The organism is Streptomyces sp. NPDC049954 (assembly GCF_040656295.1).
Taxonomy (GTDB): Bacteria; Actinomycetota; Actinomycetes; order Streptomycetales; family Streptomycetaceae; genus Streptomyces.
In genome coordinates, this window is sequence record NZ_JBFALS010000014.1 from 54,964 (window position 1) to 111,042 (window position 56,079).

Consider the following 56,079-nt stretch of genomic DNA (forward strand, 5'->3'; position numbering starts at 1 on the left):
TCACCGAGCTGGTGGCGCAGGCCCCGGCCGGCTACCAGCACGTGATCGCGACCCGGGACGCGCACATCTCGCCGGGCGACCACTTCTCCGCGCACCCGGACTTCCGGAACTCGTGGCCGCCGCACTGCGTGCAGGGCACCGAGGGGGTCGGCTTCCACCCGAACTTCGCGCCCGCCGTCGCCTCGGGGGCCGTCGACGCGGTCTTCGACAAGGGCGCGTACGCGGCGGCCTACAGCGGTTTCGAGGGCGCAGACGAGAACGGGGCGAACCTCGCGGACTGGCTGCGGGCCCACGAGGTGACCGAGGTCGACGTCGTGGGCCTGGCGACCGACCACTGCGTGCGGGCCACGGCGCTGGACGCGGCCCGGGAGGGTTTCCGCACCCGGGTGCTGCTGGACCTGACGGCCGGGGTGGCCCGCGAGTCCACCGATCAGGCGCTCACCGAGCTGGACGCGGCCGGGGTGACGCTGACCGGGAAGCCGGTCGTGGCCTAGAAGGGGCCCGGAAGGTACCCCTGGAGGTGTCCCGGAAGGTGTCCCGGACGAAGGCGTCCCGGACCCGGCTCAGGCCAGGCCCGCCGGGCGCAGCAGGGCCGCTATCGGGTGCCACAGTTCGCGGACGTCGTCCGGGGCGGTGCGCCACAGCAGCCCCTCGGGGTGGTGCAGGACGGCGGTGATCTCGTCCGGGGTCGGCGGGTGGGCGTTGCCCCGGAGGTAGACGGCGCGCAGTCCGAGGTTGCGCAGCCTGGTGAGGGCGCGGGCCCGGTTCTTGGCGTGCACGAGCACGCGTACTTTGCCCTCGCCGCGGCCCGCGCCGCGGCTCCCGCCCGGGGCGGTGTCCCGGGCGCCGCCGCGTTCGCCGTGCGGGCTGGGCAGGGTCAGGGCGACGACCACGTCACCGCCCGGCAATATGCAGAATCCTGAGCCGGCCATATCGCTGTCACACCCCCGTGAGACGTCGTGTCAATAAGGACTTCACTGACGCATTGAAACGCGATCGGCCGCCGCCCGCTAGAGGGCGACGACCGATCATGCTCTGACCTGCGGTGTTACTTCTTCAGTGTGGCCCGGTCCACGTGCACGGTGATCGTCGAGCCGCTCAGCGGCTGGCTCAGGACGGAGATCGTCGTGTTGGTGTCAGTGACCTTGACGCTGCCGGTCTTGTTCGCCGGGTCGTAGTACGTGTTGCGGTGGTCGTCGAAGACCGGCACTCCGGCCTTGGCCTTGATCTTGGCCGCGACGCCGTTCTTGTGCAGGGTGAAGCCCGCGGAGGGGTACCAGCTGAAGGCGGCGTCGTAGGGCTGGATGCGGTTGCGCATCAGGGTGCCGTCCGACCACTTCTCGGCCTTGGGGTGGGAGTCCACGGGGAGGATGAGGCCCTCACCGGGGTGGTCCGAGGTGTTGTTGTCGGCCTGCGAGGTGTCCCACTTCCAGACCACGAGCCCGGGCTGGTACGCGTAGTGCTCGACCCAGTCGGGGCGGGTGGTGGTCCAGCCGAAGTTGTACGGGCCGGTCTTCAGCGTCGTGTCGTAGGACACGTACTGGCGGTTCTCCGCGATGTAGTACTGCGCGTAGTCCTTGGTGAAGGACTCGCCGATGCGGGAGAAGCCCTTCGCGGTCCAGCCGTTGTCGCCGTTCTCGACGTCGTCGGAGAACAGCGCGGCGCCGTCCGCGGTGACCGCGAGATCGTCGGCCGCGAAGCCCTTCTGCGCCACGCCGCCGTCGGTGAGGTAGCGGAAGCGCAGGTCGATCTTCTTGCCCGCGTAGGCGTCCAGCGGGTAGGAGAGGTCGAGGTAGGAGCCGGAGGTGCCGCCGAGGGCCGGCTTGTCGCCGCCGTCGCGCGGGATCGGGTTGCCGCCCGCGGTGCCGTCCAGCGGGGTCCAGTTGGCGCCGCCGTCCGTGGAGGCCTCGGCGTAGAGGTAGTCGTAGCCCTGCTCGATGTCCCACCAGCCCTTGAGGTCCAGGGAGGCGGTGGACTTGCCGGTGAGGTCCACGGAGCGGGTCAGGGTGTTGGACAGGTTGTCGCCGCTGCCCGACCACCACTGGCTGGAGCCGCTGACCGGCTTGACGACGGTGGTGGTCACCTCCTTCTCGGGGAGGTTGACGACGAGGCCCTGCTTGTCCTTGGTGTTGTACTCCGCGACGCCCAGCTTGTGGGTCGAGCCCTTCGCGGCGTTCGCCGAGGCGTAGTTGAGCCAGCCGAGCTGGAGCTTGTCCCACGCGGTCATGTCGCCGGGCATGTCGCCGATGGCGTCCTTGCCCTGGCCGAGCCAGGAACCGGAGGACATGAGCGACCAGTAGGCGACGGAGTTGTCGTCCTTGCCGGTCGTGTCGTAGAGGTCCGGCAGGCCGAGGTCGTGCCCGTACTCGTGGGCGAAGACGCCGAGGCCGCCGTTCTCCGGCTGCATCGTGTAGTCGCCGACCCAGATGCCGGTGTCACCGATCTGGGTGCCGCCCGCCTTGTTGTCGGAGGGGCCGGTGGCGCCGGCGTTGCTGCCGTACGCGTACCAGCGGTGCGCCCAGATCGCGTCCTCGCCCTGGACGCCGCCGCCCGCGGACTCGTCCTCGCCGGCGTGCACGATCTGGAAGTGGTCGATGTAGCCGTCGGGCTCGTTGAAGTTGCCGTCGCCGTCGTAGTCGTAGCGGTCCCACTGGTCGTACCCGGCCAGCTCCGCCTTGATCTGCGCGGTGGTCTGCCCGGCGGCCTTGCGGTCGGTGACCCACTGGTTGACGCCGTCGCGCACCAGGTCCCACACGGTGGGGCAGGTCGAGTCGCCGCAGTAGTTCGAGCCGTAACGGGCCTCGTTGTAGGGCACCTTGACCCAGGCGGAGACCTCGCCGTCCACCGAGTAGCGGCCCGAGGACTGCTTCTCGTAGTACTTCTTGAGGGACTGCACGCTGTCGGACTTGGAGTCCGAGAAGTACAGGTCCTGGTAGTGCTTCTGGTTGAAGTCCGGGAGCCAGTCGGTGGAGTTGTCGTTCTTCCGGTCCGGCTCGGCGATCTGGTTGTGCAGCGGGCCGGGCTGGCCGCCGTACTTGGGATCGACCTGGTCGCCGAACTCGGCGAGGATGGTGAAGATCTTGTCGGTCTTCTCCCGGCCCAGCTCGACGTACTTGCCCTTGCCGAGCTGCAGTACGTTCGAGCCGCCGCGCGCGGTGGTCTTGTTCTCGCCCGAGAGGACCTGTTCCAGGGCCTCCTGGCGCTGGGCCTCCTGCGTCTCGCTGAAGGGGCCCTTCAGATCGTGCTGGGCGTCCTTGTGGGCGAGCGCCGGATCACGGCGCTCGATCTTCTGGCCGTCCTTGCTGCCCACCTGGCCGTCGGCGGCCTGTGCGACCCCGAACGTCGCGGCGGTGGCGCCCATCACCGCGGTCGCCACCGTGAGGGCGGCCGCTCTGACGGCTCTCCGTTGTCTGCTCACCTGTGCGCTGTCCTCCCCGGAAACCGAGTCCCGGCCGGAGTCGACGGAGCATCAACCGCTCCTGGACGGACCGGAACACACGTGCGGTACACGTGATTCGGTATTCGACCGGAGATACGCGGGAAAAGACAGACCTTGACTTGGACCGGTCATATAGGTTACTCACAGCAAAGTTTTGGGTCCTTTGTCGTAAAGAAACGGGAACGAGAGATTCCGCGATCCAGGCGGGACAGGCCGCTCTCCGGGGCGCGGGACCGCTGAGCGCCGGTCCGCGAACGGCGGACGCGCGGCGCTCGCGGGCGTGGTGAAGCGGAGTGAATCCGTGCGCCCCCCGTGCCCCTGCGCCGCCGGCCGGGTCGCGCTTACCCGCCGACCGGCTCGGGCATGGAGCCGGAGAGAGCCGCACCCCCGGCCCCTCGTGCGGTTCCCCCTCATCCCCCGTTGTTTCTAGGACGGTTACGCCATGCCGCGTCCGACGTTTCCCCAGCTCGCCTACGGCTCCGCCACCGTCGTCCTGACGACGCTCGCGACGCTGCTGCTCTCGGGTACGAGCGCGGTGGTCCCGGTCGCCGTGACGGCGGTGGTCGCGCTCGCCCTCGGAGTGCTCGTCGCGGTCCTGCTCCGGCACCGGGGCTCCGGCGCGCGGCGGCACCGGGCGGACCGGACGCCCTCGCTGCCCCGGCAGCGGACCGCCCCGGCTCCGGCTCCGGCTCCGGCTCCGTCTGCCGCTCCGAAGGCGGGCCGCTCGGTGCACTCGCTGCACCACTGAACCCGGGCCGCCGTCAGGGCGGTCAGGGGGACAGGACGACGCGCCCGCCGGGTCCGGCCGGCCTGACCCAGGCCCGCTCCACGTCCTTCAGCGGTACGGCGAGCGCGTCCACGGGCAGCGCGCCGGAGCTGATCTCCCGGGCGAGCGAGGGCAGTTCGGCGGTGATCCCGGCGGTGACCGAGCCCTGGCCGCTGCCCAGGACAGTGAGGTTCGCGGCGCGCAGCCGGTACGAGGGCAGGCTGAGGTCCGGTCCGGCGACGGAGCCGATCCGCACCCGGCGCAGGGCCCGGGCCCGGTCGGCGCGCGCGGTGAGCAGCGCGGCCATGGCCTGCTCGGCGGGGCGGCCCCACAGGTAGTCGAGGACGCCGACGCCGACGCCGCCGTCGGCGGCGGCCCGGCCCAGCCGTTCGGAGGGACACCAGGGCGGACCGCGCCTGACGTACGAGGCGTGACGTCAGGGGCCTGACGTACGAGGCGTACGAGGCCGGGCGGCCGGATACCTCCCGGACCGCCCGGCCGCCCCGCGCCTCGTGACGGCGCCCGGGGTCACACGGACACGACGACCGTCTTCGCGGCCTTGTCGTGCAGGCCCTGCTTGTACGGCTTGTCGATGAAGCTCCAGCCGCCGCAGATCGCCGTCCACACGCAGGCGCAGCAGAAGGCGAACGGCAGCCACAGGACGGCGGCGCGGGTGACCAGCGCCTGCGTGGTGGGCGTCGCGCCGTTGTCCAGGCGCGCCACGCGCAGCTTCATGATGCGCTTGCCGAGGGTCTGGCCGCCGCGCCCGGTGAGGATCACGTCGTACGCGATGTAGAGGATCGCGGCGAGCAGGGACTGCCCGAACCAGGACCCGCGGCCACCCCGGTCGGGGTTGGTCTCGGAGATGTTGAAGAGCAGGGACAGCAGGTAGACGACGATCCCGACGATCACCATGTCGATGATCCGGGCGATGACCCGCTTCCCGCTCGGCGCGAGCGGCGCCATCCCGGCGAGCGGATCGCCCCCGCCGGGGGCCCCGCCGTACGGGGAGCCTGGCTCCCCTCCGTAGGGCGGCGGCGTTCCCCCGGGCGGGCCGTACGGGGAGCCGGGGCCGGGCGGGTCGTAGCCGGAGCCCGGCGGGTCGTACGGGGAGCCCTGGCCGCCGCCCTGGGCGGCGGGCGGCGGGTCGTAGCCCCGGCCGGGGCCCGGCTCTCCGTACGGGGAGCCCTCGCCGGGCGGCGGGTCGTACGGGGAGCCGGAGGCGCCGCCCTGGCCGGCGGGCGGCTGCCGCTTGCGGAAGGGGTCGTCGTCCGGCTCGTCGCCGGAGCCGGGCGGAGGCGGTGCGCTCGTCATGGCCCGAGTCGAACGTGCGGGCGCCGGGAGCGCATCCGGCGGTGGGCCAGTCGGCGGCTAGCGTGCTACGAACGTGTGAGCCGCCTTGTCGTGCCAGCACTGGCGCCAGGGCCGGTCGAACAGTCCCCACACCACGCCGATCACGCCGATCAGCAGCAGCCCGGGGACGCTGAACACGAGCCAGCGGCGCAGGGCGGCACCGAAGGTGGGCGGTTCGTGCTCCTCGATGTCCCGCACCTGGAGCCCGAAGAGCTTCTTGCCGAGGGTGCGGCCCCATTTCGCGGTCGGCCACACGTCGTAGAGCAGGCCGAGGACGAGCAGGACGCCGACCGCCGCGCCGAGGTAGGCGCCGGTCGTGGAGTCGAGGAGCCACACCTCCACGGTGCGGCCGGACTGTTTCGCCGCGTCCACCTTGGCCTGCACGTGGTCGGCGGCGCGGCCGGCCAGCGGGAGGACGGCGGCCCCGGTGAGCAGGCCGAGCAGGACCCCGTCGAAGATCCGGGCGAGCAGCCTGCGGCCGGGGCTCGCGGGCCGGGCGGCGGCCCGGGCCTGGGCGGCGGCCACGAAGGGGTCGGTGGTGACCGGCTTCCACGGCACGACCCGCTCGCCGCCGTCCTGACCGGCCGGCCCGCCGGACCCGGCGTGCTCGGGCCCGGCGAGCGCCGACACCTGCTGCACCCAGGACGGGCCCGGGGCGGGGGCCGGTGCGGGGACGGGAGCGGGGGCCGGTGCGGCGGCCGGCGGGGTCGCCTGACGGGGGCTCGGCCCGGCGGGCCGCGGGGCGAAGGGCTGCGGGGCGGCCGGTTGCGGAGGGGCCGGGCGCGGGTGGACGGGCCGCGGGTCGGCGGGCCGCGGGTCGGCGGGCGGCGGGTCGGCGCGGTGCTGCTCGGCGGCGCGCAGCGACATGGTGCCCTCGCCCCGGGACGTACCGCCGGTGACGGCGCGCGGGGTGCGCGGGCCGGGCGGCAGTGCGGCGGCCTCCTCGGTGCGGCGCGGCGCGAGGTGCTCGGCGGCCGGTCGCCCGGCCGTCCGCCCACCCGGGTGGGCGGGTTCGACGGGTCCGGCGGGCCGGTGCAGGGCGACGGTGCCCTCGGCGCGGTGCCGGGTGTCGGGGGTCTGCGGGCGTACCGGTTCGAGCGGCGGCCGGTGGTCCTGCTCGCTCCCGCTCTCCCGGGCGGTTCCGCTCTCGCGGGATTCCGCCGGACGGGGGACGCGGCGCTCGGGCGTGCGATCGTCGTCCGGGGCCTGGTGGGGGTACGGCTGCGGGGTGGAGCCCCAGGAGACGCGCGGCTCGGCGTCCGCTCCGTACCCGGACGGGGCCCGTACGTCGACGCCCCAGGTGGGGGCGGGGCCGAAGCCGCCGGGCGGCAGGGCGGAGGCGACGTGCTGCCCCTGCGACTCGGGGCCGAACTGGCGCGGCCCGTCCTCGCTCTGCGGCCCGTCGAAGAACAGGGGGCCGGTCTCCTCCGGGGCGGTGGCCTGCGGGGCGGGCGCGGGGGCGGGGCGCGGGTACCCGGGCGGCGGGGTGAGCGGGGCGCCGTCGGCGGGGGCGGGGCGGCTGGTGCCGGGGACCCAGCCGGTGCCGCTCCAGTAGCGGACGTACCCGGGGATCGAGGGGTCCGGGTAGTAGCCCTCTGGTGGACTGGCGTCGCCTGCTGCCGAAGTGGGGGCGCTCATGATCCGCTCGTCCCGTATCTGCTCGGTGAGTGGGGTGAGGTCCACATTTACCAGAACAGGGCCCCGGCGCGGGCGGGTCCGGCAGGACCGGGGGCAATCCCGGCGGTTGTCGAAGAAAACCCGGCGAACCCGCGTAATGCTTGCCCCAGGCCGCCCTCTCCCTTGTACGGGCCTGTCGTGGGGCCGTCTTGAGGACAAGGAACAGAGGTAGCCGTGTCGCACTCCGAGGTGGAACGTGAACTCGAACTCAAGCTGGTTCTTTCGCCCGAGCGCAGTGTCGCGGTACCGGCGCTGCTGACGTACCGGACGGCCGATCCGTACGCGGTGCACATCGTGTTCCATCTCGGCTCGGAGCGTCCGGTGGCGTGGACCTTCGCCCGGGAGCTGCTGGTGGAGGGGGTGTTCCGGCCGTGCGGGCACGGGGACGTGCGGGTGTGGCCGACGAAGGTGGCGGGCCGTGAGGTCGTGCTGATGGCGCTGACCTCGCCGGACGGGGACGCGCTGCTGGAGGCTCCGGCGCTGCCCGTGACGGCCTGGCTGGAGCGGACCCTGCGGATCGTGCCGCCGGGCTCGGAGGCCGAACACCTCGGCATGGAGGACGGATTGCGGCATCTGCTGTCCCCGATGCCGGTGGACGACCTGTGGCTGGGCGACCCGTGGCCCTCGGACGAGTCGGCCGAGGGCGAGTGAGGGGCCGGTCCCCGGGCGTCGCAGGGCGGGGGTTCAGAAGACCTTGCCCGGGTTGAGGAGGCCGAGCGGGTCGAAGGTGCGTTTGACGCCCCGGTGCAGTTCGAGGGCGACGGGGCCGAGTTCGCGCGCCAGCCACTCCTTCTTCAGCAGGCCGACGCCGTGTTCGCCGGTGATGGTGCCGCCGAGTTCGAGGCCGAGGGCCATGATCTCGTCGAAGGAGGCGCGGGCGCGGGCGGTCTCCTCGGGGTCGGCGGCGTCGAAGCACACGGTGGGGTGGGTGTTGCCGTCCCCGGCGTGCGCGCACACGCCGATGGTCAGGGCGTACTTCTCGGCGACGCGGTCGATGCCTTCGAGCATCTCGCCGAGCCGGGAGCGCGGTACGCACACGTCGTCGATCATGGTGGTGCCCTTGACCGCTTCGAGCGCGGTGAGGGCCATCCGCCGCGCCTGGAGGAGGAGTTCGGACTCGGCGGGGGTGTCGGCGGGGACGACCTCGGTGGCTCCGGCGGCGCGGCACAGGGCGGCGACGGCGGCGAGGTCGGCGGCCGGTTCGGGGGTGTCGAAGGCGGCGAGCAGGAGGGCCTCGGTGGTCTCGGGCAGGCCCATGCGCGACATCGCGTTGACAGCGCGGACGGTGGTGCGGTCCATGAGTTCGAGCAGCGCGGGCACGTGGCCTTCGGCGGTGATCGCGCACACGGCCTCGCAGGCCGCGGAGGCGGAGGGGAACTCGGCGGCGAGCACGAGCTGTCGCGGCGGGGCGGGTTTGAGGGCGAGGACGGCGCGGACGACGACGCCGAGGCTGCCCTCGGACCCGACGAACAGGTGGGTGAGGTCGTATCCGGCGACGCCCTTGGCGGTGCGGCGTCCGGTGCGCAGGAGGCGGCCGTCGGCGAGGACGACGTCGAGGCCGAGGACGTACTCGGCGGTGACGCCGTACTTGACGCAGCACAGCCCGCCGGAGGCGGTGGCGATGTTCCCGCCGATCGTGCACATCTCCCAGCTGGAGGGGTCGGGCGGGTAGTAGAGCCCCTCGGCGGCGACGGCGCGCGAGAGGTCGGCGTTGACGACGCCGGGTTCCACGACGGCGACGCGGTCGACGCGGTCGATCTCCAGGACGCGGTCCATCCGGATGAGGGACAGCACGATGCAGCCGTCGTCGGCGTTGGCCGCTCCGGACAGCCCGCTGCGTCCGCCCTGCGGCACGACGGGTACGCGCAGCGCGGTGGCGGTGCGCAGGACGTGCTGGACCTGTTCGACGGTGCGGGGCAGGACGACGACGGCGGGCGTCCCGGCGGGGCAGAAGCTCGCCATGTCGTGGGCGTATCCGGCCAGGACGTCGGGGTCGGTGAGCACGGCTTCGGCGGGCAGCCCCGCGCGCAGGGCGGCGGCCAGGCCGGCGGGGTCGGTGGGCTCGGTCCGCTGCTCCCTGGTCTGCGTCATGATCCCAGCGTGGCACCGGGGCGGGGCGCTGGGAAGCGGTGTGCGGCACCGGGCGCCGGTGCCGCACACGTGCGGGGCGGCCCGGGGGTCACAGGTTGCCGCGGCGCTCCTGCTCGCGTTCGATGGCCTGGAACAGGGCCTTGAAGTTGCCCTTGCCGAAGCCCATCGAGCCGTGGCGTTCGATGAGTTCGAAGAACACGGTGGGCTTGTCCTGGACCGGCTTGGTGAAGATCTGGAGCAGGTAGCCGTCCTCGTCGCGGTCCACGAGGAGCTTGAGTTCGTGGAGGGTGTCGAGCGGGACGCGGGTCTCGCCGGCCCACTCCCCCAGCGTCTCGTAGTACGAGTCGGGGGTGTCGAGGAACTGGACGCCGTTGTCCCGCATGGTGCGCACGGTGCGCACGATGTCGTTGGTGGCGAGCGCGATGTGCTGGACCCCGGCGCCGCCGTAGAACTCCAGGTACTCGTCGATCTGCGACTTCTTCTTGGAGACGGCGGGCTCGTTGATGGGGAACTTGACCTTGAGGTGGCCGTCGGCGACGACCTTCGACATGAGGGCGGAGTACTCGGTGGCGATGTCGTCGCCGACGAACTCCTTCATGTTGGTGAAGCCCATGACCGTGTTGTAGAAGGTCACCCACTCGTTCATCCGGCCGAGTTCGACGTTGCCGACGCAGTGGTCGATGGCCTGGAAGACGCGCTGGCGCGGTGCGACGACCGGCTCGGCGGCGACGAAGCCGGGCAGGTAGGGGCCGTCGTAGCCGGTGCGCTCCACGAGGGTGTGGCGGGTCTCGCCGTAGGTGGCGATGGCGGCGGTGACGACGGTGCCGTGCTCGTCCTTGGACTCCTGGGGCTCGGCGAGCGAGCGGGCGCCGTGGGCGACGGCGTAGGCGTGTGCGGCGCGGGCGTCGGGCACCTCGATGGCGAGGTCGACGATGCCGTCCCCGTGGGCGGCGACGTGCTGGTCGAGGAAGCGGCCCCAGTCGGTGGACGCCTTGACGACGGAGGTCAGCACGAAGCGGGCGCCGCCCGACTCCAGGACGTAGCTGGCGGTCTCGCGGCTGCCGTTCTCGGGCCCGGAGTAGGCGACGAGGGTCATGCCGAAGGCGGTCGAGTAGTAGTGGGCCGCCTGCTTCGCGTTGCCGACGGCGAAGACGACGGCGTCCATGCCCTTGACGGGGAACGGGTCGGCCGCACGGGCGGTCGCGGGAACGGGGGTCTCGGAGCTGTGCGTCGGGGTAGCTGCCATGGCCGCAGAGTCCCGCCGTTTCGCAGGGTGTGCAAGAGTTACGGATTTCGCCGCACACCTTGTACAGCCGGGCGGCCGAATGACTGAATGCCCTGTACAGCGTGACCACCGGACACCGCGGGCGCACCGAGCCCGCGTCACAGGGAGGCTCTTCCTGGTGATCGACGAACTCGACGGCCGGCTGCTCGTGCTGCTCGACCAGGAGCCGCGGATCGGGGTGCTGGAGGCCTCGCGGCGGCTGGGGGTGGCGCGGGGCACGGCGCAGGCGCGGCTGGACCGGTTGCTGGCCAGAGGGGTGATCCGGGGCTTCGGTCCGCAGGTCGATCCGGCGGCGCTGGGCTATCCGGTGACGGCCTTCGCGACGCTGGAGATCAAACAGGGCAGGGGCACGCAGGTCAGGGCTCATCTGGCGCGGGTCCCCGAGGTGCTGGAGCTGCACACGATCACGGGGCAGGGCGACATGCTGTGCCGGCTGGTGGCTCGCTCGAACGGCGATCTCCAGCGGGTGATCGACCGGGTTGTGGGTTTTGATGGCATCGTCCGGGCCGCCACCTCGATCGTCATGGAGAACCCGGTGCCGCTGCGGGTGATCCCGCTGGTGCGGCAGGCGGCGCGGCCACCGGACGCACGCGGCGAGGACGGCGGCGGCCGGGACGGGCACGGGCTGGAGGACGGCGGGCCCGCGGGCTGAGCGCTCGGCGGTGGCCGGGGAGTCAGGAGCGTACGGACGTGGATTTCTGGACCTACCTCGGCAACCGCCACGAGCAGTTGCTCAACGACACGTACCAGCACGCGAGCGTCGTGTTCCAGTGCATGGTCCTGGCCACGGCGATCGGGGTGCTGGTCGGCGTCGTGACGTACCGCAGCGCGTGGGCGGGGAACCTCGCGACGACGACCACCTCGACGATTCTCACGGTGCCCTCGCTGGCGATGATCGGCCTGCTCATCCCGGTCGTGGGCCTGGGTGTCGCGCCGACTGTGGTGGCGCTCGTGCTCTACGGGCTGCTGCCGATCGTGCGCAACGCGATCGTGGGGCTGCGCGGGGTCGACGCGACGCTCGTGGACGCCGCGAAGGGCATCGGGATGTCGCGGGCCTCGCGGCTGCTGCGGGTGGAGCTGCCGCTGGCCTGGCCGCCGATCCTGACGGGTATCCGGGTGTCCACGCAGATGCTGATGGGGATCGCGGCGATCGCCGCGTTCGCCTCGGGTCCGGGGCTCGGCAACGAGATCTTCCGCGGCATCACCTCGCTGGGCAGCAAGAACGCGCTCAACCAGGTCCTCGCGGGCACCGTCGGCATCGTCGTCCTCGCCCTGCTGTTCGACGCCGCGTACGTCCTGATCGGCCGGCTCACCATTGCGAGGGGTATCCGTGTCTGACGCGTCGACCACGCCGTCGTCCCCCGCCTCCGCCGGGGCGGCCTCCGGCGCCTCGGCCGTCACCCCGGGCCCGGCGTCCGGCGGGGCGGGAGGGGTGGGGGCCACCATCGAGCTGGAGAACCTGACCAAGATCTACCCGGGGACCTCCCTCCCGGCGGTGGACAACGTGAGCCTGGAGATCAAGGCGGGCGAGACGGTCGTCTTCGTGGGGCCCTCGGGCGGCGGGAAGACGACCCTGCTGAAGATGATCAACCGGCTGATCGAGCCGACGAGCGGACGGATCAGGATCGGCGGCGAGGACGTCACCGACATGGACCCGGTACGGCTGCGCCGCAAGATCGGGTACGCGATCCAGTCCTCGGGGCTCTTCCCGCACCTGACGGTCGCGCAGAACATCGCGCTGGTGCCGAAGATGGTGGGCTGGCCCAAGGCGCGGGTGAAGGCGCGGGTCGAGGAGATGCTGGACCTGGTCGGTCTGGAGCCGGGCGAGTTCCGGGGCCGGTACCCGCGTCAGCTCTCGGGCGGTCAGCAGCAGCGGGTGGGGGTCGCGCGGGCACTGGCCGCCGATCCCCCGGTGCTGCTGATGGACGAGCCCTTCGGCGCGGTCGACCCGATCACCCGGGACCATCTCCAGGACGAGCTGATCCGGCTCCAGCGCGAGCTGCACAAGACGATCGTCTTCGTCACGCACGACTTCGACGAGGCCATCAAGATCGGGGACCGGATCGTGGTGCTGCGCGACCAGTCGCACATCGCGCAGTTCGACACCCCGGAGGCCATCCTCACCAACCCGGCGGACGACTTCGTGTCGGGCTTCGTCGGGGCGGGCGCGGCGCTCAAACGCCTCAACCTCTCGCGCGTCAGGGACGTCGGGATCACCGACTACCCGACGGTGAGCGTCGACGACCCGCTCCAGACGATCTTCGACAAGCTGCGCGCGGCGGGCCGCAACGAGTTGCTGATGCTGGACCGCAGGGGCCGTCCGTACAAGTGGCTGCGGCGCGGCGACCTGATGCGCGCGAAGGGCTCGCTGGCGCGGGCGGGCTCGCTCGTGCAGGACACGGTGACGCGGGACGCGACGCTGCGGGACGCGCTGGAGGCGGTCCTCACCGACAACGCGGGGCGGGTCGCGGTGACCGGCAGGCACGGCGAGTACGAGGGCGTGGTCGACATGCAGACGCTCCTGAACTCCGTCCACGCACTGCTGGAGGAGGACCGGCTGGAGGCCACGGAGCACCGTCACGAACTGGCGGAGCTGCGGGCCCGGCAGGAACCGGACGCGAAGCCGCCCGAGGCGCCGGGCGCGCGGGCGGGTGCGGACGGGGAGGCGGGGTGAGCGAGGACCGGGGCCCGGGATCCGGGCGTTTCGACGACCGGGAGCACGCGCGCGGCGAGGACCCGTACGAGGAGCGCGAGGGCCTGCGGGGCCCGGCGCACGCCGAGGGCGGCGGGCCCCGTCGCGGGGGCGGCTCCGGTACCGGTCCGACGCGGGCGCGGCACGGCGCGGACGGTGCGGTGCGCACCGCCGACGGTTCGACGCGGGACGGCGACGGCGGGCGGGACCTCGACGAGGCGGAGCCCGAGGACGAGCGGGCCCCGGCCACGGGCCGCGCACGGCGTCCGGCGCGGCGCATCGGCGGGCGCAAGCTGGTTCTCCTGCCGGTGGTCCTCGCGCTGACGCTGCTGGGCACGTGGGTGTACTACGACACCGCGAGCCTGGACGCGGTGGCGCGCAACTCGCTGGGCGGCGGGAACATCTGGCTGCGGGTGCGCCAGCACGTGCAGTTGACCGTGATCTCGACGTTCTTCGTGCTGATCATCGCGATCCCGCTCGGCATCCTGCTGACCCGGCGACGGCTGCGGAGGGCGGCCCCGGTCGCGGTGGCGGTCGCCAACGTCGGGCAGGCCACCCCGGCGCTGGGGCTGCTCGCGCTGCTCGTGATCTGGCTGGGCACGGGCGAGACCCCGGCGCTCATCGGCATCATCATCTACGCGGTGCTGCCGGTGCTGTCGAACACCATCGCGGGGCTGCGCGCGAACGATCCGACGCTGCTGGAGGCGGCGCGCGGGATCGGCATGTCGCCCCTCGCGGTGCTCGGCCGGGTCGAGTTGCCGCTCGCGGTGCCGCTGATCCTCTCGGGGGTGCGGACGGCGCTGGTCCTGAACGTGGGGACGGCGGCGCTCGCGACCTTCGGGGGCGGCGGCGGGCTCGGCGACCTGATCACCGCCGGGATCACCAACCAGCGCATGTCGGTCCTGGTGATCGGTTCGGTCCTCACCATCGTGCTCGCGCTGCTCGTGGACTGGCTGGCCTCGCTCGCCGAGCTGCTGCTGAGCCCGCGCGGACTGGAGGTCGGCTCATGACCGGCTTCCGGCGGGTGCGCGCGCTCGCCCTGGCCTGCGCGGGCGGGGTCCTGCTCGCGGCGGGCTGCGGCCTCACCAGCGGCAGTCCGCTCGTGGACGACGTGGGGCCGGGCTCGATCGGCAAGGGCGAGCCGCTGAAGGGCGCGAGTCTCACCGTGACCTCGAAGGAGTTCACGGAGCAGCTCGTGCTGGGCGCCATGATCGGCATCGCGTTCCGGGCGGCGGGCGCCCAGGTGCTGGACCGGACCGGTATCCAGGGCTCGATCGGGGCCCGGGAGGCCGTCAGGAGCGGCGCCGCCGACGCCATGTACGAGTACACGGGCACCGGCTGGATCACCTACCTCGGCCATGCGAGCCCGATCCCGGACCCGCACGAGCAGTGGGTCGCGGTCCGGGACGCCGACCGCAGGAACGGGGTGACCTGGCTCGCCCCCGGCCGGCTCAACAACACGTACGCGCTGGGCATGAACGCGGCCAACCAGCGCAAGTACCGCACGAAGACGCTCTCCGACGTCGCGGAGCTGTCGCACCGGAACCCGGCGGCGACGACGCTGTGCGTGGAGAGCGAGTTCGCCTCTCGCGAGGACGGCCTGACCGGCATGAAGAAGAAGTACGGCATGAACATCCCGAACGCGCGGGTCACCAAGATGGCGGGCGGCATCGTCTACACGCAGACCAGCAAGGGCGCGTGCGTGTTCGGCGAGGTCTTCACGACGGACGGCCGCATCCCCGCGCTGCACCTGACGGTCATGGCGGACGACAAGCACTTCTTCCCCAACTACAACGTCGCCCCGATGATCAACTCCAAGGCGCTGAAGGACCATCCGCAGATGGCGGAGGTCCTGGACCCGATCACCAGGAAGCTCGACAACAAGGTGGCGCAGGAGCTGAACGCGAAGGTCGACGTGGACGGCGAGGACCCGCACGACGTGGCCAAGGACTGGCTGGTCAAGGAGGGCTTCGTGACGGAGGGACGGGACTGAGGGACCCTCCGGGCACGAGATGCAAAGATTCTTTGCAAAAAACCCTTGCAGAGATTCTTTGCAACTCTTAGTCTTCTCGTATGCCGAAGGACAGCACCGAGAACACCGAACCCGGCCCCACCGGCCCGAGGAGCGGCACGGACCGCCCCACCCGCCGCCTCCTCAACGAACGCTCCCTGCGGGGCCTGGCGCATCCGCTGCGCATCCAGCTCCTCAACGCGCTGCGCCGGTACGGTCCCGCGACCGCCTCCCAGCTCGGCAAGCGGCTGGGCGAGTCGAGCGGGGCGACCAGCTACCACCTGCGCCAGCTCGCCGAGTTCGGCTTCGTGGAGGACGCCCCGGAGCACGGCAAGGGGCGGGAGCGGTGGTGGCGGGCGGTCGAGGGCGGCATCGCCTACGACGGGCGGCTGGTGAACCAGGACGACCCCGAGATCCGGGGCGCGGCCGACGTCCTCATGCACGAGGTGGCCGCCGCGCACTACCAGGAACTGACCGGCTGGATCGCGGACCGCGCGCAGTGGACGGAGGAGTGGGCCGAGGTCGGCGACATGAGCGACATGACGCTGCGCCTCACGGCCGGCCGCCTCGCCGAACTGACCCGGAAACTGCACGAACTGGTCGACAGCTTCGAGACCCCGGCGCTCGCCGCGGAGGAGGGCGCGGAAGAGGTACGCGTGCACCTGCACGCCCTGCCGTTCCGCACCTCGCGGGACTGACCACCGTCCCGGCCCCCTCGCACTCCCGCACGTACCGAAGGCACGTCCCCTCGCACGTCCCCTCGCACCACGACACGGAAGGCAGACCCGCCATGATGACGCACCCCGCCACCCACCTGTCCCTCGCCGCCCACCGCGACCGCGAGCTGCGCGCCCAGGCCGCCGACTGGGCCCGCGCCCAGGAGGCCGTACGCCCCGCCACTGGGCGCCCCGCGCTGCGCACCCGGGTCGGGTGGACCCTGGTCGACCTGGGGCTGCGCCTCGCGACGACGCCCCGCACGGCGGTCGCCACCGCGCGGGCCTGAGCGGGTCCGGCCCAACAGCCCTGCGACGGGCACGACTTCACCGGTACGGGCGGCCCTACGGGGCGAGCAGCGGCAGCAGCACCTCGTCCACGACGGCCTCGATCTCGGCGTCGGGGACGACCCCCGGTCGATGGACTCGGCCACGATCAGGCGCGGGCCGACGGCCGCGGTGCGCGCGGTGGCCCGACCGGGTGCGGCCCACGCCGCGCTCGCCTACCCGCTGGACAGGTCCGGCTTCCCCGTCGTGCGCGAGTTCCCGACCCGGGGCAGCGCGCTGGAGGCCGGGATCAGGGCCGACTGCGCCGCGCGTGGCTCGAAGGGGCCTGACCCCGCCGGTCCGGGCCCGCTCCCCGGGTACGGTCGTCGCGGCCGGTCAGCAGCCGGGCACGGACCCGCCCGAGGACAGCTTGCGCAGCGAGCCGACCGCGCCCTTCAGCGTCGTCACGGGTACGAGCCGCAGGCCCTTGGGGAGTTCGGCGCGGGCGTCGGAGCACTCGGCCTTGGGGACGAGGAACACGGTGGCTCCGTCGCGGCGCGCGGCCTGGGTCTTGAGGGCCACTCCCCCGACCGCGCCGACCTTGCCGTCCGCCGTGATGGTGCCGGTGCCGGCGATGGTGCGTCCCCCGGTGAGGTCACCGCCCCCGCCGTCGCCGTCGAGCTTGTCGACGATGCCGAGGGAGAACAGCAGTCCGGCGCTGGGGCCGCCGACGTCGGCGAGTCTCAGCGTCACCTTCACCTCGCTCGCGTCGCGCCCCAGGTAGGACAGGGCGGCGGCGGTCGCGCTGTCCTGGGACTCGCGCATGTCGGCCAGGTTGTGCTTCTCGATCTCCTTGACGTCGCCGCCCGAGGGGTACACCGAGTCGCGCGGCATGACGGCGCGGTCGGTGCGGAACCAGCCGTCGAGCACGTCGCCGAGCTTGACCGTCGCGTCGGGCGAGGTCGCCAGGATCGTCGTCATCCGCAGCTGTCCCGTGGTCTTCCGTTCGGGCGCCCCGCTGACGGTGATGACCTGGTCCCCGGCGTTCTTCCCCAGCACGTTGGCCGTCGTGCCCGGCTGGGCCACGGCGAACGGCAGCGGGGCGAGCGCGGCCACGAGGAACAGCGCGAGCACCGGAAGGGCGCAGAGCAGGAGAACACGGGGGCGTGTGAGGCGGAGGGACACGCCCACAATCTAACGTGACGGACGACAGGTCCCGCGCAGGGCATGGCTCGCCCCCGGAGCCCGGTCCGCAGTCCCGGCCCGGTCCAGGGGCCAGGCCCCGGTCCCGCGCACGGGCCCGGGACCGTCCGGTGGCTCAGTGCAGGGCGTCGGCGACCTCGCGGGCCGCGTCCACGACGCGCTCGCCCACCCGTTCGGGGACCGAGTCGGGCAGCATGACGACGCCGACGCTGCCCTCCAGGCCCGGGACACCGAGCAGCGGGGCGGCGGCTCCGCACGCGCCCGCGTCGAGTTCGTCCCTGGTGAGGGTGCAGGTCGTGATCGCGCGCCCGGAGGGGGTGCGGGCGGCGAGGATCGCCCGGCCGGCCGCGCCCTGGTCGAGGGCGTGCCGGAAACCGGTGCGGTAGGCGACGTGGAAGTCGGTCCAGGTCGGTTCGACCACGGCGACGGCGAGCGCGTCGCTGCCGTCGACGAGGGTGAGGTGGGCGGTGGCCCCGATGTCCTCCGCGAGGGAGCGCAGCGCGGGCAGCGCGGCCTCCCGCACCAGGGGGTGGACCTGCCGGCCGAGGCCGAGGACGCCGAGCCCGACTCTGGCCCGGCCGCCGAGGTCACGGCGTATCAGCATGTGCTGCTCAAGGGTGGCGAGCAGTCGGTAGACGACCGTACGGTTGACGCCGAGCCGGGCGGACAGCTCGGTCACGGTGAGGCCGTGGTCGGTTTCTGCGAGCAGTTTGAGGACCCTGAGTCCTCGGTCGAGCGTCTGAGAGGTCTCCGCGGTCACGACGCCCACTCCTTCGGATGAGGTGCGGCGGCCTCCCGGTGCGGCGGACGTGCCGCCGGTCCCGTCCGGCGACGCCCGTCAGCGGCCGCCGGTCTGTCGCACCGGCTGCGCTCCGGGGCCACGCTGCCACGGGGCGTGTGCGTTGCCCGGACACTAGCGAGCGAGTCCGCTCAGCGGAAGTCGGCGTCCAGTATCCGGGCAGTAACGGAGGCGAACCGTCCGTATTGCCCGGAGAAACGGTCCGGAACGCGTCCGGAACGCGTCCGGAACGCGAGTGGGGGGAGATCCCGGAGAGGGTTTCCCGCCGGGCGCCGCGGGGCCCCTCAGGGACGGGCGGGCGCCCGGCGGTGCGGCCGGGCGCCCGCCGTTTCTACTTCATCCGCGTGGCCCACTCGCGGACCTTGTCGATGCGCTGGCGGATCTGTCCCGCCGTGGCCTCGGCGCTCGGCGGGCCCCCGCACACGCGGCGCAGTTCGGTGTGGATCACACCGTGCGGCTTCCCGCTCTGGTGCACGTAGGCGCCGACCAGGGTGTTGAGCTGCTTGCGCAGTTCGAGCATCTCCTTGTGGGAGACGACGGGACGGCGCTCGGCGGGCAGTTCGAGGAGGTCGGCCTCCTCCGCGGGCTTCTTGCGGCTGCCCGCGATCTGCTTGGCCTGCCGCTTCTGGAGGAGTATCTGCACCTGGTCGGGTTCCAGCAGGCCCGGGATGCCGAGGTACTCCTGCTCCTCCTCGCTGCCCGCGTGGGCCTGCATCCCGAACTCGGCGCCGTCGAAGAGGACCCGGTCGAAGACCGCCTCGGACTCCAGGGCCTCGAAGGCGAACTCCTCCTGCTCCCCGGTGTCCTCGTCCTCCTGCTTGTTCGCCTCGTCCATCTCCTTCTCGGACTCGGCGTACGGGTCCTCCTCGCCGTCCTTCTTCGGCTTGTCGAGGACGTGGTCGCGCTCGATCTCCAGCTCGTTGGCGTGGGTGAGCAGGTCGGGGACGGTGGGCAGGAAGACGGAGGCCGTCTCGCCGCGCTTGCGGGAGCGCACGAAACGGCCGACGGCCTGCGCGAAGAACAGCGGGGTGGAGATCGTCGTGGCGTACACGCCGACGGCCAGGCGCGGTACGTCGACGCCTTCGGACACCATGCGCACGGCGACCATCCAGCGGTCCTCGCTCGCGCTGAAGTCGTCGATGCGCTTCGAGGCGCCGGTGTCGTCGGACAGGACGACGGTCGCCTTGGTGCCGGTGATCTCGCGGATCAGCTTGGCGTAGGCGCGGGCCTGGTCCTGGTCGGTGGCGATGACGAGGCCGCCCGCGTCCGGGATGCCCTTGCGGACCTCGCTCAGCCGCTGGTCGGCGGCGCGCAGCACGTTCGGCATCCACTCGCCGCGCGGGTCGAGCGCGGTGCGCCAGGCCTGCGAGATCGCGTCCTTGGTCATGGGTTCGCCGAGCCGCGCGGCGATCTCGTCGCCCGCCTTCGTACGCCAGCGCATGTTGCCGCTGTACGAGAGGAAGATGACCGGCCGCACGACGCCGTCGCCCAGCGCGCTCCCGTATCCGTACGTGTAGTCGGCGGCTGAGCGGCGGATGCCGTCGTTCCCCTCCTCGTACGCCACGAAGGGGATCGGGTTGGTGTCGGAGCGGAAGGGCGTGCCGGTGAGCGCGAGGCGGCGGGTGGCCGGCTCGAAGGCCTCCAGGCAGGCCTCGCCCCAGGACTTGGAGTCCCCGGCGTGGTGGATCTCGTCGAGGATGACGAGGGTCTTGCGCTGCTCGACGCGGTTGCGGTGCAGCATCGGGCGTACGCCGACCCCCGCGTACGTGATGGCGATGCCCTGGTACTCCTTGCTGAGCGGGCCCGCGCTGTAGTCCGGGTCGAGCTTGATCCCTATGCGCGCGGCGGCCTCGGCCCACTGCTTCTTCAGGTGCTCGGTGGGCGCGACGACGGTGACCTGCTGCACGACGTGGTGGTGCAGCAGCCACGAGGCGAGGGTCAGCGCGAAGGTGGTCTTTCCGGCCCCCGGGGTCGCGACGGCGAGGAAGTCGCGCGGCTGCTCCTGGAGGTACCGGTCCATCGCGCCCTGCTGCCAGGCGCGCAGCTTCCCGGCGGTGCCCCAGGGGGCGCGCCCGGGGAAGGCGGGGGAGAGGCTGTGGGAGGAGGTGGGGGTGGTAGTCACGTTCTCCGCGTATCAGGCTCGGCTTCTGGGGACGACGAGCCACCCTACCTGTGTCCGGCGGTGCGGCCGGGGGGACTTGGCGGGGGCGGGGGCGGGTGGGAGATGGGTCACACGGCGTCCCGAAGGGACCGCAGACGGGCTGAGATCAGCTGGACGTCGTCCAGATCTCCCGTGGCCACTTCGATGACGAGTTTGTAGGCGTCGTCCTGGTCGACCTCCAGCATCTCCGTGCCGTTGAAGTCCAGAAACACCACCGTGCACATCCATGCCAGACGCTTGTTGCCGTCGATCAGCGGATGATTCACCGCCAGCGACTGGAGGAGCCCAGCGGCCTTCTCGAAGAGATCGGTGTACGCCTCCACCCCGAACATCTGGGACTGCGGCCGGTGGAGGGCGGAACTCAGGAGCCCGAGATCGCGCACGGCGATCTGCATTCCAGGACAGGCGAGCTCCGCCAGCTCCAATGCTTCCGGGACTGTCAAGTACTTCACTACTCGCCCAGCCTTCGCAGCAGATCCGCGTGTCCAGCGGCGTACTTCGCGCCGAGACGCCGAACGGTGGACCTGTCCGCCTCCTGTTCCAGGTAGCGGTCGATCGCCTGAAGCACTATGGCGTGCATACTGCGGCCCTCCTCATCTGCACGCGCCTTCAGCTTTTCCTGCTGGTCGTCACGGAGACGCAGATTCATAGCCATACCAGAACGGTACCACTTATGGGGTCACCGTGGTACTTCCCGCGTCACGCCGAAGGCCCCCGTACCCGCGCGGCCACCCACACCCCCGCCGCCGCGACCGCCGCCATCGGCAGGAACACGGCGGCGAAGGCGGCCGGGTGGGAGCCGGTGGCGGCCCCGGTCACCGTGTGCGCCCCGCCCACCGCTCCCCCGCCCAGCGCCGCGAAGGCCGCTCCCCCGGCGGCGAGCAGCAGGACGTTGGAGAGGCCGTCCGCGATCTGGAGGCCGGCGGAGTTGGCGCCGGCCTCCTCGGGGGCGGAGAGCTGGAGCAGCAGGACGCTCGTGGAGGAGGTCACCACGCCCATGCCGAGGCAGCCGAAGGCCCAGGCCACGGCCACCGTCCACACCGGGACGGAGGGGATCAGGACGCTCGGGGCCGCCGCTATGGCCGCGGCCACGAGCACCATGCCCAGGATCATCAGGCGCGGACGGTGGGCCTCCATGCGCGGACGGGACTGGAGGAAGCTGCCGAGGGCCCACGTGCTGCCGCCGACCGCGAGGGACAGCCCGGCGAGGGTCGGGGACAGCCCGCGCTGGGTCACGAGCATGAGCGGTACGAAGGACTCGGCGGCGATGAAGGACCCGGCCGCGACACCGCGCAGCAGGACGACGGAGGGCAGTCCGCGCGCCGCGCGCCAGGTCCCCGCGGGCAGCAGCACGCGTACGGCGGGCACGAGCAGCGCGGCCCCGGCGAGGGCGGGCGGCAGGGACAGCCACCGCAGGTCCTGGGCCGCGTACTGGAGCAGTCCGGCGCCCAGCGAGATGGCGAACGCGAAGCGGATGCGGCGCCGGTCGGGCACGGACCGCTCCCCCTGGGCGGGCGGTCCGGCGGCGCGGCGGCGAATCTGCGGCAGGGCGAGGGCGAGCGGCAGCACGACGAGTACCGGGATGCCGACGAACACCCAGCGCCAGCCGAGGTGTTCGGTGACGGTGCCGGAGACGAGCGGACCGACGACCGAGGGCACGACCCAGCAGGCCGCGAAGGCCGCGAGGATCGACGGCTGGAGGCGGCGCGGGTAGGCGCGGCTCACCACGACGTACAGCGCGACGATGACGAGCCCGCCGCCCAGACCCTGCACCGCCCGCCCCAGCACGAAGATCCACATGGTGGCGGCGGTGCCGGACAGCAGGAGCCCGGCCGCGAAGGCGCCGATGCCGAGGGTGATGGGCGCGAGCGGTCCGGCGCGGTCGGCCCACTGGCCGGCCAGCACCATGCCGAACAGGCTGGTGGTGAAGTACGCGGAGAACGCGAAGGCGTAGAGCGGCACCCCGTCGAGTTCGCGCGCGGCCACCGGCATGGCGGTGCCGACGGCGGTGGCCTCGAAGGCGATGAGCAGCACCACGGAGACGATGCCGATGCTGAGCGCGAGGAAGCCGGGGCCGAGGACGCCGGCGGGGCGGCCGGAGGGGGCGGGGTCGCCGTGCCCGGTGACGGCGGTTTCGGCGGCCTCTTCGCCGCGCGGCTCGATCACACTCATACGGTCAGCGTAAGTGGCACAACCGGGTATGACCCCTGTCGCGCGGAGGGTGGGAACTCGTCCCTTGGTCGTAGGACGCCGGCGGTACGGGAGCTTCCGGGGGCGTGCGTGGCGCCTCCCGTTACTTCGTCGACGGCCGAAGTGTCCGCCGCATACCTTCTGCTCATGCGAACGTCTTCCCGCGCCGCCCTGCTCGCGGCCACCGTCACCGTCGTGCTATGGGCCTCGGCCTTCGTCTCGATCCGCAGCGCGGGGGCCGCGTACTCCCCCGGGGCGCTCGCGCTCGGCCGGCTGCTGACCGGGGCGGTGGTCCTCGGCGGCTTCGCGCTCGTCCGCCGCACCGGGTGGCCGCCGCGCGCCGCCTGGCCCGGCATAGCCGTCTCGGGCGTGCTGTGGTTCGGCGCGTACATGGTGCTGCTCAACTGGGGCGAGCGGGAGGTCGACGCGGGGACGGCGGCGATGCTCGTCAACGTCGGGCCGCTGCTGATCGCGCTGCTCAGCGGACGGCTGCTGGGCGAGGGGCTGTCACCGAGGCTGCTCGCCGGGCTCGCGGTGTCGTTCTCGGGCGCCGTCGTGGTGGGGCTGTCCACGTCCGGCGGCGGGCACGCCTCGCTGCTCGGCGTCGTGCTGTGCCTGTGCTCGGCGGTCGCGTACGCGGGCGGGGTGGTCGCGCAGAAGCCGGCGCTCGCGCACGGCGGCGCGCTCCAGGTGACGACCTTCGGGTGTCTGGTGGGCGCCGTGGTGTGCCTGCCCTTCGCGGGCAGCCTCGTGGCGCAGGTGGCGGACGCCCCGCTGCCGGCCACGCTCAACATGGTCTACCTCGGCGTCTTCCCGACCGCGGTCGCCTTCACGACCTGGGCCTTCGCGCTGGCCAGGACGACGGCGGGGCGGATGGGCGCGACGACGTACGCGGTGCCCGCGCTGGTCGTCCTCATGGCGTGGGCGCTGCTCGGCGAGGTCCCGGGACCGCTGACGCTGGCCGGGGGCGTGCTGTGCCTGGCGGGCGTCGCGGTGTCGCGGCGCCGCGCGGTGCGGCCCGTGGTGCGGGGCGCCGTATGACGGGGTGGGAGATGCTCGCGGTGTTCGCGGCCGGGACCGGGGCGGGCGCGATCAACACGGTGGTCGGCTCGGGCACGCTGCTGACCTTCCCGGTCCTGGTCGCGACCGGCCTGCCGCCGGTGACGGCCACGGTGTCCAACGCGCTGGGCCTGGTCCCGGGCTCGGTGAGCGGGGCGATCGGCTACCGCTCCGAACTGGCCGGGCAGCGGCACCGGGTGCTGCGGCTGGCCGCGGGCGCGGCGGCGGGTTCCCTCGTGGGGGCCGCGCTGCTGCTGGTGCTGCCCGCCGCCGCCTTCGAGCTGATCGTGCCGGTGCTCGTCGGGCTCGCGCTGGTCCTCGTCGTGCTCCAGCCGCGGATCAGCGCGCGGGTGCGGCGGCGCGCCGCCGGGCAGGGGGAGAAGAAGGACGGTCCGCTGCTGTCGGCGGGCATCACGCTGGCCAGCGTGTACGGCGGCTACTTCGCGGCCGCTCAGGGCATCATCTACCTCTCCCTGATGGGCTCCCTGCTGGACGAGCCGCTACAACGCCTCAACGCGGTGAAGAACGTGCTGGCGGCCGTCGTCAACGGGGTGGCCGCCGTCTTCTTCCTGTTCGCCGCCGCCTTCGACTGGACGGCGGTCGCGCTCGTCGCGGCCGGTTCCGCGCTCGGCGGGCAGCTCGGGGCGCGCTACGGGCGCAGGCTGAGCCCGCGGGCGTTGCGCGTCTTCGTCGTGACGGTGGGCCTCGTGGCGATCGCCCAGCTCGTCCTGCGCTGAACCGGGGCCGGGGACCTGGGCGGCCGGGCGTGAACGGCGTATGTCAGTCGCGTGGCGGCGCCCGCCGGGCCCTTGTCCGCCACCACGGCCCGGCTCTACGGTCGGGGAGTCGGGAGGTTCCGGGGCGCGCGAGCGGTCCACCGGACTTCTTCTCGGCCGTGTGCCCGAGTGGTTCAGGGGCCGGCCTGCAAAGCCGGTTACATCGGTTCGAATCCGATCACGGCCTCCGCCGCGAGGGCGGGACGCACCGAGGGGTGCGTCCCGCCCTTTCGCGTACGGACCGGTGGGGCGGGGTGCTCAGTTCGGCCTCCCCTGCTTCGCCCGCCGCAGTCGCGCTCGATCGCCGGCCTGAACGCGTACGTCCCCGCTCCGTGGAGCGCGGACCCGGGCAGACGCCTCACCCACGTGTTCATGTCCGCCGGGTACCCGCGAAACCACCGACAGACGACGGCACTTGACGGCGCCGGAGGCTACGGGTTCGCCACCGCCTGCTGGGGACGGATCGGGAGGCGGTTGACCAGGCGGCCGGTCGCGGCGCGGACCGCCGAGGCGATCGCGGCCGGGGAGGTCACCACGGGGACCGCGCTGACCGCCTTCGCGCCGAACGGGGCCACGACGTCGCGTTCCTCGATCAGCTCGACGATGCGGATGTCCGGGGTGTCCAGCGCCGTCGGCAGCGGGTAGCCCGTGAGGTCGGGGTGGCGCACCAGCCCGCGCGGGGTGCGCAGGTTCTCGGTGAGCGCCGTGCCCACGCCGAGCGTGACCCCCGCCTCGATACGGGACCTGAGCTGCGCGGGGTTGAGGACCCGGCCGACGTCCTGTGCGACGGCGAGTTCCACGACCCGGATCGCGCCCAGCTCGATGTCGACGTCGACGACCGCGCGGATCGCGCAGAACGCGAGGCCCACGAAGGCGTCGCCCTGCCCGTCCGCGTCGAGCGGTTCGGTGGGGTGCGGACGGCACTGCGCGGTCGCCCACAGCTCCTTGCCGTCCAGGGCCTCCGCGACCGTCGTGGACAGCACCCCGTCATAGCTGGTGATCTTGCCGTCGGCGATCTGGAGCAGCTCCACCGACATCCCGAAGGTGGCCGCGAGCGGCTGGAGGAGCTGGGTGCGCACCATCTTCGCCGCGCGCTCCACCGCCCCGCCCGAGACCCACGTGTGCCGCCCGTGACAGGCCGGTCCGGCCGGGGGCTGGTCGGTGTCGACGGGGGCGACCCGCACGTCCTGGATGCCGAGGGTCTCCTGCACGATCTGCCGGGCCAGCGTCGAGAAGCCCTGGCCGGTCTCGACGGCGGCGCAGATGACCGTGGCCATGCCGTCGTGGACCTTGACCGTCGCGGTCGCGACCTCGTCGGCGCCCTCCGCGCCCAGCATGTGCACCATGCCCAGTCCGTAGCCGACGCCGCGCCGCACGGCCGCCGGATCGCCCGCGCCCTCGGGGCCGCCGGGCAGCAGCCACTCGTCCGCCGGGGTGTCCTTCGGCAGTGGCGGCAGCTCCGCGTCGCGCACCGCCCGCAGGAGTTCGGCGACGGGGGCCGGGCAGGTCACCGACTGGCCGGTGGGCAGGACGTCGCCGGTCGACAGGGCGTTGCGCAGCCGCAGTTCGGCCGGGTCCACGCCGGTCTTCTTCGCGAGCTTGTCCATCTGCGCCTCGTACGCCGCGCACACCTGCATCGCGCCCTCGCCCCGGACATGGCCGGAGGGCGGGTTGTTGGTGCGCACCGCCCAGCCCTCGATGAAGGCGTTCGGCACGACGTAGGGGCCGCAGGCGAAGGACACGGCGGCGGCCAGGGCGTCCGCCGAACTGTCCGCGTAGGCACCGGCGTCCAGCAGGATCTGCGCCTCGACCTTGACGAGCCGGCCCTCGGCGTCGGCGTGGTGGCGGTAGCGCAGCAGGGTGGGGTGGCGGTGCGCGTGGCCGAGGAAGGACTCCTCGCGGTTCGCGGTGAGCTTGACGGGGTGGCCGGTGCGCATCGCGAGCAGGCCGAGCGGCAGTGTGAAGCTCGGGTCCTCGCGGTCGGCGCTCGCCCCGGGCACCCCGGTCACCACGACCTTGACCTGGTCGGGGCTGAGCCCGTAGCAGGCGGCGGCCAGTTCGCGGTCGCCGTGCGGATCGGTGGAGGCCGTGTACAGCTCGACGCCGCCGTCGGGTCTGGGCACCGCGAGACCCGCCTCGGCGCCGATCGGCGCGGGGTCCTGGCGGCCGATGCGGTACAGCCCGTCCACGACGACCTCGCCGACCGCCTCCGGGTCGCCGGAGCGCAGCGGGATGTGCCGGATCAGGTTGCCGTCCGGGTGCAACGGCGGTGCCTCGAAGGACTGTTCGGGGTCGGTGACCGGTTCGAGCACCTCGTACTCGACCATGATCGCGGCGACCGCCATCCGGGCCGTGTCGGGGTGGTCGGCGGCGACGGCCGCGATGGCCTCGCCGTGGTGGCGCACGAGCGCGGAGGCGAACACCGGCCGGTCGGCGACCCCGCGCCCGTAGGGCACCCCGGCGGCGGGCAGGTCCTCGTGGGTGAGGACGGCGCGCACCCCCGGCATCCGGCGGGCCTGCGAGGCGTCGACCGACACGATGCGCGCGTGCGCGTGCGGGGAGCGCAGGACGGCCGCCCACAGCAGGCCCTCGGCCCACAGGTCGGAGGCGTACGGGAAGGTGCCCTCGGTCTTGGCGCGCGCCTCGGTCGACCTCAGCGAGGTGCCGAGCCCGAAGGGTTCCGGTTCGGGGACCGCCACCGGCTCGGGGGCGCCCTCCTCGGCGGTGGCCACGCCGCTGTCCTCGCTCATGCCTGCCCTCCGTCCCGGGAGGCGCCGTCCTGCCCGTAGGGGCCCTGCGGGTACGCCTCGCCCTGCTGGTAGTCGTGGACCGCGTGGCCGGCGCCGTGCGACTCGCTCGGGTAGTCGGTGCCGTGCGGCGGGGTCGCCCCGGGGGGCGGCGCGTACGGTGCGGCACCGGGGTCGTCGGGAGCGGGTGCCGCGTGCTCCTGCCCGTCCTGCTGTTCTAGCTGTTCCTGCTGTTCCTGGTACGCGTGGTGCCCCAACTGGTGCGGGATGCGGGCGTGTTCCTCGGCCGGTTCGGCGGACTGCGCGGCCGCGGCCGCCTCCTCCTTCGCGGCGGCGTGCGCGTCGGCGCTCTCCTTGCGCCGCTCGGCGACCTCGTCCACCGCGTCGAGCACGCCCCGGTAGCCGGAGCAGCGGCACAGGTTGCCGCACAGCGCCTGCCGGGCCTCCAGCGTCGTGGGCGCGGGGTTGCCCTCCAGCAGGTCGTGAATGGTCATCGCCATGCCGGGCACGCAGAACCCGCACTGCACGGCGCCGGACGCGGCGAGCGCCCGCTGCACGTCGGAGGGTTCGCCGTCCCGCGCGAGCCCCTCGACGGTACGGACCTCGCTGCCGGCCGTCGTCGCGGCGGGCACCAGGCAGGAGGCGACGAGCCGCCCGTCCACCTGCACCGCGCAGGCCCCGCACTCCCCCTGCGAACAGCCGTCCTTGGCCCCGGCGAGCCCGAGCCGCTCGCGCAGCACGTACAGCAGGGACTCGCCGATCCACGCCCCGCTCACCGGCCGGTCGATGCCGTTGACGGTGAGGGTGTAGGAGGACAGCGGGTGTTCGTCGGCGAGCGGGAGCGCGTCGGCGTCGACATCGGCGTCCGGGGCGGCTACGGGTTCGGACGCCGGGTCCGCTGCGGCCTCGGGTGCGGGGTCCCCGGGTGTCGCGTCGTGGACGGAGTCGTCGGGTGCGGCGGTGTCCGGCTCCGGCGCGGGTTCGGGGCCCTGGTCCGGTACGGACTCGGGGCCCTGCTCCGGCGCGGACGCCTGGGCCGTCTCTCGCGCCGGGTCCGGGTCCGGTCCGTCGGCGGTGTCCGTCGCGGTGGCCCCGGCGGCCTCCGGCCCGTCGGCCGGCGCCTCCTCCTCGGGGGTACCGGCCCCGGGTGCCTCCGGCTCCGGCCCGGTCGCCCACGGGGCGAGCGCTCCGCCCGGCAGGGTCGCGGGGGCCGTGCCCGTGCCCCACTGGGAGCTGAGCTGTGCGGGCAGTGAGGAGCCCTGGAACTCCCCGGAGTCCTCGGGCAGTCGGCCGCCCGCGACGGGGATCGTCCACTCCCCGGTGACGTCGGAGGCGGCGGGGGCCTGCGGCTGCGTGTCGTACGCGGCCTCGACGGCGGGTTCCGGGGTGAAGGTCCACTGCGCGGGGGGCTGTGCCGCGGTGCCGTAGGCGGGCTCCCCGGGTGCCTCGGTCTCGGGCGGCGCCGGGTGCTGCCCGTCGGCGTGCTGCGGGACCGGCCAGCTCCCGGTCGCCGCCGGGTCGGTCCCGGCCGCCGGGATGCGCGGCGGTACGTACCCGTGGCCGGGCGCGGCGAGCGGCGCCGCGTCCATCAGCTCCTCGGGCAGCCGGACGAAGGCCGTCGCGTCCACGTCGTACTCGGTGCGCGGCATCGGTTCCCAGCCGCCGTGCGCGGCGGGCCCGGCGCCCTCGCCGTAGGCCGCGGGGCCGGCCTCGCCGTACCCGGCGGACGGGTCCTCGCCGTAGGGCGGGCGTTCGTCCTCGCCGTAGGGCCGGGGGCCGTCCTCGCCCCGCCGCTGCTCTTCGCTCATGTCAGCGCCCTCCCCAGTGCTCGACGGGCCAGTGCGGCGACGGTGCGCCGCAGGTGCTGTACGGCGGGCGAGAGCGGCGGGCTGACGCCGTCCTCGCCCGGTGGGAGATCGGGGACGCAGGCGGCGCCGACGTACTCGCCGAACGCGGCCAGCGCCTCGGGCGCGAGGCTGCGGTCCCCGTCCCAGTCGATGAGGGAGCCGACCCAGGCCTCGGCCTCCAGGGGGCGCAGCGGCATCGGCGCGATCGCGCCGACCGCGCAACGCACCCCGCGCCGGGCCGGGTCGAGGACGAGGGCGACGGAGGCGACGGCCCGTCCGGGGCCGGTGCGCCCGGTGGCCTTGAGGAAGACCTGCGGGGCGTGCAGCAGCGGAACCCTTACGTAGCCGATGAGTTCACCGGACCGCAGCAGTTCCATGCCGGTCAGCAGATGCGAGACGGGCACCTCGCGGCGCGCGCCGCCGGGGCCCGCGAGGACGACGGTGGCCTCCAGCGCGGCGAGCACGGGCAGCGCGTCGCCGGAGGGCGCGGCGGTCGCGATGTTGCCGCCCAGCGTCCCCGCGTTGCGGATCTGCGGGGGCCCGGCGGCGCGCGCGGCGGCGGCGAGCGCGGGGATGAGCGCGGCGAAGTCGGGGCGGCCCATGCGGGCGTGGGTGAGTCCGGCGCCGAGCAGCGCGTGCCCGTCGAGGTACTGCCAGCCGCGGATCTCGCTGATCCGGCCGAGGCCCACGAGGGCGGCGGGGCGCAGGAGTCCGGCGTTGACGGCGGCCATGAGGTCGGTGCCGCCCGCGACGGGGACGGCCGCGGGGGTCGCGGCGAGCGCCGCGACGGCCTCGTCGAGCGTGCTGGGCAGGGTGACGGTCTCCGCCTGCGATGCCTGCGTGGTCAAAGCGGCTGCCCCTTCCCGATGCCCCCGACATGTCCCGCCCGTGGCCTGTGCTGCCGTACGGTACGTCGTCACGGGCCGGACGTGGCAACTCTGGCACATTCTCGTGGCCCCCCGGCGCCGGGGTCCGCCGGGGCGGGCCGGTTCGGCGGCCGGGTGCGGGGGCACTCCGCGCCCGAAGTGCCCCTTTCCGTACCGCGTCCGGGTACTCACACGTTCGGGGGTGCTCCCTCGATCGGGCGGCCGAGGATTCCGGGGCGACGCTGCCAGGGGTGGGGTCCCGAGGCGGGCCGGTAGGCGACGCCGAGGGCGTCCAGACGCGCGTAGTGCGCGGCGTCCATGCGGTGTGCGAAGTCCGGCCAGTCGCGTTCGGCGGGTGCGGGCAGCGTGCTCCAGGCGACCTCGGCGAGGGCGGCGAGCCGCGGGAAGGTCTGGTAGTCGCGCCGTTCGCGACTGTCCATCACCTCGCTCCACGAGTTGCCCTGGGTGCCGATGACGTGCCGGGCCTCCTCGGCGGTGAGCTGCGGCGGGACGGGTTCGAAGCGGTAGACGTCCTCCAGGGTGCGCACGAAGCCGATCGGCACGGGCTCGTCCTCGCCGGGGGCCTGCCGGTGGTCGAGATAGACCTGCTGTTCAGGGCACATGACGACGTCGTGGCCCGCGCGGGCGGCGGCGATCCCGCCGGAGTAGCCGCGCCAGGAGGAGACGGTGGCGCCCGGTGCGAGCCCGCCCTCCAGGATCTCGTCCCAGCCGACGAGGCGGCGCCCGCGCGCGCTGAGCCACTGGTCGAAGTGGCCGATGAACCAGCTCTGGAGGCCGTCCTCGTCGCCGACGCCGAGTTCGGCGATCCGGGCCTGGGCGAGGGCGGAGGCCTTCCACTGGTCCTTGGGGCACTCGTCGCCGCCGACGTGCACGAAGGGCGAGGGGAACAGGTCGAGCAGTTCCTCGAACACGCCCTCGTAGAACCGCAGGACGGTGTCGGTGGGGGCGAGCACGTTGGGGTTGACGCCCCAGGTGTCCCACACGTCGAGCGCCGCGGTGTCGACGACGTCCTGGTTGCCGAGTTCGGGGTAGGCGCTGATCGCGGCCTGGGAGTGGCCGGGGATGTCGATCTCGGGGACGACGGTGACGTGCCGCTCGGCGGCGTAGGCGACGATCTCGCGGATGTCGTCCTGCGTGTAGAAGCCGCCGTACGGGGTCTCGTCCCACAGCGGGGAGGCGCGGTGCCCGCGCTTGGTGCGCCGGCGCCAGGACGCGACCTCGGTGAGCCTCGGGTACCGCTTGATCTCGACGCGCCAGCCCTGGTCGTCGCTGAGGTGGAAGTGCAGGACGTTGAGCTTGTGCGCGGCGAGCAGGTCGATCGTGCGCAGGACGTCGTCCTTGGGCAGGAAGTGCCGTGCCACGTCCAGCAGATGGCCGCGCCAGCCGAAGCGGGGCGCGTCCTCGACGGTTCCGTACGGGAGCCGCCAGGTGTGTCCGGCGTCCAGCGGGGCGCGGCGGAAGGCTCCGGGGCCCAGGAGCTGGCGCAGGGTCTGGGCGCCCCAGAAGACCCCGGCCGGTCCGCCCCCGTCGATACGTACGCCCCCGGGCCCGGCTGTCAGGACGTACCCCTCCTCGCCGAGCCGGGCGCCCATCCCCTCGGCGTCCACGCGCAGGCGTACGACGGTGCCGTGCGCGCCGTCGGGCAGGCCGAGGCCGGTCGCGGCGCCCACGGTGGAGCGCAGCCAGCGGGCGGTGGCGGCGGTACCGGGCCCGGCGTCGAGCACGGTACCGCCGTCGAGCACGAGCTCTCCGGGGATGTCGGGCGGCAGGAGGCGGAGGGGGGCGGGCAGCAGGGGTGCCGTGGCCAGGGAGGACGTCATGTGGTCTAGTCCACCAGACGCCACCGGCCGGCACCAGGGGCCATCGGTGACGGACGGCCGCACCGGCCGCCCGGCGCCGGGCCGCGGCTACTTCTTGTCGCCGCCGCCCTTTCCGTCCTTGCCGCCCTTGCCGTTGTCGCCGCCGGGGCCCATGGAGTCGTAGATCTCCTTGCACATGGGACACACGGGGTACTTCTTCGGGTCGCGCCCGGGGACCCACACCTTGCCGCACAGGGCGACGACGGGGGTGCCGTCGAGGGCGCTCGCCATGATCTTGTCCTTCTGGACATAGTGGGCGTAGCGCTCGTGGTCGCCGTCCCCGTGCGAGGTCTGTGGAATCGGCTCGACGAGGGTTCCGGTACTGCCACCGCGCTCGGGCTCAAGAGTGCTCATAAATTCCAAGGGTACCCACGCCCGCCGGGCCCGCGAAGCGCCTTGGCGCGGGCGGGCGGACGGGGCGCGAGGGCTGGAGTGCTCCCCCTCCCTCAGTTGAGGGAGGGGTCGTCCGGATAGGTGGCGATCATGGCGAGTTCGCTGCGCTGGCGGCGCAGGACGGAGCGCCACAGGCGTCCGGGGTCGGGGGCGGAGACGTCGCCCGGTTCGGAGTCGACGACGTACCACGCGCCGTTGCCGAGTTCGTTCTCCAGCTGGCCGGGGCCCCAGCCCGCGTACCCGGCGAAGATGCGCAGCGAGCCGAGGGCGGCGGCGAGCAGTTCCGGCGGGGTCTCCAGGTCGACGAGGCCGATCGCGCCGTGCACCCGGCGCCAGCCGAGCGGCAGCGAGCGGCCGGTGCCCTCGCCGGGGACGACGGCGACGCCGAGTGCGGAGTCGAGGGAGACCGGCCCGCCCTGGAACACGACGCCGGGGGCGCCCGCCAGTTCGCCCCAGCCCTCCAGGATGTCGCCCACGCCCACCGGGGTGGGCCGGTTCAGGACGACGCCGAGGGAGCCCTCGGCGTCGTGGTCGAGCAGCAGGACGACCGCGCGGTCGAAGTTCGGGTCCGCGAGGGCCGGTGTGGCGACGAGCAGTCGCCCTGTGAGCGAGGACACCTCGGTCATGGGCCCCATGATCCCGCATCCCGGCCCCGCGCGGGGAGAGGGCCCACGGGGCCCGTCTGCCGCAGCTCAGGGCGCACGGAGGCGTCCCCCGCGCACGCCACGCCGTCGGTGACGTACGGCGTTCGGCCCCGCACCGTTCGTGTTGTGGCCGACTCCTGACGGTTTGCGGCCCAGTTGAGCAGGTAACCGACCGCCGAGGGACCATTACGCTTTCTCTCGGCCCCCTGCCCACCTCTTCGGAACGCGAGATCGATGACCGTCACCGACGATGTACTCCTTGTCCACGGCGGAACCCCGCTGGAGGGCGAGATCCGGGTCCGAGGCGCGAAGAACCTCGTGCCCAAGGCCATGGTCGCCGCGCTGCTCGGCAGCGGCCCGAGCCGGCTGGGCAACGTGCCCGACATCCGCGACGTGCGCGTGGTGCGCGGACTGCTCCAGCTGCACGGCGTGACCGTGCGCCCCGGTGACGAGCCCGGGGAACTCGTGCTCGACCCGACGCACGTGGAGAGCGCGAACGTCGCCGACATCGACGCGCACGCCGGCTCCTCGCGCATCCCGATCCTGTTCTGCGGCCCGCTGCTGCACCGGCTGGGCCACGCCTTCATCCCGGGCCTGGGCGGCTGCGACATCGGCGGGCGTCCCATCGACTTCCACTTCGACGTGCTGCGCCAGTTCGGCGCGCGCATCGAGAAGCGGGCGGACGGCCAGTACCTGGAGGCCCCGCAGCGGTTGCGCGGCACGAAGATCCGGCTGCCCTACCCCTCGGTCGGCGCGACCGAGCAGGTGCTGCTGACGGCGGTGCTCGCCGAGGGCGTCACGGTCCTGCAGAACGCGGCCGTGGAGCCGGAGATCGAGGACCTGATCTGCGTGCTGCAGAAAATGGGCGCGATCATCGCGATGGACATCGACCGGACCATCCGGATCACCGGTGTGGACAGCCTGACGGGCTACCGCCACCGGGCCGTCCCGGACCGTCTGGAGGCCGCGTCCTGGGCCTCGGCCGCGCTGGCCACCGAGGGCAACATCTACGTCCACGGGGCGCAGCAGCGCACCATGATGACCTTCCTCAACACGTACCGGAAGGTCGGCGGCGCCTTCGAGATCGACGACGAGGGCATCCGCTTCTGGCACCCGGGCGGCCAGCTGAAGTCGATCGCGCTGGAGACCGACGTGCACCCCGGTTTCCAGACCGACTGGCAGCAGCCGCTGGTCGTGGCGCTGACGCAGGCGACGGGCCTGTCGATCGTGCACGAGACGGTGTACGAGTCGCGGCTCGGCTTCACCTCGGCGCTCAACCAGATGGGCGCGCACATCCAGCTGTACCGCGAGTGCCTGGGCGGTTCCGACTGCCGCTTCGGCCAGCGCAACTTCCTGCACTCGGCCGTGGTCTCGGGCCCGACCCGCCTCCAGGGCGCCGACCTCGTGATCCCCGACCTGCGCGGCGGCTTCTCCTACCTGATCGCCGCCCTCGCGGCCCAGGGCACGTCCCGCGTCCACGGCATCGAACTGATCAACCGCGGCTACGAGAACTTCATGGACAAACTCGTGGAACTGGGCGCGAAGGTCGAACTCCCGGGCACCTGACCGGGCCGACTCCTCCCGGGCGTCCGACCGGGGCCGACTCCTCCCGGAGCGGGGCCCCGGTCCGCCGGCCACTCCGGAGCCCCGGCTCTCCAAGCCCTCCGACCCCGCTCCTCAGCCCCCGTCCTCCAGGCCCCTCCGGCCCCGCTCCTCAAGCTCCCCGGCGCCGGTTCTTCTCCAAGCCCCTCCGGCGTTTGAGGAGCGGGGGCCAGGGGCGGAGCCCCAAACGCCGGACGAGACCCGCACCGAGCCCCCCACCGGCACCCCGACCAAGCCCCTCCGGCGCTTGAGGAGCGGGGGCGCGGGGGCGGAGCCCCCGAAACCCCGCACGGCCCGCACCCACCCCCCAGAGCCCGCGGCACGCGCAAGGCACGCGAAAGGGCGGTCACCCACCAACAGATGGATGACCGCCCCGGAACGCCGGCCTTACTTGCCCTTGGCCGCTTCCTTCAGCTTGGAACCCGCCGACACCTTGACGCTGTATCCGGCGGCGATCTGGATCGGCTCGCCCGTCTGCGGGTTGCGGGCCGTGCGAGCGGCACGGTGCGTGCGCTCGAAGGTCAGGAAGCCGGGGATGGTGACCTTCTCGTCGCCCTTGGCGACGATGTCACCGACCACCTCGGCGAAGGCGGCCAGCACCGCGTCGGCGTCCTTGCGGGTCACCTCGGCGCGGTCGGCCAGGGCGGCCACCAGCTCACTGCGGTTCATGTTGTGTACTCCCGTGTTCTTCTTGCCGTTGAGGCGTGAGATCGAAGCCGATGCTGCCAGGGTCCACGACGGTCCCCCGGACCCGGGTCTCCGTAAGACCCTCGCGCCCAGAGAGGCATCCTGCCCCCACCTGCGGCGGGAAAGCCAATCCGGGTCCGCCCGAGTCACACGAAAAGCGCCACTGCCTCGCTGTGGTGACGCTCTGTCCGCTCCCGGCAGCGGACCGCAGGGCTCCGGGCTTACTGCCCGCCACCCTAGGGCGCGGTCCGGGGACCCGCGATCCACGACGCGCCGGGGTGCGGGCCCCGGCCCGGGCTGCTCGTCTCGAACGTACCGCCCGGACCTGCGGCTCTTGTGCCCGGGATGCCCGGGCACACGCAGGGCGTGGCACGCGTCACCCCCCGCTGCCCCGGGGGACCGGACGGGTGGCCGAGGGGTGACCGGAGAGTGACGACGTACGGTTTACCGCTGTGCGGTGACGGGCTCGGCGGAGACCCCGGCGGCCTTCGCGGCGTCCCGGACGGCCCCGGCGACGGCCCCCGCGACCTTGTCGTTGAACACGCTCGGAATGATGTAGTTCCGGTTCAGCTCGTCGCTCGTGACGACGTCCGCGAGCGCCTCGGCGGCGGCGAGCATCATCTCGGTGTTGACGGTCCGCGACTGGGCGTCCAGAAGCCCGCGGAAGACACCCGGGAAGACCAGGACGTTGTTGATCTGGTTCGGGAAGTCCGAGCGGCCGGTCGCGACGACGGCGGCGGTCTGGCGGGCCACCGCCGGCTCCACCTCCGGGTCGGGGTTGGCGAGCGCGAAGACGATCGCGTCGTCCGCCATGGCGGCCACGTCGTCGCCGTCCAGCACGTTCGGGGCGGAGACGCCCACGAAGACGTCGGCGCCGCGCACCGCCTCGCGGAGCGTGCCGGTGAGGTTCTCCGGGTTGGTGTTGTCGGCGATCCAGCGCAGCGGGGAGTCGGGGGCGGCGTCCACGAGGTCCGCGCGGCCCGCGTGCACGACACCGTGGATGTCGGCGACCACGGCCCGCTTGACGCCCGCGGCCAGCAGCAGCTTCAGGATGGCCGTACCGGCCGCCCCGGCGCCCGACATGACCACGCGGACGTCCCCGACGTCCTTGCCGACGACGCGCAGCGCGTTGGTGAGCGCGGCGAGCACGACGATCGCGGTGCCGTGCTGGTCGTCGTGGAAGACCGGGATGTCCAGGGCCTCGCGCAGCCGGGCCTCGATCTCGAAGCAGCGGGGCGCGGAGATGTCCTCCAGGTTGATCCCGGCGAAGCCCGGGGCGATGGCCTTGACGATCTCCACGATCGCGTCGGTGTCCTGGGTGTCCAGGCACAGCGGCCACGCGTCGATGCCCGCGAAGCGCTTGAAGAGGGCCGCCTTGCCCTCCATGACGGGCAGCGCGGCCTTCGGGCCGATGTTGCCGAGCCCGAGGACGGCCGAACCGTCGGTGACGACGGCGACGGAGTTGCGCTTGATGGTCAGCCGGCGCGCGTCCTCGGGGTTCTCGGCGATCGCCATGCAGACCCGCGCGACGCCCGGCGTGTAGACCATGGAGAGGTCGTCACGGTTGCGGATGGGGTGCTTGGACTGCATCTCGATCTTGCCGCCGAGGTGCATCAGGAACGTACGGTCGGAGACCTTGCCGAGGGTGACGCCCTCGATCGTGCGCAGCTTGCTGACGATCTCGTCCGCGTGCGCCGTGGAGGACGCGGCGATGGTGACGTCGATCCGGAGCAGTTCGTGGCCCGAGGCGGTGACGTCGAGGCCGGTCACCGAGCCCCCCGAGGACTCCACGGCCGTGGTGAGCTGGGAGACCGCGGTTCCGCTCGCGGGCACCTCCAGCCGGACCGTCATCGAGTAGGAGACGCTGGGCGCCGTTGCCATGCCGACTTCCTCTGCTTTCACCTGGTGTTTCAGCGCGCTCCACACCCCCTGTCCGGGGGAGGGGACGCGCCGGACGTGCCTGTCGATGGTCCCACCTACCGACGAGTACGTGGTAGTGCCCTCCGCACAGTCCGGCGGCCGGTCTTCACCATGGTTGCGACAGTTCTCCCGTTTTCGCGCACCGCATCGCGGAAAAACGATTCCACTCTACGGTACGAGTGACCGGGGTCACCCGGCCCGGGGGCGTCGTGCGGCGGACCGGCGGAGGCCGGGGATAGCCTGCGCGCATGATCACGCGCTCCCCCGACGGCGACGTCCCCGGTCCGGTCCCCGAGGCGGGCGCCGTCCGTGAGGTCCGGCTGGACCGCTACCCGGGCGCCGAGGGGATCGCCGAACGGGATTTCGCCGTCTTCCCGGTGGCCGCGCCCGCCGGGCCCGGTCCGGGCGAGGCTCTCGTGGCGCTGCGCCGGCTGGGCCTGAACGCGGGCCTCGCGAGCCGTGTCGGCGGCCCGGACACGGCGTACGGGCCGGGGGTGCGCCTCGGCGACGTCCCGTGGAGCGACGCGGTCGTGGAGGTCCTGGCCTCGCGGGACCCGGCGCTGCGCCCCGGCGACCTGGCCCTCGGCAAGGTGCCGTGGCGCACCCGCTCCGTCCTGCCCGCGAGCGCCCTGCGCAAGCTGCCTCCGGACGCGGCGGGCCTGGGCCTGGAGTCCTTCCTGACCGTGCTCGGCCACGTCGGGTTCACGGCCTGGACGGGGCTCACGCACATCGGGCGGGTACGGGAGGGGGAGACCGTGTTCGTGTCGGGCGCGGCCGGCGGGGTCGGGAGCTGCGCGGTGCAGTTCGCGCGGGCGCGCGGGGCGCGGGTGATCGGCTCGGCCGGTTCGGCGCGCAAGCTCGCCCTGCTGACCGGGGAGCTGGGCGCCGAGGCGGCGTTCGACCACCACGAGGGCCCGGCCGCCGAAGCGCTGCGCGCGGCCGCCCCGCAGGGTATCGACCTGTTCTTCGACAACGTCGGCGGCGAGCAGCTGGAGGCGGCGCTTGAGGTACTGCGCTTCCGGGGGCGCGCGGTGCTGTGCGGGGCGGCCTCGCAGTACGCGCGGGGCGAGGTGCGCGGGCCCGCCAACTACGTGCGGATGATCTACCAGGAGCTGACGATGCGCGGTTTCACGGTCACCGCGCACGAGGAGCTGCGGCCGGTCTTCGAGGAGGAGGTGGGGGCTCTCGTGCGGGACGGGGCGGTGCGCGGCGTGCACACGACGGCCGAGGGCTTCGACGCGGTCCCGGCGGCCTTCGCGGGGATGCTCGCGGGGCACGGTCTGGGGCGCACGATCGTCTCCGTGGACTGAGCGGCGACGCGGACCCGCCGGGCAGGCGTCAACACGGGCCCGTCAACGCACTGTCCCCGGCCGGGTGAACCGGCCGGGGACAAGTGGGACGATGACGACACCGGCCCGCCATGCTCGCCTCGCGGCAAGTGGGCGCTCGAAGCGCCTATGGTTGGGCCCGGGGGCTTGGATCGAGCCGGTGCCACCTCCAGGCTAACAAAGGATCCGGGCGAGGCAATTCCCGCGCGCGAGTTCGACCACGACGGTCACCTTTCCTCCCCCGGATTCCCCCGCACGAGGGGTTTGCGCACCGGGTCGTCCTTGACGGGAAGGTGAGTCGTCCCTGGCGCGAGGACGGGAGCCGCTTCTCACTCCCCGGCCGCCTCGACCGCCGCGCGCCACTGAGGGGCGAGGGCGAGGCGCCTGAGCCGTCCGGCGTCCAGGGCGGGAGCCTTCCGGGTTCCGGGCAGTCCGTAGGCGGCGGCGTTCAGTTCCGACACGGCGACGCGGAGGCCGTCCGGGCGCAGGGTGTCGGCGGTCCACTCGGTCGGCTTCCCGCCTTCGGGGCGGGCCCGGTGGCCGAGGGCGACGCGGGTACCGTCCGCCTGCCGGTCAGCCTTCGCGAAGACCTCCTCCATCGCGGCGTCCCCCGGTTTCCACTGCTGCACGGTGACGGCCACCAGGCTCTTTCCGTGGCCGTCGTCCACCGTGACGTGGCCGAAGCCCGTGGTCCCGCCCGCGTCCGCGACGCGCAGGCCGCCCGGCACGCCGTCGCCGATGACGCGTGCGATGCGGGCGCCGGACAGCCGGCCCGGCGTGTCCGGCCCGGGGGAGGGCGCCTTCGCCAGGCGCTCCAGCAGGGGCCGCCAACTGGCCGAGGCGACGAGGTGTTCGAGCTGACGGCGGGTGAGCGGCGGGTTCTTCCGGGTCGGGGGCGTGGTCTCCCCGGTGGAGTTGATCTCCGTCACGCCGATCCGGGTGCCGTCCCGTCCGGTCCGGAACACCGTCCACCGCTGGACGCCCGCCGGTTTCGACTCGTCCGCCGGGGAGCGGTCGAAGTCGAGGCGCGCCCCGTCGCCCGTACGCGCGCCCTCGCACCGGCTGTGCGGGTGGTAGGCGGTGTCGGGGCACGCGGAGTAGTCCTCGGGCAGGGGCAGCGGGAGGCGGTCGAGCACGACCGCGATGTGCGCGCGCCCCTTCCCGTCGTCGTAGAGCACGGCGGCGCCGGGCGCCCGGCCCCCGGACGGCCCGGACGGCCGGGAGGTGCGGCCCCCGGGCAGGAGCCCGGTCAGGTTGGCCACCGCCTCCTGCGGCGTCGGGGCCGCCCTGCCCTGCTGCGGGGGCCGGGCGTCCGCTCCCCCGGAGCCGGAGCCGCAGCCGGACAGGAGCGCCGCCACGCACAGGCACAGCGCGCCGAACGCGGTGGTCCCCGCCGTGCGGCGCGGCGGCGACGCGACGGGTGCTTGCTGGTGCATGGCGGTCCCCTTCTTGCTCTCCGGGGGCTCCCGGCCGGGGAGCCCCTTCCCCACCTGTCAGGACCTCGGCGAGGTCCCTCGTGCGAGCGCGCTCAGCGCCAGGTGCGTATCGAGGAGATCGCGTCGTTGTACGGGTAGTTGAGCGTGTTCCAGGTGTAGTTGTTCTGGAACTCGCCCTGGATGCCCGTGTAGTTGTTGTCGTTCCAGGTGTAGAGGGTCGAGGCGTTGTGGACGGAGATCGAGGAGATCTTGTCCTGGAGGTCCTCCACCCCGGAGCTGGAGGTGTCCAGTTTCAACAAGTCGTTGCTGAAGGGCGGGTTGTCGGCCGTCCAGTAGTTGCAGCGCTGGAGGTTGTAGTCCACGCACAGCTGCCAGCCGTTGGGCGCCGCGCTGGCGGACGGCGCGAGGGCCAGGGTCAGGGCGCCCGCGGCGGACAGAAGGGCGCCGAGGGCCGCCACGGACTTCGTACGAGTGCGGGTGCGGGCGCGGGTGCGGGAAGGGGTTTCGGAAGGTAGGCGACGCACTTCGGCCTCCGGATCACGGGGTGTACTTCCTGACAAGGCGTCAGGAAGTCCCCACCTCCGGGGCTTTCGGCCCCGGAGATGGTTCATCCCGTACACGGGCTTCGTCCCCCGGAGGGTTCACTCCCGGCCGTGCGGCGGTGCGGCCGCTCAGTCCCTCAGCAGGTCCGGCACCCCGTGCCCGTCGGGGTCGTCGCGTTCGCCGGAGACGACGGTGAGCTGCTGGGTGGCGCGGGTCAGTGCGACGTACAGGACGCGCAGCCCGGCCACGGACTCCTCGGCGATCTCGGCGGGTGTGGCGACGAGCGTCGCGTCGTACTCCAGGCCCTTGGCCTCCAGGCTGCCGAGGGCGACGACGCGGTCGCCGAGGCCGTCGAGCCAGCGGGCGGCCTCGGCGCGCCGGTTCATCGCGACGACGACGCCGACGGTGCCCTCGACGCGGCCGAGGAGCCGTTCGGCCTCGGCGCGGACGGTCGCGCCGAGGGAGCCGCCCTCGGGGACGACGGCGAAGTGGGGCTCGATGCCGGTGGAGCGGACCGCGCGGGGCGGCTCGCTGCCGGGCATCGCGAGGGCGAGGACGCGGGAGGCGAGGTCGGCGACCTCGGAGGGGTTGCGGTAGTTGACGGTGAGCGTGAAGCGGCGCCGGGGGCGGTTGCCGAGGGCCTCGTCGCGGGCTTCGGCCGCCTCGTCGGGGTCGGGCCACGAGGACTGCGCGGGGTCGCCCACGACCGTCCACGTCGCGTGCCGGCCCCGGCGGCCGATCATGCGCCACTGCATCGGGGTGAGGTCCTGGGCCTCGTCGACGATGACGTGGGTGTACTCGGTGCGCTCCTCGGCGAGGCGTTCCGCGCGTTCGCGGCGGCTCTCCTCGCGGCGCGGCATCAGCTCCTCCAGGCCCGTCAGCTCGTCCAGCGGGTCGTAGTCGCGGGGCTTCCTGCGCGGGCGGGCGGGGGCGCCGAGGATCGCGTGCAGTTCGTCGAGCAGCGCGACGTCGTGCACGGACAGCGGTCCCGCCCCGGTCTCCGGGTCGAGGCGGCGCAGGGAGCGCGCGACGCGGCGGGCCTCGCCCTGGTTGAGGGTGCGCCGCGACCAGCGCGCCAGGCGCCGTTCGTCGGCCATGACGGCGAGGACGCGGCGCGGGGTCAGCTCGGGCCACCACGCGTCGAGGAAGGCGGTGAAGGAGTCCTCCGAGGTGATGTCCTCGTCGAATCCGGAGCGCAGTTCCGCCGCGAGTTCCGGGTCGGTGTGCCGGTTGCCGCCGCCCGAGCGCTCCCACAGGGCGTCCAGGAGGAGTTTACGGGCGCGCGGGCGCAGCAGGTTGACGGGGGCGGTGCCGCTGAGCGCGGAGCGCCGTACCGCTTCGAGGGCCGGGGCCTCCAGTTCGACGCGGCGGCCGAAGGCGACGACCCGCAGCCGGGTGGGCGTCCGGGCGGGGGCGGTCAGGCCGAGCGAGAGCTGTCCCGCCTCCTCCTCGGCGTCCGGTTCGGGGGCCGGGGGCGTCACCGGGATCTCCAGGGCGCCGCGCGCGGCCCTGCGCAGCACATTGAGCATCCGCGCGGAGCCCTTGACGCGGGCGACGGCCGGGGCGTCGTACTCGGTGGCGCCGGCCGGTCCTGCGGCCTCGTCGGCGAGGCTGCCGACGGCGCGGATCGCGACCTGCCCCTCCTCGCCGAGCGAGGGCAGCACACCCTCGGTGTAGGCGACGAGCAGCGGGGTCGGCGAGACGATGAGGATGCCGCCCGCGTAGCGCCTGCGGTCCTGGTACAGCAGGTAGGCGGCGCGGTGCAGGGCGACGGCGGTCTTCCCGGTGCCGGGGCCGCCCTCGACGAGGGTCACGGAGGCGGCGGGCGCCCGGATGACGAGGTCCTGCTCGGCCTGGATGGACGCGACGATGTCCCGCATGGAGTGGCTGCGGGCCTGGCCGAGCGCGGCCATGAGCGCGCCGTCACCGACCACGGGCAGCCGCTCCCCGTCGAGGCGGGCGGTCAGCTCGGGGCGCATCAGGTCGTCCTCGACGCCGAGGACCCGCCGGCCCTTGGAGCGGATGACGCGCCGCCGCACCACCCGGCCGGGCGCCACCGGCGTGGACCGGTAGAAGGGGGCGGCGGCGGGCGCGCGCCAGTCGATGACGAGGGGCGCGTAGTCCGCGTCGAGTACGCCGATGCGCCCGATGTGCAGGGTCTCGGCGATGTCGGCGGTGTCGTCCGGACGGATGGCGTCCTCGGCGGGTTCGACGGAGGTGAAGGCGCCGTCGGGGCCCTTCTTGCCGTCCTTGCCCGCGAGCAGGTCGATGCGCCCGAAGAGGAAGTCCTCGAACTCGTTGTTGAGCCGGTTGAGGTGGATCCCGGCCCGGAACACCTGGGCGTCGCGTTCCGCGAGCGCCCCCGGTGTGCCGACATGGCCGAGCTGAGCGGCGTCCCGCATCAGGAATTCCGCCTCGTCGATCTTCTCGACGAGACGCCGGTAGGCCCGGTCCAGATGCTGTTGTTCTACGCCGATCTCGTGGTCGCGTACGTCGGCCACCGAGGCCCCCTTCTCACGTGCTCTGAGCAGCCGTCCACCGTACGCGAAGCCCGGGGGCCCCGTGCACGCGCCGTGCCTGTTAAGAAGGGATGCGGGGGCGGGCGGTTCAGGCGGGGGCGTGGGCGGCGGCGCGGCGCCGGTGCCGGGCGACGCGTTCCCGGTTGCCGCAGGTCTCGCTGGAGCACCAGCGGCGGCGCCGGCCGCGCGAGGTGTCGAGGTAGACGATGGGGCAGTTGTCGCCCGCGCAGCGCCGCAGCCCGGAGCGGGCCCGGGGGTCGGTGAGCAGGTCGAGGGCGTCCCGGGCGACGGCGGCGAGCAGCGCGGCGCAGCCGGGGTCGGCGTGCAGGGCCCGGACGAGCCGGCCCTCGGCGCCGCGCAGGGCGCGGGGCGCCGGGGGTGCGGCGAGGGCGGCGGCGTTGACGTGGGCGAGGGAGCGGGTGGCGGGGCGCCCGTCGAGTTCCCCGCGCACCAGGTGCCCGACGTGGGCGCGCAGCTCGTGGAAGGCGTGCAGCCAGGATGTGCCGGCCTCGGCGAGCGGGGTGCCGGGCGGGACGAGCCCGGCGCCGAGGCACCAGGAGCGCAGCCGGTCGACGTCGCCGATCCGCTCCACCGGATGCGTGGTGGCCAGCAGATCGAGACAGATCCGGCCCGCGTCGAAACGGAGGGGGGTGTGGGGGTGGGGAAGTCCGGCCGCGCTCATGAACGGGTCACCGCCTGGTGGGGGTCGAAGGGGCCACCCTCCAATGTGCCTGGCGCTGCGCGCGGCGTGTAGCCCTTGACGGGTGCGGCCGTGTCCCGCATCGGCCTGCGGCCGTGGCTTGAAGCGGCCTGCGGCCGTGTCCTCAATCGCCGGACGGGCTCGATTTCCCCGGCGTTCGAGGACGAGGCCGCAGGCCGATTATCAAGCCCGTCCGGCGTTTGAGGACGAGGGAGGCGAAGCCGACCGATCGCCTCGCCCCCTACCCGGCGGCCACCGGGTCCACCGCCAGCCGGTACCCCCGCTTCACCACGGTCTGCACGAGTTCCGGGTCGCCCAGCGCGCCCCGCAAGCGGGCCATCGCCGTCTCCACCGCGTGCTCGTCGGTACCCGACCCCGGCAGGCTGCGCAGGAGGTCGGCGCGGGAGACGACCCAGCCGGGACGGCGTGCGAGCACCCGCAGCAGGGCCATCGCCGCGGGTGGCGGGACCCGCAGCTCCCCGTCGAGCAGGACCCCGCTCCCCCGTACCTCGAACCGCTTCCCCGAGACGTCCAGCACCCGTGCCCGGGACGGCAGTTCACGGCACAGGAGCTGAACGAGGGGGCCGAGCCTGAAGCGTTCGGGCTGGACGGTCGCGATCCCGTGCGCCTGGAGCGGCAGCGCCGTCACCGGACCGACGCACGCGGCCAGCATCCCGTCGCGGAACGCGGCCAGCAGGGCCGGGAGTTGACCGCGCGCCTCGGCGCGCGAGAGCAGGGACGCGGCGGCCGGCGCGCTCGTGAACGGCAGCGCGTCCACCGCGCCCGCGACGATCGCGTCGAGCAGCCGGTCGACGGGGGCCAGGTCCTCGGGCGGCAGCCACCGGTACACCGGCACGCCCACGACCTCGGCGCCCGCCTCCCGCAGCGCCTCCAGGAAACCGGTCAGCGGCTCGCCGTGGAGCTGCACCGCGATCCGTCGCCCTTCGACGCCCTCGGTGAGCAGCCGGTCGAGGACCTCGGCCATCGACTCGGAGACCGGGGACCACTCCTCACTGAGTCCGGCGGCGCGCAGCGCTCCCTTGACCTTGGGCCCGCGCGCGAGCAGGCGCGCCCCGCCGAGCACGGTCAGCAGTTCCTCGCCCAGGCCCCAGCCCCGGGCCGCCTCGACCCAGCCGCGGAAGCCGATGGCGGTGGTCACGACGACGAGGTCGGGCCGGGACGCGAGCAGCCGCCGGGTGGCGTCGAGGAGTTCGCTGTCGTCGGCGAGCGGGACGGTCCGCAGGGCCGGGGCGTGCAGGACCTGGGCGCCGCGCCGCTCCAGCAGCGCCCCCAGTTCCCCGGCCCGGCGGGCGGCGGTCACGCCGACCGTGAAGCCCGCGAGGGGGCCGTACTGCTGCTCGCTGCTCATCGCTGTTCGTCCCGCGCTCGTCGAGTCTTCCGTGCGCGCCGAGGTACGGCGCGGCCGGCCGAGCCTGCCGAGGACAGGTGACCGACCCGGTTCCACGGTATTCCGCCGGGGTCACGGAGGTGATCGCGCCCTGCCCCCGCCCCGCCGCGTACGGGTTCCGGCCCGGCCCGGCGTGCGGGACGGCGGCCGGGCGGGCCCGCGAAGGTATACGGCCCGGGCGCGGGGTGCGCACGCGGCGTAGCGGCCGGGGGACGAGCCGGAGGTGCCGGCCGCCGTCCTCCGGGCGCCCGGAGGTCCGCTCAGTCGCGGGCCTGTCCCGCGCGCCGCCCGCGCCCGTCCCCGCGCCGCTTGTCGCGTCCGTCCGGCCACAGGCGCGGGCGGCGGCGCGCGGCGACGTCCTCGACCCAGCCGACGAGCACGATCACGACGGCGAGGAGCGGCCACACCACGAGGAACATCCACAGGGAGTACGTCTGACCGAGCAGGGTCCCCGCCGCCCCGTCGGTGAACGGCAGCCGCCACGCGAGGTCGACGACCGGCACGGTGGCCATGATGAGCAGGTTGTGCCACAGGTAGATGGTCACCGCGCGGTTGTTGCTGAGTGTGACGAGCCGGTCGAACCGGGCCAGTCTCCCGGGCAGTTGCCGCCAGGACGGCGCGTACTGGAGGAGGATCACCACGAACCCGAAGGACCACAGGGCCTGCGCGAGCGGGATGTCGTTGAGGTCGAGCCCGTCCTCGCCGGGGTGGCCGACCGCCCACCACAGCCCGAGGGCCATGAGGAACGCGGAGAGGGAGACCGCGAGGTAGCGCGGCACCTTCGCGAGCGTCCCCTCCTGGTACGCCATGCCGAGCACCCAGCAACTCCCGTACTGTGCGTAGTCGGTGAGCGCGAGACCGGTCTCCCCGGGGAGCGTCACGAGGGAGGTGCCGAGCACGGCGGTGAGCGCGAGGGGCGCGAGCAGTGTCACCCAGGGCAGCCGGCGCACCGCCCTCAGCAGCAGCGGGGAGGCGATCACGAACCACAGGTAGGCGCGGATGTACCACAGCGGCCCGGCCGCCTCGTCGGGCCACGCGGACTCCAGCCAGCCGCTGTCCGGGCCGAGCCCGTCGGGGTAGGGCGGGGCACCGACCGGTACGAGGTAGGTGGCCAGCCGCAGCCACCAGCCGAGCGCCTCCCCGCGCGGCGCGCGCCACCCCGCGTACAGCATCATCGGCACGACGACGGCGGCGAACAGCCAGACGGGCGGCAGCAGTCGGCGCAGCCGCCCCCGGATCACGCCGAGCGCGGGCCGGGCCAGGGAACGCGCCATGAGCGAACCGGCCAGGGCGAACATGACGCCCATGGACGGGAAGACGATGCTCAGCCAGGCGTAGCCGAAGACGTGGTAGAAGACGACGCGCACGAGCGCGACGGAGCGCAGCAGGTCGAGGTAGCGGTCGCGGCCGGGCCGGGTGGGCGCGGCCGGCGGTCCGGGGTTCTGGCGGGGCAGCGGCGCCGTGTCCGCGGCCTCCGGGCGGGCCGTGGCGGCGTACGGCGGTGGGGCGCCGTCCGTGTTCTCGTACGGCGGGGGCGGGGGCGGGGACTGCGGTGCGCGGCTCATCCGACCGGCCTCCGTTCCTGGGCGCGGGCCTCGTCCGCACCGGTTCGTCCGGGTTTCGTGGGCGTCGGCCGGGGGGTGCCGGTGGCGTCCAGGACGCCGGTGCGGCGCAGTTTCTGCCAGCGCAGGCGGCCGCCGGTCAGCGCGGTGATCCAGGACTGGAGCAGGACGACGTACATGAGCTGCCGGTACAGGATCTGCTGGAGCGGCAGCGACACGAGGTGCGTCATGCGTTCCCGGTCGAGCCGGAACGCGTAGGCGGCGCACACCACTTGGAGGGCGAGGACGCCGAACCAGGCGCCCAGTGTCCGCGCGGTGGGCCCGAAGACGAGCCCGTACAGCAGGAAGACGTCGATGAGTGGGGCGAGCAGCGGCGCCAGCACCATGAACAGGGACACGAGCGGCAGTCCGACGCGGCCGAAGCGTCCCGAGGCGCCCCGGTCGAGGACGGCGCCGCGGTGCTTCCAGATCGCCTGCATCGTGCCGTAGCTCCAGCGGTAGCGCTGCGACCACAGTTGCCGCACGGTCTCGGGCGCCTCGGTCCAGGCGCGGGCCTTCTCGGCGTACACGACGTGCCAGCCGTCGCGGTGGATCGCCATGGTGATGTCGGTGTCCTCGGCGAGGGTGTCCTCGCTCATCCCGCCGACCCGCCGCAGCGCCGACATGCGGAACGCGCCGACGGCGCCGGGGATGGTCGGCATGCAGCGCAGCACGTCGTACATGCGGCGGTCCAGGTTGAAGCCCATGACGTACTCGATGTGCTGCCAGGCGCCGATCATCGAGTCCCGGTTGCCGACCTTCGCGTTCCCGGCGACGGCGCCGACGCGCGGGTCGGCGAAGGGCTGGACGAGTTCCCGCACCGTGGAGCCCTCGAAGACGGTGTCGCCGTCCATCATGACGACGAGTTCGTGACGGGCGTGCGCGATGCCGTTGTTGAGGGCGGCGGGCTTTCCCGCGTTGCGCTGGCGCACGACGCGCACGTCCGGCAGCCCCAGCCGCTCCACGATGCCCGCGGTGTCGTCGCTGGACCCGTCGTCGATCACGATGACCTCGACGGGGTGGTCGCTCTTCGTGAGCGAGGTGACCGTCGCGACGATGCACTTGGCCTCGTTGTACGCCGGTACCAGCACCGTCACCGGTTCGGTGACCTCCGGGCCCCAGCGGAATCCGCGCCGGCGCACCTTGCGGGAGTGCGCGAAGGACAGGACGAGCATGAGCACGAAGCGGCCGATGACGAGGCTGCCGGTCACGGCGAGGCCGACGACCAGGACCGAGGTCAGCCGGTCGGAGGCGGCGACCAGCCACACCCAGGCCCTGCCCTTCCACAGGTCGGGCCCGGTGACCGGGGCGAGCGCGCTGGGCGCGTCCAGGGCCTCCGTGAGCGTGCTGAACCGGTAGCCCTTCGCCTGGAGTCCGGGCAGGTAGCGGTCGAGCGCGGCGAGGGTCTGGGAGCGGTCGCCACCCGAGTCGTGCATGAGGACGACGGCGCCCCTGCCGTCCTTCGGTGTCGCGTTACGGATGATCGTGCCGACGCCGGGCCGCCGCCAGTCCTCGCTGTCGTAGTCGTTGACGACGGTGAGGTAGCCGCGCCCCCCGATGTACCGGGTGACCGGCCAGGACTTGTCGTCCATCGCGTTCGCGTACGAGGAGTACGGCGGCCGGAACAGCGAGGTGCGCACCCCGGCGGCGCCCGCGAGGGCGAGCTGGTTCTGCGACAGCTCCCAGTCGATCCGGGTCTTCGACTGGTAGGAGAGATCAGGGTGGTTGAAGGTGTGCAGGCCCACCTCGTGCCCCTCGTCGACCATGCGGCGCACCAGCGCGGGGTAGCGCGAGGCCATCGTGCCGGTGACGAAGAAGGTGGCGTGCGCGTGGTGCTTCCTGAGCACGTCGAGGACTCTGGGCGTCCACTCGGGGTCGGGGCCGTCGTCGAAGGTGAGGACGAGCCGGTGCCCGGGTATCCGCAGCGACTTGGCCTGCCCGCCCCGCGTGTCGATGACGGGCCCGCCGTCGATGATGCGCTCCGGCACCCGGTCGGTGGACGCCTCGGGGCGGACGCGGTGGTCGGCCATGATCTCGCTGTGCACGTAGCCGCGCAGCATGAGCATCGCGAAGACCGCGACGAGGAAGAGGACGGGAAGCAGGTAGCGCAGCGGCAGGCCCCGGCGCCGCCGGCGTTTGCGGGGCGGCCGGGGCCGGGGAACTCCGGAGCGGGTGTGCGCTGCCCGCGAGCGGTTGGTCATGAGCGGATGAGCCCTTCCGGGGCCGGGCGGCCGGCCCGTCACGGGCGGCCGGAGTTCCTACGGGGAACGAGAACGGGGAGAACGGGGAGGGAGAAACGGGGTTCCGGGCGGGGCGCGGGGCGCGGAGGGACGTCAACGGCCCGCGCGCAGTGCGCGGTTGAGCGTCACCGGCAGGGTGGACTGGACCGTGCTGCCGTGAGGACGCCGCCCGCCCGGGCCCGCACGCGGCGCTCCTCACCACTTCGTACGGCGGTGCTCCTCACCACTTCGTACGGCGGCGACGGAGGCGGTGGCGGTCCGGCACGGCTCGGCTCAGGCCGCGCCGTTCGCCCCCGAGTCGCCGGAGGAGGAGGACGAGGCGGACGCGCCGGGGCGGGGGCTGCCGCCGCCCTGGCCTCCTGGGCCACCCGGGCCGCCGGGACCGGCGCCCGCGTCCTGCGTGCCCGAGGGCTCGGGGAGCGGGGTCTCGCCGCCGGTCTGCGGGACGGTGCCGCCGCCCGTCTCCCCGGCGGGCGGGCCGCTCGGTTCGCCGCCGGTGCCGCCGGTCCCGGTGCCGCCGCCGGGCGCGGGGTCGGTGCCGCCCGTGCCGGTGCCGGGGTCGCCGGTGCCGGTTCCCGGATCGGTGCCGCCGGTCCCGGAGCCCGGATCGCCGGTACCCGTACCGGGGTTGCCCGAGCCCGTACCGGGATCGGGCTTGGTGCCGCCGCCCCCGGTCCCACCCGTTCCGGTGCCGGGCGTCTGACCGGCTGATCCGCCCGCCGTGCCCGTACCCGAGCCCGAGCCCGAGCCCGTTCCGGGGCCGCCGCCCTTGCCGGGGGCGGGGGTGCCGCCGGTGGCGCCCTTGCCGGGCTGCGTCGCGGCCCCGGACCTGTGCGCGCTCACGGGGGCCTTGGGGACGCGGACGCCCACCGCCGCGTCCTCCCCGGGCAGGGCGGGTACGACGAGCCCGGGTCCACCGCCCGCGACGGGCAGGCCGGTGACCCCGGGGCCGGGCGCCACCGTCCCCTCGTTCACGCCCCCGGCGCCCTCGGCCGGCTCGGGCACGGTCCTCACCTTGCCCGCGGGCCGGTCCTTGACGGGACCCGGCAACGGCAGCCACGGAGCGTGCGCGTTGCCGGACAGCAGGGTCGCGGCGATCACGACCGCGTAGATCCCGCAGGCCACGCCGAGCAGGAGACCGATCCGGCGGTACCGCCTGCTGCGCCGCCCCGAGGAGTCCACGAACACCGGCCCCTCCGGGCCGGCGCCGCCCTCACCCGGCACGGCGGCCCCGTCCCGGCCGGGCGGTCGCCCCACCCTGCGCCCGAGTCCGTCGAGCTGGACGGTCACCTCGTGCGGCTCATGACTGCGCCCGGTTGAGGCGTCTTCTCGCCAGGTTTCCACGTGTGCGCACTTCCCCCATTGTGGCTGTACGGGTGCGCAGGCGATCCGGGCGCCGCCTCAAGCCGGACCGGGCCCCCACCCGGTCCGAGCGCCCCCTTTTGTCCCACTGCGCCCGGGGGAGCAACGTAGCGCAGCAAAGAATGGTCATACGACGTTTTCCGCCCGACTCACCATGATGAGTGCATCTTTGGTCGGAAGCCATGCGGAATCCGGTCGGATGAGCCATGATTCCTCGCTCGCCAGATCACGGGCGGCGCGGCGCAGGGCGTCGAGCGCGGGGTCCCGTCTCCCTCTGCGCCAGACCAGGGACACGGGAGAGAGCGGCACGGGGTCCACGAGCGGCCGGCTCACGGTCCCCGTCATGGCGGGGAATCCGCGCACCGCCAGTACCGGACACCTTCTCTTCGCCATGATCCGGGCGAACTCGGCCTCCCCGACGGCGAGCGGGGCGGGCGGGGCGAGCAGGACGCCGTAGGGGGCGAAGAGCCGGCGCGCGAGGTCCGTCCACTCCTCGGTCCTGGGGTTGCCGTCGCCCGCGTACACCTCGTGTCCGGCGAGCGCGGCGAGCGGTACGGCGGACAGCCCGGCGAGGGGGTGGTCCCCGGGCAGGACGAGGACCATCGGCTCGTACCGCACCGGCTGTTGCTCCAGGCGGGCGGCGACCCCGGGGGCGAGTCCGGCGAACCGTCCGAAGGAGGCGTCGAGCCGTCCGGCGAGGATCTCGGCGGCGGCGTGCGTGAGCCCGCTCTCGTACCGGATCATGAGTTCCCGCTCGGGGACGAGCGCCCGGGCCCGTGCGACGATCCTCTCCCCCACCAGGCCCGGTGAGTTGACGTCCACGAGCAGCGGTTCGGCGCTCCCCCACGCGGCGAGCAGCGCGTCCTGCGGCACCGGCCACCCCGGCGGGGGCGCGCCGCCGGGCCGTCCCGTGACGCCCGTCAGCGGTGCCGGGCGGGCCTGCGGCGCTGCTCGGAGTCGGTCAGGGCCGGCCGCCGGTAGTCGCAGTCCGCGGGGTTGAGCGTGACGCCGGGGGCGACGATCTCGTCGATGCGGTCGAGGATCTCGTCGTCGAGCCGGACCTCGGCGGCGGCGAGCTGGTCGGTGAGCTGGTCGACGGTGCGGGCACCGAGGATCACCGAGGTGACACACCCCTGACGCCCGGAACCTATGACACGCAACACTAATGTCGCAAGTAGTCGCCTGTACGGATTACGGATGTAGCATGTCGCCGTGACGGCCCAGAAGCAGCAGACGGAACAGCAGACGGAAGCGCAGACGGAACAGCAGGCGCAACGCCCCTTGCGAGCCGATTCCGAGCGGACCGTGCGGAAGATCCTGGAAGCGGCCGAGCGCGTCCTCGCCGCCAACCCGGCGGCGACCATGGAGCAGCTCGCGCAGGCCGCCGGCGTCGCCCGGACCACGGTCCACCGCCGGTTCGCCACCCGCGAGGCGCTCCTGGACGAGCTCACCGGCTGGGCCGCCCGCCAGTTCGCGGACGCCGTCGACGCCGCCCGTCCGGACGCCGCCCCGCCACTCGTCGCCCTCTACCAGGTCACCGCCAACGTCCTGCGGGTGAAGACCGGCTGGTCGTTCGCCATGAACCGCACGGCCGGGGACGCCCACCCCGAGGCGGCCCGCATCCACGCCGAGGTCCGGGCCAGATGTGTCCGGCTGTTCCGCCGCGCCCAGGAGGCGGGCGTGCTGCGCCCCGACATCGACCTCGACTGGACCCGGCGCGTCTACTACGCCCTCATCCACGAGGCGGCCGGGGAGGACACGGGCGGCGACGCGGACGCGGACGCGCTCGCGACCCGCGTCGTGGACACGCTGCTGCGAGGAGCGGGGGCTGCGGCCGGGCTCGCAGGGCAGCCGGGGATGTGACGGCACACTTCGGCCCGGCGCGGGCGGGCGCGGGTCCCGGCCGGGCAGGGGCGAGCGACATCGGCCCGCCTGAGGAAGGCCGAGTCCGCCGCCACGGACGCGAGCCCGGTCAGCGCGGAGAGAGCGGACCACCACACCTGAGGCGGGCCCACCGGCCCCAGGCCGGTCCCGGGGAAAGGCCACCCGAAACGGCCGCCGGCTCCCGCCGCCCCCTTACTCCCGGACACCGCCCCCGTCACCGGGCTCCGGAGGCGGGGACGGCGCCGGGCCGGTGCTGCCTCGCGGGACCAGTTCCACCGGCAGGACCACGTGCTCGGCGCGGTACGCCTCGGGGTCCTGGATCAGGCGGTAGGTCAGCTCCGCCGCCGCCTCGCCCAGCCGGCGGGCCGGCTGGGCCAGCGTGGACAGGTCCCAGGGCGCCGCCATCGCGTGGCCGTCGAAGCCCAGGATGGACATCCGCTGCGGCACCGGGACGTTGACGCCGCGCAACACCGTGAGCAGCCTGAAGGCGATGTCGTCCGTCTCGGCGAAGATCGCGGTGGGGGGATCGTCGAGGCTCAGCAGCCGTCCCACCGCCGCGTCCAGGCTCGGCCCCTGCCAGTTGGCGACCTGGCGGACCAGGTCCGCGTCCTGCGCGAGGCCCGCCTCGGCCAGCGCCGTGCGGTAGCCGTCGAGGCGGGCCCTGCTGCTCCAGGCGAAGCCCGAGGCGTCCGCGGGCTCCAGGTAGGCGATGCGCCGGTGGCCGAGGTTGAGCAGGTAGCGGGTACCGCGCCGGGCGGCCTCCACGTCGTCCACGTAGACACCGGCCCGGTCCTTCTCGTGCTGGCTGACGAAGACCAGCGGCATGCCCAGGTCGTCCAGCCGCGCCCGTTCCCCGGGGGACAGCGCGAAGCTGACCACGAGCAGGGCGTCGGCGTTGCGGCGGGCGGGCAGATGCTCGAAGAACCGCCCGCGCTGCTCGGGGGTGGTGACGCTGTAGACGAGCATGTCCAGTCCGGCCGCGTTGAGCGCGGGCGCCAGTCCGGCGAGCGCCGCGCCCAGGAACCAGGAGTCGAGGTTGGGCACGAGCACGGCGACCCGGCCCGTACGCCCCGTGACCAGGCTGGACGCGCTGCGCGAGATCGCGAACGACAACTCGCGCGCCGCCTTCTCCACACGCGCCCGGGTCGCGGGAGACACCGTCGACAGACCGCGCAGAGTGCGGGAGACGGTCGAGGGGGAGACCCCGGCCCGCCGGGCGACGTCCGCCAGCGTGGCGCCCTTCTCAGCGGCTTCACCGACCATGTGCGGGACGCTAACACAGCGGTCACCCGAGCGGCCCGGACGTGATGACAGCGCTGTCATTCTCCACCTCCGCCGCTGAACTCCACCATAAGAAGATTGCCCCGTTTCCTTGAAAGTACTGCGACCATTGACACACCGGACTCCCGATCCTACGGTGACAGCGCTGTCATCAGACAGTCCGAGAGGGGAGGAGTACGCCATGTCCCTGCACCGCAGAGCACTGCTGACGGGCGCCATGGGCGCCGCCGCGGCGGGGCTGCTGACCGGATGCGGAGGGAAGGACCTCGACGGTCTGCTCGCGCAGGCCGCGACCGTTCCCCGCAAGGGGGCCCGGCTGACCTGGTGGGTGTCCGAGATCCCCTCACGGCGGGGCGCCGTCGTCGTGGACCTGATCATCCGCGCCTTCGAGCGAAGGCATCCCGGCGTCCGCGTCTCGAAGATCAACGCGCTGTCCACCTCGGACGGCAACCGCAGCGCCATCACCACCCAGCTCGCCGGCGGCTCCCCCCAGCCCGACGTGTACCAGGGCGACACGACGTGGCCCGCGCAGCTCGGTCACTCCTCGCTCGCGCTGCCGGTGGAGAAGCTGCTGCCGGCCGGTTTCTGGGACGCCTACCCGGCGGCCCTGCGCGACAGCTCCACGTACGAGGGCCACGTCTACGCGGTGCCGTTCTTCACCGACAACAGCTACCTCTACTACCGCAAGGACCTCCTCGCCAAGCACGGGCTGCGCGTCCCCCGCAGCTGGGAGGAGCTGCTGCGCACCTCCCGCACGGTGCAGCGGGCCGGGGACACGGAGACCGGGTTCCTGTGGCAGGCGGCGGTGACCGAATCGCTGACGGCCAACGTCACCGAGTTCCTCGCCGACGCGGGCGCCGAGGTCCTGGACGGGCGGGGCAGGGCCGTCCTGGGCGGCGCGGCGGCGGAGCGGGCGTTCTCCCTGATGGCCGAGTTCACCGCCCGCGGGGTCACGCCCCGCACCGTCGCCACGTACCAGGAGTCGGACTCGCAGGACGCCTTCGCCAACGGGCGCGCCCTGTTCCTACGCAACTGGTCGTACGCCTGGGTCAACGCGAACACCCCCAAGGTCTCCCGGGTCGCCGGGAAGATCGGGGCCGCCCCGCGTCCGGGCTTCGAGGGCACCGGCCGCTCCGGTGTCTCCTGCGCCGGTGGCTGGAGCAACCTCGTCAACCCCAACTCCCGGGAACTGGGCGCCGCCATGGCCTTCGCCCGGTTCTGCGCCGGGGAGGAGGTGCAGCGCCTCCTCGCCCGGGAAGCCGGGGTCGTCCCCGCGATGACCTCCGTGCTCGACGGCCCGGAGGCCCGCACCGCAGGTGACCCGACGGTTCTGCGCGCCACAGACCTGCGACTCGTCGCCCGGCCGGTGCAGACCCCGTACTACCCGCAGGTCAGCAAGGCGCTGTACACCCCGGCGAACGCGGTCGTGCGCGGCGGTCTCTCCCCCGCGGACGGAGTCCGTGCCGCGGCCGAGGGGCTGCGTACGGCCCTGGAAGGAAAAGCGCTGTGACTTCCGTACTTCCGGCGAGGACGGCGGGGAAACCGCCGAAGAAGGACGTACCCGCCGGGGCCTCCCAGCCGTCACCCCGGGGCTCGGCGGCCCGCCGTCGCGCGCGTACCGGGTGGCTGTTCGCCTCGCCCGCGCTCCTCGTCATCGCCGCGGTGACGGTCTTCCCCGTCGTCTTCTCACTGGTGCTGTCGTTCTGCGAGGTCCGGCTCGAATTCGGCGGACTGCGGCTCGGCTCGCCCACCCTCAGTCATTACGAGGCGCTGCTGACGCACTCCGAGTGGTACCGGGCCCTCGCGTTCACGCTGGGCTTCACGGTCGTCTCGGTCTTCGTCGAACTGGTCCTCGGGACCCTCACGGCGCTCGTGCTGGAACGGCTCGGCGCCGCCCGCGGCTGGATACTCGCCCTGCTTCTGCTGCCCTGGGCGCTGATCAACGTGATCGCCGCCCAGCTGTGGTCGTACCTGTTCAACGGGACCTACGGCGCGATCAGCTGGCTGTGCGAAGAGGTGCTCGGCAGCACGCCCGACATCCTCGGCCGGCCGGTGCCCGCGATGGGGGCCATGGTCGCCGTCGACGTGTGGAAGACGACACCGTTCGTCGCCATCGTCGTCCTCGCCGGTCTGATGCTCATCCCCGGTGACGTCTACGAGGCCGCCGAGATCGACGGCGCGGGTGTGTGGACCACGTTCTGGAAGGTGACGCTGCCGCAGCTGCGGCCCATCGTCGCCATCGCGGTCCTCTTCCGCATCCTCCAGGCGTTCGGGATCTTCGACCTGCCGTTCGTGCTGACCCAGGGCGGTCCGGGCACGGCCACCCAGTCGGTGGCGATCCTCGGGTACCGGATCCTCTTCCAGAACCTCGACTTCGGAGGCGGCGCCGCCGTCGCCGTCACCACCGCCGCCATCGTCCTGGGCTGCTGCCTGTTGTTCCTGCGCGTCTTCCGCGCCCACGTCGACGAGGGAGGCCGGGCATGAGCCGCCACACCCCGCGCACGGGACTGCGCCGTTACGTCAATCTCGTCAACCTGGGCGGGCTGCTGATCGCCGTGTGCGCCACGCTGCCCCTGTTCTGGATGGCGTCCGCCTCCTTCAAGGGGCCCGAGGAGATCAGCGCGACGCCGCCCTCCCTGCTGCCGAAGCACCCCACACTGAGCAACTACGAGAGCGCCTTCACCCGCAACGGGATCGGCCACTACTTCC

Annotated in this window: 51 protein-coding genes and 1 tRNA gene (2 of these 52 cut by a window edge); 19 read left to right on the forward strand and 33 right to left on the reverse strand. The window is 73.5% G+C overall.

Translation table 11 applies throughout. The features are described 5' to 3' along the window. Positions 1-494: the 3' portion of an isochorismatase family protein gene (locus AB0J21_RS27225; protein ID WP_363148756.1), read on the forward strand. The gene continues 94 nt to the left of window position 1, outside the view; the window shows 494 of its 588 coding nt (coding positions 95-588); its start codon lies off the left edge, out of view; it ends in the stop codon at positions 492-494. Between the two features lie 69 nt (positions 495-563). On the opposite strand, the gene AB0J21_RS27230 is transcribed toward AB0J21_RS27225, so the two are convergent. Next, a complete protein-coding gene (locus tag AB0J21_RS27230) occupies positions 564-932 on the reverse strand; it encodes a hypothetical protein (protein ID WP_363148757.1) in 369 nt (122 codons plus the stop codon). A 116-nt stretch (positions 933-1,048) separates the two neighbouring features. After that, positions 1,049-3,418 carry an immune inhibitor A domain-containing protein gene (locus AB0J21_RS27235; RefSeq protein ID WP_363148758.1) on the reverse strand — a complete coding sequence of 790 codons (2,370 nt, stop codon included), beginning with the start codon at positions 3,416-3,418 and terminating at the stop codon, positions 1,049-1,051. Between the two features lie 463 nt (positions 3,419-3,881). Between AB0J21_RS27235 and AB0J21_RS27240 the strand changes: the two genes are divergently transcribed. Next, positions 3,882-4,187 (forward strand): hypothetical protein, encoded by a 306-nt coding sequence (locus AB0J21_RS27240; RefSeq protein WP_363148759.1) that lies wholly within the window; start codon positions 3,882-3,884, stop codon positions 4,185-4,187. A gap of 22 nt (positions 4,188-4,209) precedes the next feature. Here AB0J21_RS27240 and AB0J21_RS27245 read toward each other — a convergent pair whose 3' ends face one another. From AB0J21_RS27245 to AB0J21_RS27255, 3 genes are all read right to left on the reverse strand, one after another. Further along, entirely contained in the window at positions 4,210-4,512 is a 303-nt protein-coding gene (locus AB0J21_RS27245; protein ID WP_363148760.1) for a hypothetical protein, read from the reverse strand. A 221-nt stretch (positions 4,513-4,733) separates the two neighbouring features. After that, positions 4,734-5,519, reverse strand: coding sequence for an RDD family protein (locus AB0J21_RS27250; RefSeq protein ID WP_363148761.1), 786 nt, complete (start codon positions 5,517-5,519; stop codon positions 4,734-4,736). A gap of 57 nt (positions 5,520-5,576) precedes the next feature. After that, complete coding sequence (locus tag AB0J21_RS27255; RefSeq protein ID WP_363148762.1) at positions 5,577-7,241, reverse strand: RDD family protein; 1,665 nt, start codon at positions 7,239-7,241, stop codon at positions 5,577-5,579. 168 nt (positions 7,242-7,409) lie between these two features. On the opposite strand from AB0J21_RS27255, the gene AB0J21_RS27260 reads away from it, so the two are divergent. Further along, complete coding sequence (locus tag AB0J21_RS27260) at positions 7,410-7,886, forward strand: SsgA family sporulation/cell division regulator (RefSeq protein WP_363148763.1); 477 nt, start codon at positions 7,410-7,412, stop codon at positions 7,884-7,886. A gap of 33 nt (positions 7,887-7,919) precedes the next feature. On the opposite strand, the gene AB0J21_RS27265 is transcribed toward AB0J21_RS27260, so the two are convergent. Together AB0J21_RS27265 and hppD are read right to left on the reverse strand one after the other, a co-directional pair. Then, a complete protein-coding gene (locus AB0J21_RS27265; protein ID WP_363148764.1) occupies positions 7,920-9,326 on the reverse strand; it encodes an FAD-linked oxidase C-terminal domain-containing protein in 1,407 nt (468 codons plus the stop codon). An 88-nt stretch (positions 9,327-9,414) separates the two neighbouring features. Next, entirely contained in the window at positions 9,415-10,572 is a 1,158-nt protein-coding gene (gene hppD, locus AB0J21_RS27270) for a 4-hydroxyphenylpyruvate dioxygenase (protein ID WP_363148765.1), read from the reverse strand. 154 nt (positions 10,573-10,726) lie between these two features. On the opposite strand from hppD, the gene AB0J21_RS27275 reads away from it, so the two are divergent. The 7 genes from AB0J21_RS27275 to AB0J21_RS27305 all read left to right on the forward strand — a co-directional run bounded on the left by AB0J21_RS27275 (position 10,727) and on the right by AB0J21_RS27305 (position 16,317). Then, positions 10,727-11,263: an Lrp/AsnC family transcriptional regulator gene (locus AB0J21_RS27275; protein WP_363148856.1), complete on the forward strand. Its 537-nt coding sequence runs from the start codon at positions 10,727-10,729 to the stop codon at positions 11,261-11,263. A 38-nt stretch (positions 11,264-11,301) separates the two neighbouring features. Continuing rightward, the gene (locus tag AB0J21_RS27280; RefSeq protein WP_363148766.1) at positions 11,302-11,949 is read left to right on the forward strand and encodes an ABC transporter permease; all 648 of its coding nucleotides are present in this window, start codon (positions 11,302-11,304) and stop codon (positions 11,947-11,949) included. After that, entirely contained in the window at positions 11,942-13,285 is a 1,344-nt protein-coding gene (locus tag AB0J21_RS27285) for a betaine/proline/choline family ABC transporter ATP-binding protein (protein WP_363148767.1), read from the forward strand. Before AB0J21_RS27280 ends, AB0J21_RS27285 begins: the two co-directional genes overlap by 8 nt. A 179-nt stretch (positions 13,286-13,464) precedes the next feature. Next, positions 13,465-14,313, forward strand: a complete 849-nt coding sequence (locus AB0J21_RS27290; RefSeq protein ID WP_363148857.1) for an ABC transporter permease — start codon at positions 13,465-13,467, stop codon at positions 14,311-14,313. Continuing rightward, a complete protein-coding gene (locus AB0J21_RS27295) occupies positions 14,310-15,296 on the forward strand; it encodes a glycine betaine ABC transporter substrate-binding protein (RefSeq protein WP_363148768.1) in 987 nt (328 codons plus the stop codon). Before AB0J21_RS27290 ends, AB0J21_RS27295 begins: the two co-directional genes overlap by 4 nt. 80 nt (positions 15,297-15,376) lie before the next feature. Next, complete coding sequence (locus AB0J21_RS27300; protein ID WP_363148769.1) at positions 15,377-16,012, forward strand: winged helix-turn-helix domain-containing protein; 636 nt, start codon at positions 15,377-15,379, stop codon at positions 16,010-16,012. 95 nt (positions 16,013-16,107) lie between these two features. After that, positions 16,108-16,317, forward strand: coding sequence for a hypothetical protein (locus AB0J21_RS27305; protein ID WP_363148858.1), 210 nt, complete (start codon positions 16,108-16,110; stop codon positions 16,315-16,317). Between the two features lie 55 nt (positions 16,318-16,372). Here the strand turns inward: AB0J21_RS27305 and AB0J21_RS27310 are convergent, their stop codons facing one another. The 7 genes from AB0J21_RS27310 to AB0J21_RS27340 all read right to left on the reverse strand — a co-directional run bounded on the left by AB0J21_RS27310 (position 16,373) and on the right by AB0J21_RS27340 (position 22,629). Beyond that, the gene (locus AB0J21_RS27310) at positions 16,373-16,519 is read right to left on the reverse strand and encodes a hypothetical protein (protein ID WP_363148770.1); all 147 of its coding nucleotides are present in this window, start codon (positions 16,517-16,519) and stop codon (positions 16,373-16,375) included. Positions 16,520-16,690: 171 nt separating this feature from the next. After that, positions 16,691-17,479, reverse strand: coding sequence for a S16 family serine protease (locus AB0J21_RS27315; protein WP_363148771.1), 789 nt, complete (start codon positions 17,477-17,479; stop codon positions 16,691-16,693). Between the two features lie 133 nt (positions 17,480-17,612). Next, positions 17,613-18,257, reverse strand: coding sequence for a helix-turn-helix domain-containing protein (locus AB0J21_RS27320; RefSeq protein ID WP_363148772.1), 645 nt, complete (start codon positions 18,255-18,257; stop codon positions 17,613-17,615). A gap of 370 nt (positions 18,258-18,627) precedes the next feature. Continuing rightward, positions 18,628-20,418, reverse strand: a complete 1,791-nt coding sequence (locus tag AB0J21_RS27325) for a DEAD/DEAH box helicase (RefSeq protein ID WP_363148773.1) — start codon at positions 20,416-20,418, stop codon at positions 18,628-18,630. A 107-nt stretch (positions 20,419-20,525) separates the two neighbouring features. Next, entirely contained in the window at positions 20,526-20,909 is a 384-nt protein-coding gene (locus AB0J21_RS27330) for a type II toxin-antitoxin system death-on-curing family toxin (RefSeq protein ID WP_363148774.1), read from the reverse strand. Beyond that, positions 20,909-21,106: an Arc family DNA-binding protein gene (locus tag AB0J21_RS27335; RefSeq protein WP_363148859.1), complete on the reverse strand. Its 198-nt coding sequence runs from the start codon at positions 21,104-21,106 to the stop codon at positions 20,909-20,911. Before AB0J21_RS27335 ends, AB0J21_RS27330 begins: the two co-directional genes overlap by 1 nt. A 50-nt stretch (positions 21,107-21,156) precedes the next feature. Continuing rightward, the gene (locus AB0J21_RS27340; protein ID WP_363148775.1) at positions 21,157-22,629 is read right to left on the reverse strand and encodes an MFS transporter; all 1,473 of its coding nucleotides are present in this window, start codon (positions 22,627-22,629) and stop codon (positions 21,157-21,159) included. 165 nt (positions 22,630-22,794) lie between these two features. Between AB0J21_RS27340 and AB0J21_RS27345 the strand changes: the two genes are divergently transcribed. The 3 genes from AB0J21_RS27345 to AB0J21_RS27355 all read left to right on the forward strand — a co-directional run bounded on the left by AB0J21_RS27345 (position 22,795) and on the right by AB0J21_RS27355 (position 24,669). Beyond that, a complete protein-coding gene (locus AB0J21_RS27345) occupies positions 22,795-23,688 on the forward strand; it encodes a DMT family transporter (RefSeq protein WP_363148776.1) in 894 nt (297 codons plus the stop codon). After that, positions 23,685-24,443, forward strand: a complete 759-nt coding sequence (locus tag AB0J21_RS27350) for a sulfite exporter TauE/SafE family protein (RefSeq protein WP_363148777.1) — start codon at positions 23,685-23,687, stop codon at positions 24,441-24,443. Before AB0J21_RS27345 ends, AB0J21_RS27350 begins: the two co-directional genes overlap by 4 nt. Positions 24,444-24,597: 154 nt before the next feature. Beyond that, positions 24,598-24,669 (forward strand) — tRNA-Cys (locus AB0J21_RS27355). A gap of 244 nt (positions 24,670-24,913) precedes the next feature. On the opposite strand, the gene AB0J21_RS27360 is transcribed toward AB0J21_RS27355, so the two are convergent. The 6 genes from AB0J21_RS27360 to AB0J21_RS27385 form a co-directional block, all read right to left on the reverse strand. Further along, positions 24,914-27,232 carry a xanthine dehydrogenase family protein molybdopterin-binding subunit gene (locus tag AB0J21_RS27360; RefSeq protein WP_363148778.1) on the reverse strand — a complete coding sequence of 773 codons (2,319 nt, stop codon included), beginning with the start codon at positions 27,230-27,232 and terminating at the stop codon, positions 24,914-24,916. After that, positions 27,229-28,878, reverse strand: coding sequence for a 2Fe-2S iron-sulfur cluster-binding protein (locus AB0J21_RS27365; protein WP_363148860.1), 1,650 nt, complete (start codon positions 28,876-28,878; stop codon positions 27,229-27,231). The genes AB0J21_RS27360 and AB0J21_RS27365 overlap by 4 nt, the downstream gene beginning before the upstream one ends. 155 nt (positions 28,879-29,033) lie before the next feature. After that, a complete protein-coding gene (locus AB0J21_RS27370; protein WP_363148779.1) occupies positions 29,034-29,924 on the reverse strand; it encodes an FAD binding domain-containing protein in 891 nt (296 codons plus the stop codon). A 206-nt stretch (positions 29,925-30,130) separates the two neighbouring features. Next, complete coding sequence (locus tag AB0J21_RS27375) at positions 30,131-31,783, reverse strand: beta-N-acetylhexosaminidase (protein WP_363148780.1); 1,653 nt, start codon at positions 31,781-31,783, stop codon at positions 30,131-30,133. An 87-nt stretch (positions 31,784-31,870) separates the two neighbouring features. Further along, positions 31,871-32,176 (reverse strand): DUF3039 domain-containing protein, encoded by a 306-nt coding sequence (locus AB0J21_RS27380; protein WP_363148781.1) that lies wholly within the window; start codon positions 32,174-32,176, stop codon positions 31,871-31,873. A gap of 92 nt (positions 32,177-32,268) precedes the next feature. After that, on the reverse strand, positions 32,269-32,841 hold the full coding sequence (locus AB0J21_RS27385) for a YqgE/AlgH family protein (protein WP_363148782.1): 573 nt from the start codon (positions 32,839-32,841) through the stop codon (positions 32,269-32,271). A gap of 252 nt (positions 32,842-33,093) precedes the next feature. Here AB0J21_RS27385 and murA point away from each other — a divergent pair, with 252 nt between their 5' ends. Then, complete coding sequence (gene murA / locus AB0J21_RS27390; RefSeq protein WP_363148783.1) at positions 33,094-34,425, forward strand: UDP-N-acetylglucosamine 1-carboxyvinyltransferase; 1,332 nt, start codon at positions 33,094-33,096, stop codon at positions 34,423-34,425. 423 nt (positions 34,426-34,848) lie between these two features. On the opposite strand, the gene AB0J21_RS27395 is transcribed toward murA, so the two are convergent. Beyond that, positions 34,849-35,130 (reverse strand): HU family DNA-binding protein, encoded by a 282-nt coding sequence (locus AB0J21_RS27395; protein WP_363148784.1) that lies wholly within the window; start codon positions 35,128-35,130, stop codon positions 34,849-34,851. Between the two features lie 462 nt (positions 35,131-35,592). Beyond that, positions 35,593-37,029, reverse strand: a complete 1,437-nt coding sequence (locus AB0J21_RS27400; RefSeq protein ID WP_363148785.1) for an NAD-dependent malic enzyme — start codon at positions 37,027-37,029, stop codon at positions 35,593-35,595. A gap of 287 nt (positions 37,030-37,316) precedes the next feature. On the opposite strand from AB0J21_RS27400, the gene AB0J21_RS27405 reads away from it, so the two are divergent. Beyond that, the gene (locus AB0J21_RS27405; protein ID WP_363148786.1) at positions 37,317-38,378 is read left to right on the forward strand and encodes an NADP-dependent oxidoreductase; all 1,062 of its coding nucleotides are present in this window, start codon (positions 37,317-37,319) and stop codon (positions 38,376-38,378) included. Positions 38,379-38,725: 347 nt separating this feature from the next. Here AB0J21_RS27405 and AB0J21_RS27410 read toward each other — a convergent pair whose 3' ends face one another. The 10 genes from AB0J21_RS27410 to AB0J21_RS27455 all read right to left on the reverse strand — a co-directional run bounded on the left by AB0J21_RS27410 (position 38,726) and on the right by AB0J21_RS27455 (position 51,323). Then, the gene (locus tag AB0J21_RS27410) at positions 38,726-39,832 is read right to left on the reverse strand and encodes a hypothetical protein (protein ID WP_363148787.1); all 1,107 of its coding nucleotides are present in this window, start codon (positions 39,830-39,832) and stop codon (positions 38,726-38,728) included. A gap of 92 nt (positions 39,833-39,924) precedes the next feature. Next, a complete protein-coding gene (locus AB0J21_RS27415) occupies positions 39,925-40,356 on the reverse strand; it encodes a hypothetical protein (RefSeq protein WP_363148788.1) in 432 nt (143 codons plus the stop codon). Between the two features lie 147 nt (positions 40,357-40,503). Next, positions 40,504-42,876, reverse strand: a complete 2,373-nt coding sequence (locus AB0J21_RS27420) for a UvrD-helicase domain-containing protein (protein WP_363148789.1) — start codon at positions 42,874-42,876, stop codon at positions 40,504-40,506. A 106-nt stretch (positions 42,877-42,982) separates the two neighbouring features. After that, positions 42,983-43,576, reverse strand: a complete 594-nt coding sequence (locus AB0J21_RS27425) for an ABATE domain-containing protein (protein ID WP_363148790.1) — start codon at positions 43,574-43,576, stop codon at positions 42,983-42,985. Between the two features lie 259 nt (positions 43,577-43,835). Beyond that, positions 43,836-44,963 (reverse strand): uroporphyrinogen-III synthase, encoded by a 1,128-nt coding sequence (locus tag AB0J21_RS27430; RefSeq protein ID WP_363148791.1) that lies wholly within the window; start codon positions 44,961-44,963, stop codon positions 43,836-43,838. Between the two features lie 299 nt (positions 44,964-45,262). Then, a complete protein-coding gene (locus AB0J21_RS27435) occupies positions 45,263-46,567 on the reverse strand; it encodes an acyltransferase (protein WP_363148792.1) in 1,305 nt (434 codons plus the stop codon). Then, positions 46,564-48,804: a glycosyltransferase gene (locus tag AB0J21_RS27440; protein ID WP_363148793.1), complete on the reverse strand. Its 2,241-nt coding sequence runs from the start codon at positions 48,802-48,804 to the stop codon at positions 46,564-46,566. The genes AB0J21_RS27435 and AB0J21_RS27440 overlap by 4 nt, the downstream gene beginning before the upstream one ends. Positions 48,805-49,116: 312 nt before the next feature. After that, a complete protein-coding gene (locus tag AB0J21_RS27445) occupies positions 49,117-50,133 on the reverse strand; it encodes a translation initiation factor IF-2 (protein ID WP_363148794.1) in 1,017 nt (338 codons plus the stop codon). A gap of 198 nt (positions 50,134-50,331) precedes the next feature. Continuing rightward, positions 50,332-51,078, reverse strand: a complete 747-nt coding sequence (locus AB0J21_RS27450) for a LysR substrate-binding domain-containing protein (protein ID WP_363148795.1) — start codon at positions 51,076-51,078, stop codon at positions 50,332-50,334. A gap of 47 nt (positions 51,079-51,125) precedes the next feature. After that, positions 51,126-51,323: a hypothetical protein gene (locus tag AB0J21_RS27455; protein WP_363148796.1), complete on the reverse strand. Its 198-nt coding sequence runs from the start codon at positions 51,321-51,323 to the stop codon at positions 51,126-51,128. A 163-nt stretch (positions 51,324-51,486) separates the two neighbouring features. Here AB0J21_RS27455 and AB0J21_RS27460 point away from each other — a divergent pair, with 163 nt between their 5' ends. Next, a complete protein-coding gene (locus AB0J21_RS27460; RefSeq protein WP_363148861.1) occupies positions 51,487-52,068 on the forward strand; it encodes a helix-turn-helix domain-containing protein in 582 nt (193 codons plus the stop codon). A gap of 213 nt (positions 52,069-52,281) precedes the next feature. On the opposite strand, the gene AB0J21_RS27465 is transcribed toward AB0J21_RS27460, so the two are convergent. Next, positions 52,282-53,352: a LacI family DNA-binding transcriptional regulator gene (locus tag AB0J21_RS27465; RefSeq protein WP_363148797.1), complete on the reverse strand. Its 1,071-nt coding sequence runs from the start codon at positions 53,350-53,352 to the stop codon at positions 52,282-52,284. A 199-nt stretch (positions 53,353-53,551) separates the two neighbouring features. Here AB0J21_RS27465 and AB0J21_RS27470 point away from each other — a divergent pair, with 199 nt between their 5' ends. The 3 genes in view from AB0J21_RS27470 to AB0J21_RS27480 are tightly spaced (each overlapping or abutting the next) and all read left to right on the forward strand, a layout consistent with a single transcriptional unit that may run on beyond the window. Continuing rightward, complete coding sequence (locus tag AB0J21_RS27470) at positions 53,552-54,880, forward strand: extracellular solute-binding protein (protein ID WP_363148798.1); 1,329 nt, start codon at positions 53,552-53,554, stop codon at positions 54,878-54,880. Continuing rightward, on the forward strand, positions 54,877-55,854 hold the full coding sequence (locus AB0J21_RS27475; protein WP_363148799.1) for a sugar ABC transporter permease: 978 nt from the start codon (positions 54,877-54,879) through the stop codon (positions 55,852-55,854). Before AB0J21_RS27470 ends, AB0J21_RS27475 begins: the two co-directional genes overlap by 4 nt. Further along, positions 55,851-56,079, forward strand: partial view of a carbohydrate ABC transporter permease gene (locus AB0J21_RS27480; protein ID WP_363148800.1) — the start only. 620 nt of this gene lie beyond the right edge of the window; the window shows 229 of its 849 coding nt (coding positions 1-229); the start codon lies at positions 55,851-55,853; its stop codon lies off the right edge, out of view. Before AB0J21_RS27475 ends, AB0J21_RS27480 begins: the two co-directional genes overlap by 4 nt.

Excerpts from the sequence above, each read along its gene's own strand:
- AB0J21_RS27230 (WP_363148757.1), bottom strand. The coding sequence starts at position 932 with ATGGCCGGCTCAGGATTCTGCATATTGCCGGGCGGTGACGTGGTCGTC.
- AB0J21_RS27240 (WP_363148759.1), top strand. The coding sequence starts at position 3,882 with ATGCCGCGTCCGACGTTTCCCCAGCTCGCCTACGGCTCCGCCACCGTC.
- AB0J21_RS27245 (WP_363148760.1), bottom strand. The coding sequence starts at position 4,512 with ATGGCCGCGCTGCTCACCGCGCGCGCCGACCGGGCCCGGGCCCTGCGC.
- AB0J21_RS27250 (WP_363148761.1), bottom strand. The coding sequence starts at position 5,519 with ATGACGAGCGCACCGCCTCCGCCCGGCTCCGGCGACGAGCCGGACGAC.
- AB0J21_RS27265 (WP_363148764.1), bottom strand. The coding sequence starts at position 9,326 with ATGACGCAGACCAGGGAGCAGCGGACCGAGCCCACCGACCCCGCCGGC.
- hppD (WP_363148765.1), bottom strand. The coding sequence starts at position 10,572 with ATGGCAGCTACCCCGACGCACAGCTCCGAGACCCCCGTTCCCGCGACC.
- AB0J21_RS27295 (WP_363148768.1), top strand. The coding sequence starts at position 14,310 with ATGACCGGCTTCCGGCGGGTGCGCGCGCTCGCCCTGGCCTGCGCGGGC.
- AB0J21_RS27300 (WP_363148769.1), top strand. The coding sequence starts at position 15,377 with ATGCCGAAGGACAGCACCGAGAACACCGAACCCGGCCCCACCGGCCCG.
- AB0J21_RS27305 (WP_363148858.1), top strand. The coding sequence starts at position 16,108 with ATGACGCACCCCGCCACCCACCTGTCCCTCGCCGCCCACCGCGACCGC.
- AB0J21_RS27335 (WP_363148859.1), bottom strand. The coding sequence starts at position 21,106 with ATGAATCTGCGTCTCCGTGACGACCAGCAGGAAAAGCTGAAGGCGCGT.
- AB0J21_RS27340 (WP_363148775.1), bottom strand. The coding sequence starts at position 22,629 with ATGAGTGTGATCGAGCCGCGCGGCGAAGAGGCCGCCGAAACCGCCGTC.
- AB0J21_RS27345 (WP_363148776.1), top strand. The coding sequence starts at position 22,795 with ATGCGAACGTCTTCCCGCGCCGCCCTGCTCGCGGCCACCGTCACCGTC.
- AB0J21_RS27350 (WP_363148777.1), top strand. The coding sequence starts at position 23,685 with ATGACGGGGTGGGAGATGCTCGCGGTGTTCGCGGCCGGGACCGGGGCG.
- AB0J21_RS27360 (WP_363148778.1), bottom strand. The coding sequence starts at position 27,232 with ATGAGCGAGGACAGCGGCGTGGCCACCGCCGAGGAGGGCGCCCCCGAG.
- AB0J21_RS27365 (WP_363148860.1), bottom strand. The coding sequence starts at position 28,878 with ATGCCGCGCACCGAGTACGACGTGGACGCGACGGCCTTCGTCCGGCTG.
- AB0J21_RS27375 (WP_363148780.1), bottom strand. The coding sequence starts at position 31,783 with ATGACGTCCTCCCTGGCCACGGCACCCCTGCTGCCCGCCCCCCTCCGC.
- AB0J21_RS27380 (WP_363148781.1), bottom strand. The coding sequence starts at position 32,176 with ATGAGCACTCTTGAGCCCGAGCGCGGTGGCAGTACCGGAACCCTCGTC.
- AB0J21_RS27385 (WP_363148782.1), bottom strand. The coding sequence starts at position 32,841 with ATGACCGAGGTGTCCTCGCTCACAGGGCGACTGCTCGTCGCCACACCG.
- murA (WP_363148783.1), top strand. The coding sequence starts at position 33,094 with ATGACCGTCACCGACGATGTACTCCTTGTCCACGGCGGAACCCCGCTG.
- AB0J21_RS27395 (WP_363148784.1), bottom strand. The coding sequence starts at position 35,130 with ATGAACCGCAGTGAGCTGGTGGCCGCCCTGGCCGACCGCGCCGAGGTG.
- AB0J21_RS27400 (WP_363148785.1), bottom strand. The coding sequence starts at position 37,029 with ATGGCAACGGCGCCCAGCGTCTCCTACTCGATGACGGTCCGGCTGGAG.
- AB0J21_RS27405 (WP_363148786.1), top strand. The coding sequence starts at position 37,317 with ATGATCACGCGCTCCCCCGACGGCGACGTCCCCGGTCCGGTCCCCGAG.
- AB0J21_RS27410 (WP_363148787.1), bottom strand. The coding sequence starts at position 39,832 with ATGCACCAGCAAGCACCCGTCGCGTCGCCGCCGCGCCGCACGGCGGGG.
- AB0J21_RS27425 (WP_363148790.1), bottom strand. The coding sequence starts at position 43,576 with ATGAGCGCGGCCGGACTTCCCCACCCCCACACCCCCCTCCGTTTCGAC.
- AB0J21_RS27430 (WP_363148791.1), bottom strand. The coding sequence starts at position 44,963 with ATGAGCAGCGAGCAGCAGTACGGCCCCCTCGCGGGCTTCACGGTCGGC.
- AB0J21_RS27435 (WP_363148792.1), bottom strand. The coding sequence starts at position 46,567 with ATGAGCCGCGCACCGCAGTCCCCGCCCCCGCCCCCGCCGTACGAGAAC.
- AB0J21_RS27440 (WP_363148793.1), bottom strand. The coding sequence starts at position 48,804 with ATGACCAACCGCTCGCGGGCAGCGCACACCCGCTCCGGAGTTCCCCGG.
- AB0J21_RS27465 (WP_363148797.1), bottom strand. The coding sequence starts at position 53,352 with ATGGTCGGTGAAGCCGCTGAGAAGGGCGCCACGCTGGCGGACGTCGCC.
- AB0J21_RS27470 (WP_363148798.1), top strand. The coding sequence starts at position 53,552 with ATGTCCCTGCACCGCAGAGCACTGCTGACGGGCGCCATGGGCGCCGCC.